General features: G+C 61.7%; 48 protein-coding genes. 25 read left to right on the forward strand and 23 right to left on the reverse strand.

The window, feature by feature from the left end:
- Window positions 1-16 precede the first annotated feature (16 nt).
- On the forward strand, window positions 17-178 hold the full coding sequence (locus E7813_RS19730) for a Flp family type IVb pilin (protein WP_291576850.1): 162 nt from the start codon (window positions 17-19) through the stop codon (window positions 176-178).
- 136 nt (window positions 179-314) lie between these two features.
- Here the strand turns inward: E7813_RS19730 and E7813_RS19735 are convergent, their stop codons facing one another.
- The 5 genes from E7813_RS19735 to E7813_RS19755 all read right to left on the reverse strand — a co-directional run bounded on the left by E7813_RS19735 (window position 315) and on the right by E7813_RS19755 (window position 4,223).
- Complete coding sequence (locus E7813_RS19735) at window positions 315-578, reverse strand: DUF3551 domain-containing protein (protein ID WP_291576853.1); 264 nt, start codon at window positions 576-578, stop codon at window positions 315-317.
- A 64-nt stretch (window positions 579-642) separates the two neighbouring features.
- Window positions 643-840: a hypothetical protein gene (locus E7813_RS19740; RefSeq protein ID WP_291576765.1), complete on the reverse strand. Its 198-nt coding sequence runs from the start codon at window positions 838-840 to the stop codon at window positions 643-645.
- Between the two features lie 312 nt (window positions 841-1,152).
- Complete coding sequence (locus E7813_RS19745) at window positions 1,153-2,184, reverse strand: glycosyltransferase family 9 protein (RefSeq protein WP_291576767.1); 1,032 nt, start codon at window positions 2,182-2,184, stop codon at window positions 1,153-1,155.
- 143 nt (window positions 2,185-2,327) lie between these two features.
- The gene (locus E7813_RS19750) at window positions 2,328-3,056 is read right to left on the reverse strand and encodes an outer membrane protein (RefSeq protein ID WP_291576769.1); all 729 of its coding nucleotides are present in this window, start codon (window positions 3,054-3,056) and stop codon (window positions 2,328-2,330) included.
- A gap of 273 nt (window positions 3,057-3,329) precedes the next feature.
- Window positions 3,330-4,223, reverse strand: a complete 894-nt coding sequence (locus E7813_RS19755) for an alpha/beta hydrolase (protein ID WP_291576770.1) — start codon at window positions 4,221-4,223, stop codon at window positions 3,330-3,332.
- A 707-nt stretch (window positions 4,224-4,930) separates the two neighbouring features.
- Between E7813_RS19755 and E7813_RS19760 the strand changes: the two genes are divergently transcribed.
- Window positions 4,931-5,590 carry a DsbA family protein gene (locus E7813_RS19760; RefSeq protein WP_291576773.1) on the forward strand — a complete coding sequence of 220 codons (660 nt, stop codon included), beginning with the start codon at window positions 4,931-4,933 and terminating at the stop codon, window positions 5,588-5,590.
- Window positions 5,591-5,633: 43 nt separating this feature from the next.
- Here E7813_RS19760 and E7813_RS19765 read toward each other — a convergent pair whose 3' ends face one another.
- The gene (locus E7813_RS19765; protein WP_291576775.1) at window positions 5,634-5,933 is read right to left on the reverse strand and encodes a PilZ domain-containing protein; all 300 of its coding nucleotides are present in this window, start codon (window positions 5,931-5,933) and stop codon (window positions 5,634-5,636) included.
- 228 nt (window positions 5,934-6,161) lie between these two features.
- Between E7813_RS19765 and E7813_RS19770 the strand changes: the two genes are divergently transcribed.
- From E7813_RS19770 to E7813_RS19780, 3 genes are all read left to right on the forward strand, one after another.
- On the forward strand, window positions 6,162-6,974 hold the full coding sequence (locus E7813_RS19770; protein ID WP_291576777.1) for an MFS transporter: 813 nt from the start codon (window positions 6,162-6,164) through the stop codon (window positions 6,972-6,974).
- Window positions 6,975-7,101: 127 nt separating this feature from the next.
- Window positions 7,102-7,503 carry a VOC family protein gene (locus tag E7813_RS19775; protein ID WP_291576779.1) on the forward strand — a complete coding sequence of 134 codons (402 nt, stop codon included), beginning with the start codon at window positions 7,102-7,104 and terminating at the stop codon, window positions 7,501-7,503.
- 51 nt (window positions 7,504-7,554) lie between these two features.
- A complete protein-coding gene (locus tag E7813_RS19780) occupies window positions 7,555-7,788 on the forward strand; it encodes a hypothetical protein (RefSeq protein ID WP_291576781.1) in 234 nt (77 codons plus the stop codon).
- 207 nt (window positions 7,789-7,995) lie between these two features.
- Here the strand turns inward: E7813_RS19780 and E7813_RS19785 are convergent, their stop codons facing one another.
- The gene (locus tag E7813_RS19785; RefSeq protein ID WP_291576784.1) at window positions 7,996-8,700 is read right to left on the reverse strand and encodes a Spy/CpxP family protein refolding chaperone; all 705 of its coding nucleotides are present in this window, start codon (window positions 8,698-8,700) and stop codon (window positions 7,996-7,998) included.
- 440 nt (window positions 8,701-9,140) lie between these two features.
- Between E7813_RS19785 and E7813_RS19790 the strand changes: the two genes are divergently transcribed.
- From E7813_RS19790 to E7813_RS19830, 9 genes are all read left to right on the forward strand, one after another.
- Window positions 9,141-10,481, forward strand: coding sequence for an ABC transporter substrate-binding protein (locus E7813_RS19790; RefSeq protein WP_291576786.1), 1,341 nt, complete (start codon window positions 9,141-9,143; stop codon window positions 10,479-10,481).
- A gap of 164 nt (window positions 10,482-10,645) precedes the next feature.
- Window positions 10,646-11,584, forward strand: a complete 939-nt coding sequence (locus E7813_RS19795) for a sugar ABC transporter permease (protein ID WP_291576788.1) — start codon at window positions 10,646-10,648, stop codon at window positions 11,582-11,584.
- Entirely contained in the window at window positions 11,584-12,498 is a 915-nt protein-coding gene (locus E7813_RS19800; RefSeq protein ID WP_291576790.1) for a carbohydrate ABC transporter permease, read from the forward strand. The genes E7813_RS19795 and E7813_RS19800 overlap by 1 nt, the downstream gene beginning before the upstream one ends.
- Window positions 12,499-12,503: 5 nt before the next feature.
- Window positions 12,504-13,604: a sn-glycerol-3-phosphate ABC transporter ATP-binding protein UgpC gene (gene ugpC / locus E7813_RS19805; protein ID WP_291576792.1), complete on the forward strand. Its 1,101-nt coding sequence runs from the start codon at window positions 12,504-12,506 to the stop codon at window positions 13,602-13,604.
- Between the two features lie 44 nt (window positions 13,605-13,648).
- A complete protein-coding gene (locus E7813_RS19810) occupies window positions 13,649-14,638 on the forward strand; it encodes a hydroxyacid dehydrogenase (protein ID WP_291576794.1) in 990 nt (329 codons plus the stop codon).
- A gap of 71 nt (window positions 14,639-14,709) precedes the next feature.
- Entirely contained in the window at window positions 14,710-16,134 is a 1,425-nt protein-coding gene (locus tag E7813_RS19815) for an amidase (RefSeq protein WP_291576796.1), read from the forward strand.
- Between the two features lie 94 nt (window positions 16,135-16,228).
- A complete protein-coding gene (locus E7813_RS19820; protein ID WP_291576797.1) occupies window positions 16,229-16,627 on the forward strand; it encodes a hypothetical protein in 399 nt (132 codons plus the stop codon).
- A 138-nt stretch (window positions 16,628-16,765) separates the two neighbouring features.
- Window positions 16,766-17,542: a transporter substrate-binding domain-containing protein gene (locus E7813_RS19825; protein WP_291576799.1), complete on the forward strand. Its 777-nt coding sequence runs from the start codon at window positions 16,766-16,768 to the stop codon at window positions 17,540-17,542.
- Between the two features lie 183 nt (window positions 17,543-17,725).
- Window positions 17,726-18,487 (forward strand): DUF2147 domain-containing protein, encoded by a 762-nt coding sequence (locus E7813_RS19830; RefSeq protein WP_291576855.1) that lies wholly within the window; start codon window positions 17,726-17,728, stop codon window positions 18,485-18,487.
- Here the strand turns inward: E7813_RS19830 and E7813_RS19835 are convergent.
- The 4 genes from E7813_RS19835 to E7813_RS19850 are packed head-to-tail and all read right to left on the reverse strand — an operon-like array spanning window position 18,480 to window position 22,388.
- Window positions 18,480-19,211, reverse strand: a complete 732-nt coding sequence (locus E7813_RS19835; protein ID WP_291576856.1) for an ABC transporter ATP-binding protein — start codon at window positions 19,209-19,211, stop codon at window positions 18,480-18,482. The two genes, E7813_RS19830 and E7813_RS19835, sit on opposite strands and share 8 nt — an antisense overlap.
- A gap of 5 nt (window positions 19,212-19,216) precedes the next feature.
- Complete coding sequence (locus tag E7813_RS19840; protein ID WP_291576801.1) at window positions 19,217-20,461, reverse strand: ABC transporter permease; 1,245 nt, start codon at window positions 20,459-20,461, stop codon at window positions 19,217-19,219.
- A gap of 4 nt (window positions 20,462-20,465) precedes the next feature.
- On the reverse strand, window positions 20,466-21,716 hold the full coding sequence (locus E7813_RS19845) for an efflux RND transporter periplasmic adaptor subunit (protein WP_291576803.1): 1,251 nt from the start codon (window positions 21,714-21,716) through the stop codon (window positions 20,466-20,468).
- An 18-nt stretch (window positions 21,717-21,734) separates the two neighbouring features.
- A complete protein-coding gene (locus E7813_RS19850; RefSeq protein WP_291576805.1) occupies window positions 21,735-22,388 on the reverse strand; it encodes a tetratricopeptide repeat protein in 654 nt (217 codons plus the stop codon).
- A 221-nt stretch (window positions 22,389-22,609) separates the two neighbouring features.
- Here E7813_RS19850 and E7813_RS19855 point away from each other — a divergent pair, with 221 nt between their 5' ends.
- On the forward strand, window positions 22,610-22,969 hold the full coding sequence (locus E7813_RS19855; RefSeq protein WP_291576807.1) for a hypothetical protein: 360 nt from the start codon (window positions 22,610-22,612) through the stop codon (window positions 22,967-22,969).
- A 73-nt stretch (window positions 22,970-23,042) separates the two neighbouring features.
- Here the strand turns inward: E7813_RS19855 and E7813_RS19860 are convergent, their stop codons facing one another.
- Both E7813_RS19860 and E7813_RS19865 read right to left on the reverse strand, forming a co-directional pair.
- A complete protein-coding gene (locus tag E7813_RS19860) occupies window positions 23,043-23,450 on the reverse strand; it encodes a cupin domain-containing protein (protein ID WP_291576808.1) in 408 nt (135 codons plus the stop codon).
- 36 nt (window positions 23,451-23,486) lie between these two features.
- Window positions 23,487-24,185, reverse strand: a complete 699-nt coding sequence (locus E7813_RS19865; RefSeq protein ID WP_291576810.1) for a ribonuclease activity regulator RraA — start codon at window positions 24,183-24,185, stop codon at window positions 23,487-23,489.
- 239 nt (window positions 24,186-24,424) lie between these two features.
- On the opposite strand from E7813_RS19865, the gene pxpB reads away from it, so the two are divergent.
- The 3 genes from pxpB to E7813_RS19880 are packed head-to-tail and all read left to right on the forward strand — an operon-like array spanning window position 24,425 to window position 27,007.
- Entirely contained in the window at window positions 24,425-25,156 is a 732-nt protein-coding gene (gene pxpB / locus E7813_RS19870; protein WP_291576812.1) for a 5-oxoprolinase subunit PxpB, read from the forward strand.
- The gene (locus tag E7813_RS19875; protein ID WP_291576814.1) at window positions 25,153-26,202 is read left to right on the forward strand and encodes a biotin-dependent carboxyltransferase family protein; all 1,050 of its coding nucleotides are present in this window, start codon (window positions 25,153-25,155) and stop codon (window positions 26,200-26,202) included. The genes pxpB and E7813_RS19875 overlap by 4 nt, the downstream gene beginning before the upstream one ends.
- A gap of 34 nt (window positions 26,203-26,236) precedes the next feature.
- The gene (locus E7813_RS19880) at window positions 26,237-27,007 is read left to right on the forward strand and encodes a 5-oxoprolinase subunit PxpA (RefSeq protein WP_291576815.1); all 771 of its coding nucleotides are present in this window, start codon (window positions 26,237-26,239) and stop codon (window positions 27,005-27,007) included.
- A gap of 9 nt (window positions 27,008-27,016) precedes the next feature.
- On the opposite strand, the gene E7813_RS19885 is transcribed toward E7813_RS19880, so the two are convergent.
- From E7813_RS19885 to E7813_RS19905, 5 genes are all read right to left on the reverse strand, one after another.
- Entirely contained in the window at window positions 27,017-27,169 is a 153-nt protein-coding gene (locus E7813_RS19885; protein WP_291576817.1) for a hypothetical protein, read from the reverse strand.
- Window positions 27,170-27,357: 188 nt separating this feature from the next.
- Complete coding sequence (locus E7813_RS19890) at window positions 27,358-28,962, reverse strand: sulfite reductase subunit alpha (RefSeq protein ID WP_291576819.1); 1,605 nt, start codon at window positions 28,960-28,962, stop codon at window positions 27,358-27,360.
- Window positions 28,959-30,743 (reverse strand): NirA family protein, encoded by a 1,785-nt coding sequence (locus E7813_RS19895; protein WP_291576821.1) that lies wholly within the window; start codon window positions 30,741-30,743, stop codon window positions 28,959-28,961. The genes E7813_RS19890 and E7813_RS19895 overlap by 4 nt, the downstream gene beginning before the upstream one ends.
- Before the next feature lie 350 nt (window positions 30,744-31,093).
- Window positions 31,094-32,260, reverse strand: a complete 1,167-nt coding sequence (locus E7813_RS19900; protein WP_291576823.1) for a CmpA/NrtA family ABC transporter substrate-binding protein — start codon at window positions 32,258-32,260, stop codon at window positions 31,094-31,096.
- The gene (locus E7813_RS19905; protein WP_291576825.1) at window positions 32,257-32,847 is read right to left on the reverse strand and encodes an ANTAR domain-containing protein; all 591 of its coding nucleotides are present in this window, start codon (window positions 32,845-32,847) and stop codon (window positions 32,257-32,259) included. Before E7813_RS19905 ends, E7813_RS19900 begins: the two co-directional genes overlap by 4 nt.
- A 113-nt stretch (window positions 32,848-32,960) precedes the next feature.
- Here E7813_RS19905 and rimO point away from each other — a divergent pair, with 113 nt between their 5' ends.
- Entirely contained in the window at window positions 32,961-34,286 is a 1,326-nt protein-coding gene (gene rimO / locus E7813_RS19910; protein WP_291576827.1) for a 30S ribosomal protein S12 methylthiotransferase RimO, read from the forward strand.
- 19 nt (window positions 34,287-34,305) lie between these two features.
- Here rimO and E7813_RS19915 read toward each other — a convergent pair whose 3' ends face one another.
- The 3 genes from E7813_RS19915 to pcsA all read right to left on the reverse strand — a co-directional run bounded on the left by E7813_RS19915 (window position 34,306) and on the right by pcsA (window position 36,828).
- Complete coding sequence (locus E7813_RS19915) at window positions 34,306-35,280, reverse strand: quinone oxidoreductase (RefSeq protein ID WP_291576830.1); 975 nt, start codon at window positions 35,278-35,280, stop codon at window positions 34,306-34,308.
- Between the two features lie 91 nt (window positions 35,281-35,371).
- The gene (locus E7813_RS19920; protein ID WP_291576832.1) at window positions 35,372-36,097 is read right to left on the reverse strand and encodes a TerC family protein; all 726 of its coding nucleotides are present in this window, start codon (window positions 36,095-36,097) and stop codon (window positions 35,372-35,374) included.
- Window positions 36,094-36,828, reverse strand: coding sequence for a phosphatidylcholine synthase (pcsA, locus tag E7813_RS19925; RefSeq protein WP_291576834.1), 735 nt, complete (start codon window positions 36,826-36,828; stop codon window positions 36,094-36,096). Before pcsA ends, E7813_RS19920 begins: the two co-directional genes overlap by 4 nt.
- A gap of 132 nt (window positions 36,829-36,960) precedes the next feature.
- Here pcsA and E7813_RS19930 point away from each other — a divergent pair, with 132 nt between their 5' ends.
- Window positions 36,961-38,166 carry a UbiH/UbiF family hydroxylase gene (locus tag E7813_RS19930; protein WP_291576836.1) on the forward strand — a complete coding sequence of 402 codons (1,206 nt, stop codon included), beginning with the start codon at window positions 36,961-36,963 and terminating at the stop codon, window positions 38,164-38,166.
- Between the two features lie 83 nt (window positions 38,167-38,249).
- A complete protein-coding gene (gene hspQ, locus E7813_RS19935) occupies window positions 38,250-38,582 on the forward strand; it encodes a heat shock protein HspQ (protein WP_291576838.1) in 333 nt (110 codons plus the stop codon).
- A gap of 79 nt (window positions 38,583-38,661) precedes the next feature.
- Here hspQ and E7813_RS19940 read toward each other — a convergent pair whose 3' ends face one another.
- Window positions 38,662-39,480, reverse strand: a complete 819-nt coding sequence (locus E7813_RS19940) for an invasion associated locus B family protein (protein WP_291576840.1) — start codon at window positions 39,478-39,480, stop codon at window positions 38,662-38,664.
- A gap of 374 nt (window positions 39,481-39,854) precedes the next feature.
- Here E7813_RS19940 and E7813_RS19945 point away from each other — a divergent pair, with 374 nt between their 5' ends.
- The 4 genes from E7813_RS19945 to E7813_RS19960 all read left to right on the forward strand — a co-directional run bounded on the left by E7813_RS19945 (window position 39,855) and on the right by E7813_RS19960 (window position 44,876).
- Window positions 39,855-41,582 carry an extracellular solute-binding protein gene (locus E7813_RS19945; protein WP_291576858.1) on the forward strand — a complete coding sequence of 576 codons (1,728 nt, stop codon included), beginning with the start codon at window positions 39,855-39,857 and terminating at the stop codon, window positions 41,580-41,582.
- A gap of 16 nt (window positions 41,583-41,598) precedes the next feature.
- Entirely contained in the window at window positions 41,599-43,083 is a 1,485-nt protein-coding gene (locus E7813_RS19950; RefSeq protein ID WP_291576842.1) for a class I adenylate-forming enzyme family protein, read from the forward strand.
- Window positions 43,084-43,172: 89 nt separating this feature from the next.
- Complete coding sequence (locus tag E7813_RS19955) at window positions 43,173-44,405, forward strand: GGDEF domain-containing protein (RefSeq protein ID WP_291576844.1); 1,233 nt, start codon at window positions 43,173-43,175, stop codon at window positions 44,403-44,405.
- 75 nt (window positions 44,406-44,480) lie between these two features.
- Window positions 44,481-44,876, forward strand: coding sequence for a PRC-barrel domain-containing protein (locus tag E7813_RS19960; RefSeq protein WP_291576846.1), 396 nt, complete (start codon window positions 44,481-44,483; stop codon window positions 44,874-44,876).
- Window positions 44,877-44,997: 121 nt separating this feature from the next.
- Here the strand turns inward: E7813_RS19960 and E7813_RS19965 are convergent.
- On the reverse strand, window positions 44,998-46,590 hold a 1,593-nt coding region (locus tag E7813_RS19965; RefSeq protein WP_291576848.1), incomplete at its 5' end, for a TRCF domain-containing protein.

Genomic DNA, 46,590 nt, shown 5'->3' on the forward strand with positions numbered 1-46,590 from the left:
GGAGGCTAAAAATACGATGCGTACATTTGCAAAGTTCCTGGCGGACGAATCCGGCGCCACCGCCATCGAATACGGCCTGATTGCGGCCGGCATTGCGTTGGCGATCATCGCCGTGGTCAACGGCCTTGGCACCAACCTGAACACCAAGTTTACCTCGGTCAACAACTCGCTGAAGTAAGAAAAAGATTCCCCGTCTCAGGAGGAAGGCTTCTACTTTTCCGTGGCGTGGCTGCCTACACTTGATATTTCTGCCGCCGCGTCTGTTTGGACGCGGCGGTTTTTTTGATGCGCAAAAGCCATCCGTGAGGGCCGGGCTATGCCGGTAGCCGCGCCCGCCTTCGTGGTTTCGGCGGCGCTGTTTTGCGCCCCGCGTAATACGGGTTGACGACACACTGCGCGGCGCGACCCGATGCCGACATATTGCACTGTCCCAGCGAAGTGTAGGCGCACTCAAAGTAATAGTCGTTCGGGCCTTGGTACACTTGCAGGCAGACCGGATAGGCCGGGTCATAAGTCTGGGCGCGAGCCGACGGCGCCGCCGACGAAGCCGTCGCAATCGTCAAAATCGCCAAAGCCAGATACGCATCGGAATCTCCTTGAGGATTGATCGCGAAGCTCTGGAGGTGGAGGGGAGGAAGGCGATCATTTTCCCCTCGCTTTCAACGGATCCTGAGTTGGTGACAGTCCGCCGGCCCTTGTCAGCGGATCATTTGGGTTGTCGAGTACATAGGTCTTGAGGATCAGGTATGTTCCCTCGATCGTAAATGCCGAAGCCGCGATAATCGCAAGCGCAATGACCACTATCGTCCGCTTGCTCAGCTCATCGCCGCGTACTGTCATTTCCCCCATCCTCCCGAAGCTGTGGCAGGCATCATTCACAAAGCACCGTCCTTGAACCATCAGCCTGCTTCTTGCACCAGGTGAAGACGATTTTTTAAGCTGCTGATGTTCTTATGAAAAGGCCGCACCGCCGCGCGGCCGAGTAGCCGGACGCCGCCCATTTTCACCTACCCCAGAGTGTGCGCGCGTTCGGCTACTTCGTTCCGACTTTCCCATCATTTCAGACAACAAAATCAATGGGGTTGACGGACACCCCTTCCGCCGCCGGGGCCACCGTGTTTTACCACGGTATGTGCGTCAGGTCGGCCCATTTTACTGTCTCAGAAGTGTTTCTACGGCCGCCAGCACAGGCTCCATCGGGATGGCATCCATGCCGTCGCCCCCATGATCCTGGGCCCGCACCACGGCCAGCGCCGGCGCCATGGGCGCCCAACGGCGCGGATCCGTTGGACCGAAAAGGCTTACCACCGGGCGCGCCACCGCACCGGCGAGGTGTCCTAGTCCACCGTCATTGGCTACAACCAACCGCAACCGCTCGATAACCGCTATCGCCGCGTCAAAAACTCCGATGGCGGGCTCTGGACGGATCTGCATGAAATCCAGCGCGATGGCCTGGGGAATTGTATTGCGAATCTCCTCCAGCGATGACGCTTCCTGCGGACCCAGCAGGAGCACGGGAACGCGTCCGCGCGAGGCCAGGGCAAGTGCCAATTCGCCAAAGCGATGTAGAGGCCAGTTCTTCCGGGCTTCGCGGCTGCCAACGGCAACGCCCACATAGACCGGTCCTGCCGGGAGTAGCTTCGCCACCATTTCTCGGGCTGCGGTCCCGCACGCGAGCGCGCCTTCACCGTTCGCGGGCGCTCCAAGCGCCGCCTCTGCAAGACTAAGGGCCCTTGCACCGATATGGCGGGGTCGCGTGAACCTGGATGGACGAGCATCGCTGCCAACATAGCCCGGGGTACAGCAATAATAGCGGTCACGTTTCAAGACGTGACGCGCGTAGCCAATGCTCTCCCAGCGCGTGCGTGTATCAAACACCAGAGAGAAAGGCGGCAACTCGCGCAATCCGCGAACCATCTCCGGGCGACGAGAGGAAATCCCCGTCGACGGCCGCACCTCGGACACGAGGTCGCGCAAATAGGGTCTCAGATCGTCAGCCATGGAGGTCTGGAACCCGGCGATCCACCAGATCGGACGGCCCGGAAAGCCTTTGGCGATGGTGCGAAGCATCGGCAGCTTGAGGAGAACGTCACCGAGCCCTTCTCGTTCGACGAGCACTGCGATCGGCCGAGAGCCGGATGACTCACCGCCCTGACGGTCGATTTGGCTCAAGCTGCTTTGCATGTCGTTGGTTCCAAACGCACAACAGTAATTGGAAAATAAATGTATCGGTAGCCCGTGAAAGCGCTCGCACAAGCGTGGCTTGATATGAAAAAGGCCCCGGCAACCGGGGCCTTGGTTGTCAGTGAAGGGTGATGCTCAGGCGATCAGTACTTCGCGACCACCGGGCCACCCCAGCGGTAGTTTACGCCGACCTTTACCGTGTCGACATTGAGTCGCACCGACGTGTTGTCAACCACGCCTAGCGTTCCGACAGGAGCCGTATCGCCACCGAAGCCGTAGTGCATATACTCAAGTTTTGCACTCCAATTGGGGGTGAACCCCCATTCGATGCCGGCACCGGCTGCATAACCCCAACGGTCATCGGTAAAGTAACCGGTGGTACCGATTGCGGGGACGCCACCCGACAGGACGCTATAGCGGTTGTTCGCATAGCCAACACCGCCCGTACCGTAAAACAGAACGTTGTTGGCGGCATAGCCGACGCGACCACGGAACGACGCGAGATCACGCGTGTCTGTCGCGCAGACGAAAGAAGGATTCGGGCAGAGGGTTGATCCTTTGATGTCGGCCCAATCTCCGTCTGCCTCCAGACCGAACACCCAGGTGCCCATCTGCCAATTGTAACCAATTTGACCGCCAGCAAGACCGCCCGACGTGTCATGGCTCGAATCTGGGTCACCGATAAATTGAAAATGGGAATGCCCCCATCCACCGCCGCCATTCACTCCGATATAGAAGCCGCTCCAGTCATAGACCGCTACCACAGGCGCCGGCGCCTTGGTGTAGGCCCGTGGCGCCGGAGCCATATCAGCGGCCAGTGCGGGCGCAGTGAGGGCAACGAGGCCTGCTGCCGCGATCAGAAATTTCTTCATGGATGTACTCCGAATTCGTGCGCACGACAGTGCCGAGCGAGGTGCCCTATTTTGACTTGGACAATTATTAGCACCGATTCCCGTCAAAAGCCGTGTCCTATCCGTCACATCGCCCGGCAAAATATTGCGATGAAATGTTTCTGAATCGTTGGCGTGCGTTCGCCCGAATGGTCTCCGCGAAGTACCGGAGCGGTTACAAATCCATTTTGAAACAACAGTATAGATTGTTCCCGCATCGATCCGCGCAGAGTGTTTTTTTAATGGTTTGGCCGGTCACGCCGTGGCGAAAAAAAGTCGCAATTCCCGACAGGTCTCGTCGGGGCATTCCTCCTGAAGATAATGCCCTGAAGGTACCGTCGCCGTGCGCTCGATCCGTGTGGCGTATTGCGACCAGATCGCTGCGGCATCATGGTTGCGCCCCACACCGCCTTTTTCTCCCCAAAGGATCATCGAAGGACACGCGACCTTTCGTCCGGCCTTGAAGTCCGCGGTATCCATGTCGAGATCGACGCCGAACGTGGCCCGGTAGTCTTCGCACATTCCGTAGACGGTTTTTGGATCCTTGATGCACCTGATGTATTCGGCGAGTGCGCGCGGATCGAAGAAGTTCGTCCCCTGATCCGTCTTTGAAAGCTTGCGGCGAATAAAAAACTCGGGGTCCGCGCTGATCATTGTTTCAGGGGTTGGAGTGGGCTGCACCATGAAGAACCAGTGCCAGGAAAAGATGCCCCAGTTTTTGGTCACGTTGTTCAGCAGGTAATGCTGCGGGAGCATGTCGATAAACGCGGCCTTGGTGATCGCATCCGGATGGTCGAGACACAGGCGATGCAGCACCCGCGCGCCGCGATCGTGTCCGCCGGCCTGAAATTGTTCGAATCCAAGATGACGCATGACCTCGATTTGATCCTGCGCCATGGCGCGAAATGAATAGGCCGAGTGATCGCTGCCGCCGTCCGGTTTGGAACTGTCGCCGTAGCCGCGCAGATCGGGGAGAACGACCGTAAACTCCTCCGCCAGCCGCGGCGCCACCTTGTGCCAGCAGACATGGGTGAAGGGATTGCCGTGCATTAGCAGCAGCGGCGGCCCTTTCCCCCCGTAACTCAGCACAATCTCCGCGCCATTTGTCTTGATGCGGGTTCGACTGAAACCTTCAAGTAATTCGGACACTTGGGCTTCCCTATCAAACCAGAACCTTCAAACAAAAGACCGCCCGAAGGCGGTCTTCATCTCATGCGCGTATGACCCCGCGCCGCTCAGTTGCAAACCATCACGCAGTGGCCCTCAACGCCGCAAACCCGATGTTGACCCCTGCCGCCGCACGGTCCGCGTCCCGGCTCCACGACCACGACTCCGGGAGCGACGACGACATCGCCGCGGTTCGGCCGGCATCCGCCTTCGGGTCCGCGATGAAAGCCCACACCGCAGCCGCCCTCTACCTTGATAATCATGTTGTCGGGTGCCTGGCCGGGTGAAAGCGGCATAGCCTGCGCAGCACTTCCCGATAGGCCTAAAATGAAAGCGAGAGCGATAAGCCTGTTCATTGTTTTTCTCCCTGCATTGCTATTGCACACCCCGATCATGAACCCAGCCGCGTCGTGTCGTAAAGAGGCGAATTCGGCGCTTTCCCCTTCTGCCGCCGGCGCGCCCATTCTTAACAATCGCGGCTTTGATCGGGCACCGTGCGCACCATGATGTGGCAGCAACATTCCGAAATGAACCAGTTGCGCGGTACGTCCAGAGAACCCGTCCCTTTCGCCATCCGATTTTGGCGGGGGGACGTTCACGATACAACCTGCCATTGTCAGAATTGCCGTTTCGCGCTAGCGAACGGCAATCGATTTGACGTGTACTTACGCCGATTTCGGAGCAGGCCATTGACCGTTATCCGCAGCACCTTCGCCATCGCTCTGTCCGTAACCGGACTTGCCACCCTCGCCGGGTTTGCCTCCCTTCCCCCGATCGGCGACGCCATGGCGCAGAGTGCGACCGCGGCACTTGTGGCAAAGCCGGTGTCGCTGCCCGACATGGCGATCGGGCCGGTGAAAGCTCCGGTGACCATCACCGAATATTCTTCGATGACCTGTCCCCATTGCGCTGGTTTCGAACAAAATGTTTTTCCGATGCTCAAGTCGAAATATATCGACACCGGCAAAGTCCGTTTTGTGTTCCGGGAATTCCCGCTCGACCTCACGGCTGCGGCGGCTTCAATGCTGGCGCGCTGCATCGCCAACAGCGATGCCGGCAAGTATTTCGGCGCGGTCGACATGCTGTTCAAACAGCAGGATCTGATGGTGATTCAGACCCAGGAGACCCTGAGATCGATCGGCAAGCAAGGCGGCATGACCGATCAATCGGTTGAAAACTGCCTGAAAGATCAAGCCATGCTCGACAAGCTCGCCGCCGATCAGAAATTCGCCGTCGACGTCTTGAAGGTCGATGCAACGCCGACCTTCTTCATCAACGGTGAAAAGGTCAAGGGCGCGATGTCGTTCGAGGAAATGGACAACAAGATCAAAACATTGCTGAAAAAATAGCAGCCTCACTTCGGCGCCGACCCGCGCGCCTGGCGCTCATCCGCTATTTCTCGCCGTCCGGCTGATGCGCTTGCGGCGTTTCCACGAAAGTCACGCCGATCCGCTTTTGCTGGATCCAGGCAATCCTGCACTCGCGGACGGATGAGCCCTTCGCCATCACCAGACGAAAATGCGGCGGCACGAAAGCGGGATTCTCGACGTCGATAGCGGCGCCCTCTACCGAGATATTTCGCACCATGCAACTCATGACGGAACCGCCCGCCGATACGTAGGCAGGTTCATTGATTTCGGTTCGCGGGTGCCTTCGCTTTTCTTGAATCAATTTTGGGTCCTGGCTGGCCATTCGCGGGGGCGATGTTAGCGGCAAACGTTAAACAAAGGCTCACTCGCCCGCATCGGCAGACCTCTGGGGGGCCGGTTCCGCGGCTGAATTGGGGCGCCTCTTTATGCGCTGGTGCTCCCGCGTTGACAGGCTTCCGTTCGCCGCGCCGAGGGGGTAGCTTTCTCCGCATCGGCGGTGCGCAGGCGCGACGCCCGCCCAAAATGAACATGCGCCAAGGGGGAAAACGCCATGTTCGAGATACTCGATCGACGGACGAGTTTGACCGGCAACCAGATCAAGATCCTCGCTGCAGCCATCATCGGCGATGCGCTGGAATTCTTCGATTACTTCCTGATCGGCTTCGTGCTCGCTTTTCTGATCGGGCCCTGGAAGCTGACCTTCGGTCAGTCCGCCATTGTGCTGATGAGTTCCGGTATCGGCGCCATCCTCGGCGCGTTTGCGTGGGGCTGGCTCGCCGACCGTATCGGCCGCCGCAAGGTCTTTATCGGTACCGTGCTGAATTTCTCCATTGCGACCGGCCTGCTTTATTTCACGCCGGACAATGGCTGGATCTATCTTACGATCATGCGCTTCTTCGTCGGGCTCGGGGTCGGCGGGCTTTATTGCGTGGACCTGCCGCTGGTGCAGGAGTTCATGCCCTCCTCCAGGCGCGGCTGGGTCGGTGGCATCGTGACCTGCGTGATCCCGCTCGGCGTAGGCCTTGGTGCGGTGATGGGCGGAATGGTGGGCAGCGGCGACTGGCGGCTATTGTTCGCGGTCGGCGTGCTGCCGGCGCTGCTGGTCCTGCTGGTGCGTCTCTGGGTGCCGGAATCGCCGCGCTGGTTGTGCCGCCAGGGTCGCTACGAGGAGGCGCGCCAATCGCTCGCATGGGCGCTGCAGATGGAACCATCCACGCTGCCCTTACCGACCGCCGCCGACGCCGGCCCGATCATCAAAAGCAACTGGCTCGATCTCTTTAAATACCCGCGCAGCCTTATTGTCTCCTGGCTTGGCAATGCCGGTGCGCAGACCGGCGTCTACGGCATGTCTTGGACACGCTGATCGCGACTTCTGCCAGCCTTGCGGGCGACCAGACGGTGATATTGCGCGCCGAGGCTCTTCGGCCGGTCGTCGGCGCCTGGATGATGGGCGCCGATACCGACCTCACGTTTTTCCAGGGAGAAACACCATGCCACTCGGCGGACTGCAGCATTACACCATCGAACCTTCCGATCTCGAGCGCACAAAGGACTTTTATTGCGACGTGCTGGGGCTGGAGAACGGCGAGCGGCCGCCGCTCGACTTCCCCGGCTACTGGCTCTATTCGGGCGGCACCGCCACCGTGCACCTGATGGGCACGCGCAAGGCGCGTGAGGGCATCGTGGTGCGCGGCACCGAGAAGAAATACGAAGACACCGGCCGCCTCGATCATATCGCGTTTGCCGCAACCGATCCCGACGGCATACGCAAACGCCTGCAAGCCAGGAACGTGAAATTCCGCGAGCAGATCGTCCCGCGCACCGGCGACACGCAAATCTTCCTGTACGATCCCGACGGTGTCGGCGTGGAGCTGAATTTCCCCAAGCCTTGAATTCAAGCCTTGAAATTCAAACCTCTAGACGTCATCGGCCGGGAGGTTGGAATGAAGCTCGTATTTTCGGGTATCGCCGTTATCGCTGTATGTCTTGTTCCCTTCACGCTCGCCAAGGCTGAAAGCTGCAGCAGCAGGGCCGAGACCTGCGTTGTAAAATGGGGCGCGCCGCGCGCGGCGTGCTTCGAGCCGTTCAGAATGGCGGCATGTGAAAAGACGGGAAGGTACGTTGCGCCGAACGGCAACGTCTGGCCGGCCAGATGCGGGCAAGTAGACGAGCGCTGAAGGCCTGGCGCTCTCGCACTCCGATTCCCGACAAAGGCCATCACCCGGCCATCACTCGGGCGCGAAACGGTCAGCGTTTGCTCAATTTTGCATGACGAATTGAGAAGCCGCGCCGCTGCGGCAGGATAGCCGGGTGCCGCGCCTTCAACCTACCCCAGGGCATGGACGCCCGGCTATTCGCGGCGCCGCGTTGAGAGCTTTAGCGGTTTAGTCGAGCCCACGTTCGTGGCTCAGACGCACCATTTCCTCGATGAAAATCGTTTTTTGCTTGTCATCGAGGCTGCCAAATAGCGGCTCGGCCGCGTCGGCGACATTGCGCTGGTCGACGGCGCGATCGTTGAGAAACTGGGCTTCGTTGCGCATTTGCTCGATAATATCGTCGGGCGGATCGCGCTTGGCGCGCGCAATTCGCAAGTTGAGACGATCCGCACCATTGTGGCCGAGGTAATGCATCGCGCTATTGAACGCGGTCCAGTTCTTCTCCTGTTCGGGCGTGAGATTCAATTCGGCCTTGATCCGGTCGATGTTTGCATCACTGTTCGCCACAATCTGTTCGGCGGTCATTTGCGGCACGCCCTCCTCCTGGGTCAGCACCGGCTGCTGCTTCGTTCCCTTGACAGCCCCCTTGCCTCCCTTGGCGGTTTTCGTCTTTTCATTCGCCGGAGGCGTTGGCGCGGTTTTTCCGGCACCGAGCACGCCGGTAAACACGCCGACGACACCACCGATGGCGCCCCCCAACACGCCGCCGACCGGTCCGGCGGCCTTGCTACCCTCTTTGGCTCCCTGCTGAGCGCCTTTAACCAGACCTTGCGCCTCTACCATCGACGGCGCGCCGAGAAGCATGACGACAACGGCCCCAAACGCGAAACGCAACTTCCGGTGCACGTGCGCTGTCGGTATCGGGCTGGTCATTATTAGGTCTCCATGATCGGTCGTGGCGGTGGCTTGAGCAGCTGGGGGGCACATTTGCCAAGGAATTGGGACATTATCGTTTTCGCATCGCGCAAGTCTACCGCGCGCCACGACGTCATACCGGGGGAAAAGATGCTCCGGTCACGTCATTGGCGACAGGGTTGTGGCGCAATTGATCCCTTCCGCCGATACCGTCAACCAGTGTGTGCAGCGCAATATCCTCCCGGCCGGACTCACGGGGTTAGACACGGAGGGTCCCGGTTTGCACACAACGTTAGTTTTAGGGTCTGACTAACCTGATTTCTCGACAGACGCAGGCAATTCTGCTCTGATCTTCAAATCAAATCTCCGCACTGCCACGCCTATCGATTTTCCAGCGTGCCGGTCAGACGGAGTCAAAGAAACAAAAACAACATTTGCCACAGCAGAGAGGGAACGTCATGTCACGGAGAAGGCTGTCTCGACGACAATTCGTAGCTGCGACCGCTATGTCATCGGCTGCGCTGATCACGGCGCCATATATTCGAGGCGCGCACGCGGCCGGCAAGCTCACAATGGGCTTCTGGGATCACTGGGTACCTGGCGCCAACAAGGCCTCTACCGATCTCGTCAATGAATGGGCCGCCAAGGAGAAGGTCGAGGTTTCCATCGACTACATCACGAGCCAGGGCAACAAGAACCTGATCACCATCGAGGCAGAAGCCCAGGCGAAGTCTGGCCATGACATTCTCGCGATGCCGACATGGTGGCCGCATGCACAGTCTGATCTGCTTGAGCCGATGAACGACGTGGTCGAGCCGCTCATCACGCTGAACGGCGCAGTCAACGGCACCGTGCAATATCTCGGCAAATCAGGCGACAAATGGCTGGGTGTCCCGGCCTGTATCGGCAGCCAGATCAAGGGGCCTTGTTCGCGGATCGATCTGATGAAGAAATACGCCGGTATCGATGTGCAGGAAATGTATCCGGCCGGCAGCCCGCCCAAAGCGGACAACTGGAACACGGATACCTTCCTCAAGGCGGCCGAGGCCTGCCACAAGGGCGGCTTCCCGTTCGGCATCGGTCTTGGTGAGACCAGTGACTCCGTCGATACCGTCGGCGCGTTCTTCCTGGCCTTTGGGGCCGAGGTCGTCGACGTCAAGGGCAACGTCGTGGTGAAGAACGATAACGTGCGGCAGGTTCTTGAATATTACAAGAAGCTGATGGCATTCCTGCCGCCGGATGCTCCGGCGTGGGACGATGCTTCCAACAACAGATGGCTGGTCTCGGGCAAGGGCGCACTGATCATGAACCCGCCAAGCGCGTGGGCCGTCGCCAAACGCGATGCGCCGCAAGTCGCGGAGCAATGCTGGACGCATGGCTTCCCGGTCGGTCCGAAGGGCCGCTTTGCACCGTTCCTCCCCTATTTCTGGAGCGTCTGGAATTTCTCCAAGAACAAGGAGGCGGCCAAGAGCCTGCTGACGCATCTGTCGCAACCGGCTTCGGTTGAGAGGCTGGTTGAAGCCAGCGGTGGTTACGACCTGCCGGCGTTCGAGAAACTTACCACCCTGAAGGTATGGGCCGAGGAAGGACCGCCAAAGGGCACGCTGTTCCATTACCCCAATCCATACAACCACCAGAAGCTTTCGATCGCGGCATCGCCGGCGCCGCCGAAGATCGCTCAGCAGATCTACACGCAAGCGACCCTGACCAAGATGTGCGTGCGTTTCTACCAGGGCGAGGCCATGGAGAAGACTCTGGCTTGGGCGGAAGGCGAACTTGAGGGCTTTATGCGGAGCTGACGGGTCGGATCGCGGTGGCGCTCACGCAGAAGCGGCGTGGCCGCCACCGCGACCATTCGCAGTGGCGCGGTTGGGCCAACACGATCGGGAGCCGGCGCAATGCCGGCTCGTCGATACCGGGAAATCCTGTTCTTCAGAAATAAAACGCGCGAGGAAGATGCATCATGGTTGATGTCGCATTTCAGCCGAACAGCGTTCTCGAAACGAGAGTTGTGCGAAAACGAGCCAGTTTGCGGACAGCGCTCAAGCGCAAGTCTACCGCCGCCTTTCTCATGACATTGCCGCTGATCCTCCTCGTTACGATTCTGGTTATCTATCCCGCCTTCTATTCCTTGCATCTCGCAACCCTGAACAAGTCGATGCAACGCTTTGTTGGCTTCGGAAACTTCGAATTCCTGTTCAAGCGCGAGACGTTCTGGCTGGTCGTGAAACAGTCGTGCATCTTTGCGATCACGGCGGTGGTGTTCAAGGCGCTGATCGGCTTCATCGTCGCGCATTTCGTGCACAACGTTCCCGCCAAGGGACAGCGCAAATGGCGCGGAATGCTGCTGGTGCCGTGGGTCATTCCACCGGCCATGAGCACGCTGGCGTGGCTGTGGCTGTTCGACCCCTCCTACAGCGCGTTCAACTATACGCTGTCATTTTTCCACGTCGGGCCGATCGCCTGGACCGGCGACGCCTACTGGGCGCGGTTCTCGGTCATCCTGGTGAACATCTGGTTCGGCGCACCTTTCTTCATGATCCTGTACCTGGCGTCGCTGAAATCCGTGCCGGAGCAGCTTTATGAAGCCGCGGCGATCGACGGCGCCAATTGGTGGCAGCGCATCTGGTATGTGACGCTGCCGATGATGCGCAACATCATCGCGATCACATTGCTGTTTTCGCTGATCGTCACCTTCGCCAACTTCGATATCGTCCGCATCCTCACCGCAGGCGGTCCGCTGGACCACACCCATATTTTCGCGACCTGGGCGTTCCGCGTCGGTATCGAGGGCGGCGACATCCCGCTCGGCGCCAGCGTCTCGTTGTTCATGTTTCCGATCCTGGCGATCGCGGCGGTCTTTATCCTGCGCGATATCAACCAACGCGGGAACGAAGCCTGATGGCCAGCACCGTGATGATCGACAAGGCGGCGCCGACCCGCAACCCCGCCTATGGCAGCATGAGCCGGGATCGCGCCTGGGCGCTGAAATGGTCGTACTTCTTCCTCACGCTGTTTGCGATTTTCTCGCTGGTTCCGCCGCTTTACATGCTGATCACCTCGCTCAAGAGCAGCGCGGAGATTTCGGCGGCGACCAATCCTTGGTGGGTGTTTCATCCGACACTGTCGAACTATGTTGGACTGCTGACATCGAACCAGTTCCTGACATTCTTTCGGAACTCGGTGCTGGTCTCGATCTTCGTGGTCACCATCACCATGTTGATCAGCGTGCCCGCGGCATTCGCGCTGTCCCGCATGCGGTTCTGGGGCTCGGCGACGCTGGCGACCGGCGTGTTCCTGACCTACCTCATTCCGGATACGCTGCTGTTTCTGCCGCTGTTCAAGATGTTTGCGGTTTTCGGCGATTGGACCGGAATCCAGTTGATCAACCGCTGGTATGTGCTGGTGGTTGTGTATCCGACGCTCACCGTGCCGTTCTGCACCTGGATCATGATCGGTTATTTTGCGTCGATCCCCAAGGAGCTCGACGAAGCCGCCATCATCGATGGCGCGTCGTGGTTGCAGACGCTGACGCGCATCTTTATCCCGGTCGCTCTCCCCGGCATTATTGCCGCGACCATCTTCGCCTTCACGGTCTCGTGGGCGCAGTTTCTCTATCCGCTGGTATTCACGACGTCGACCGATCAACTGGTACTGCCGGTCGGCATCATCACTTCCTTGGTCAAGGGTGACGTCTTCAACTGGGGACAGATCATGACCGGCGCCCTGCTCGGCGCGGCCCCTCCGCTCATCATCTACGCGTTCCTGATGGATTATTACATCGCTGGCCTGACCGCCGGCGCGACAAAGGGTTGACATCGATGGCTGACGTGACGTTGCGTAAGGTGATCAAGCGCTACGACGAGGTCGAGGCGGTGCGCGGCATCGATCTTGACATCGCCGACCACGAGTTCGTGGTGCTGGTGGGGCCGTCAGGCTGTGGAAAATCGACCACACTGCGCATGATCGCGGGCCTCGAGGATATCACCGACGGCGATATCATGATCGGAGGCGACGTCGTCAACGATGTGCCGCCAAAGGACCGCGACATCGCGATGGTGTTTCAGAACTACGCGCTTTACCCGCATATGACGGTGGCGGAAAACATGTCGTTCGGGTTGCGCCTGAAACGCTACCCGAAAGCCGAGATCAAGACGAGAATCGACGAAGCCGCGCGCATGCTGGACATCGTCGAACTGGTCGATCGCAAGCCCAAGCAATTGTCGGGTGGCCAGCGCCAGCGCGTCGCGATGGGCCGCGCCATCGTCCGCAACCCCAAGGTTTTCCTGTTTGACGAACCCTTATCCAACCTCGACGCCAAGCTTCGGGTCCAGATGCGGATCGAAATCAAGAAGGTGCATCAGAAAGTCCGCACCACGACAGTTTACGTCACTCACGACCAGGTCGAGGCGATGACGCTGGCCGATCGGGTCGTAGTCATGAATCACGGCCGCATCGAGCAGATCGGAACGCCGAACGATCTCTATCACAACCCGGCCACCCGCTTTGTCGCCGGCTTCATCGGCTCGCCCGCAATGAACTTCATGCCCTGCCGGCTAGAGGACGTTGCCGGCAAGTTGAACATCCGGTTGACCGACCGCATCGCCTTCCCGCTGCCGCCGGGCCGCGCCGCCAGGTATCAGGGCGTCGGGCGAAACGAGAAGTTGCTGCTCGGGCTGCGGCCGGAGCATATCACCGAGGCGAAAGCGCATCCGGAGCCCGGGGTCGAGGCCTTCGACGCGGTACTGGATGTGACCGAGCCGATGGGCATGGAGACGCTGATCTATTTCACGCTCGAAGGCGCGCAAATCTGCGGACGGGTCAACCCCAATGCCGGCGCCCGCGCCGGCGGCCCGCTTCGATTGGCAGTGGACCTCAACAATATGCACCTGCTAAACGAGGTCACCGGCGTGGTCATTTGACCGCGCACAACAAGAAAAGGCCAAACGGCTGGGCAAGGACGGGAATGGCGACCAACAAGAAGAAAATTTTCATCACCGAATCGATGTCGCAGCAAGGACGGGAACTGTTCCGGGTGCGGGACGACATCGAACTCATCGAATTCCCCAATATGATATCCGCCAAGGATTTCGTCGCGATGCTCAAGCAGCATGCGCCGGTTCATGGCGTCGCCCTCGGAGCGACCAGCTTCGGCGAAACGGAACTCGAGGCCTCGCAGGATATGCGGGTCGTGACCCGGATCGGCGTTGGCTACGACGCCGTCGATGTCCCCGCCTTAAGCCGCCGCAAGGTGCCGCTGATGGTGGCGGGCACCGCCAATTCTCCATCGGTCGCCGAACAGGCGATGTTCATGATGCTGTGGCTGGCCAAACGTGCGGTGGAAATGCACACGCTGGTGAAGGCCGGCAAGTGGGCTACGCGGCTGGGGCTTTTGCCGTACGATCTCTACGGCAAGACGGTTCTGATCGTAGGTTTCGGCCGCATCGGCACCCGGACCGCCAAACGCTGCCTTGCGATGGAAATGAACGTCCTGGTCTATGACCCCTACAAATCCGCCGCCGAGATCAAGGCGGCGGGCTGCGAACCGGTTGATGATCTCGACGCGGCGCTGCCGCGAGCCGATTTTGTCAGCGTGCACTGCCCGAAGACGCCGGAGACGGTCGGCATGTTCAACGCCGCGCGGCTCAAACGCATGAAACCGACGGCCTATCTGATCAACACCGCGCGCGGTGGAATTGTCGAGGAAAAGGCGCTGTTCGACGCGCTTTCCTCAGGCAAGCTCGCAGGCGCCGGTCTTGACGTTTTCGAGCAGGAGCCGCCGCCGCTCGGTCACTCGCTGTTCGAACTTCCCAATGTCATCATCGCGCCCCATGTGGCCGGCGTCACGCGGGAAGCGGTCGATCGCATGAGCGTGCAAACCGCGCGCAACATCTTGAGCGCCCTGGACTGCGAACCGATCCGTCAGAACGTCATCAACCAGGACGTGCTCGGTTAACCCGGGCACGATTGTTTCCGGCTCGCGTCGAACCTGCCTGGTTTCGGCGCCTCACTACCGCGGGTATCGACATGGCTTTCAAGGAATACGGCAGTTATGACGCGATGGGTCTGGCCGATCTGGTTCGCAAGAAAAAGGTCAGCGCCGGAGAACTGCTGGACGAAGCAATCGCGCGCACCGCCAAGGTCGATCCGCAAATCAACGCGGTAGTCGTCAAACATTACGACTATGCACAACGGCAGATCGACAACGGCCTTCCGGACGGCCCGTTCACCGGCGTGCCGTTTCTGCTCAAGGATCTGGACCTTCTGGAGGGTACGCGGACCACGTTCGGCGCCAGTGTCTACAAGAACAATGTCGCCGACCATACCGGCACCCTCGCCCGGCGTTTCCTCAACACCGGCGTCACGATTTTCGGCAAAAGCTCCAGTCCGGAATTCGGATTGATGCCGACCACCGAATCCCGGCTGTTCGGTCCGACGCGAAATCCGTGGAACCCGGCGCACTCCTCCGGAGGCTCGTCCGGTGGCGCCGCCGCCGCCGTCGCCGCACGCATTCTTCCCGTCGCCCACGCCAGCGACGGCGGCGGTTCGATTCGCATCCCGGCTTCTGCGTCCGGCGTGTTCGGCCTGAAACCGACCCGTGCGCGCAATCCGCTTGGGCCCGATCGCGGCGAAGGCTGGGGCGGATTTTCCTGTGGCCATGTCGTGAGCATCAGTGTACGCGACAGTGCCGCGATGCTGGACGCGATTCACGGACCTGAAACATCAAGCCCCTATGTCGCGCCAGCACCGGAGCGGCCGTTCGCGCAGGAAGTCGGGCGCGATCCCGGCAGGCTGCGCATCGCTTTTACCGACAAATCGCCCTATGGCGATGCCATCGACCCGGAAATCGCCGCGGCGGTGCGGGACGTCGCGAGCATGCTGGCCGGGCTTGGCCATCATGTCGAGGAGCGAGCCCCCGGGTTGGCAGCCGATCCAGCCGCCGTGATGGCGACGATTGTGGGCGCCAACACCGGCTTGAGTCTGCGGCTTGCCGCGCAGCGCTTCGGCCGTGCCATGACCGACAGCGATTTCGAGATATTGACACTGGCCAGCGCGCATAATGCGGAAAAGACCACCGCGACCGATTATGTGGACGCGCAACTCAGCGCGTTTCAGATTTCGCGCGGCCTCGCGACCTTCCTCGAAAGCTGCGACGTGTTCCTGTGCCCGACGCTTTGCTCGCCTCCGTTGCGCATCGGCGAGCTCAATACGATGTCGGAGGATCTGTCGCACATCGCGCCGATCTTGCGGCGTTACATGCCTGGTACCAGCATGTTCAATATGTCCGGTCAGCCGGCGATGTCGATGCCGCTGGCCTGGAACGCCGCCGGATTGCCGCTCGGTATGATGTTTGCCGCACGCTTCGGCGACGAAGCGACGTTATTTCGTCTGGCGGCACAGCTTGAACAGGAACGGCCCTGGAAAAATAAACTGCCATCGATTTATGCATAGGCCGACAAAACTCAGCCGCATTCGACCGCGACAAAAGATGTTGATGTCCGCGGCAGATTCGTTCGCTGGCTGATTAATGTCCGGAGGACGCACTTTGAGTCAAAGTGACCCGACCGATCACGCGCTGGCGGCGATCGCCAGTATTCTCGATCAACCCGCATCCAGTCCGGAGAAGGCCGCAACCGAAGCAAAAACTGTTGATCCGGTGCTGCTCGAGGCGAACGGCTATTCGAAAACCGGTCCCGGCCCGATGGCCGCCATCCGTTTCAAATGGGCCGCCCGCGGCGACGATCATGGCGGCTATTATGTGGACGAGACGATCGGCGACAATTCCCGACCCATCACCAGCGGACCGATGTCACGCGATGCTGCGATCCGGTTCGTGGACGATCGCGCCGGCGAAGCGCACCGGCGGTTCGAGCAACTCAAGAGCGAAATGACCGGGCACGAAGCGACGGCCGATCTCGCCCGAAAAATCAGCAGCGGAATGTAGCGTTTCCGGCCTTGAAAGCCCGTTGCCGGATCGATTGCCGCTGCAGATCTGATAACACCAATAAGCTCTTTCGCCGAAGTCGTCGTCCGTTCTATATCGGCAGCGACCCGACCCGACACGGCGCGAAAGAAAATCCCGATGTTTCGACTCCTGACCTCCCTCGCCACTGCATTTTTCCTGTTTGCCGCCTCGGCGCAGGCCCAGCAGGCCTCCCGCCTCGATGACATCGTAAAGCGCGGAACATTGCGCGTTGGCATGACCGGCGACTATTTGCCGTTCACCTATCTCGACAGGGCTACTTCCAAATTTCGCGGCTTCGACGTCGATATGGCGGAGGCTCTCGGCAAGGCGCTCGGCGTCAGCATCGAGTATGTTCAGACGGCCTGGCCGCAGCTGATGAAAGACTTCGAAGCCGACAAATTCGACATCGCGATGGGTGGCATTTCGATCACGCTCGATCGGCAGAAAAAGGGGATGTTCTCCACCCCCATCATGCGCGAAGGCAAGACGCCGATCGCGCGCTGCACCGACCGGGGCAAATATGAAACCCTCGCCGATATCGACAGGCCGGGTACACGTGTGATCGTCAATCCCGGTGGCACCAACGAACGGTTTGCCAAGGCCAATGTCAAAACCGCCGAAATCAAGACCTACAACGACAACGTCACAATCTTCGACGAGATCGCCAAGGGCAATGCCGACCTGATGATGACGGATGCTTCCGAGACCCGGTACCAGCAAAAGCTGCACGCCGGGGTGCTTTGCGCGGTGCATCCGGACCGGCCGTTCGACTTCGCCGAGAAGGCCTATTGGCTGCAGCGCGACGTCGCCTTCAAGGATTTCGTCGATCAATGGTTGCACATCGCGCATGAAGACGGCAGCTTCAAGAGGATTTATGCCGCCTGGTTCGAATAGGCCCCAGAACGGCCGGTTTGTCCTGGAAATTGACCGCCTATCCGATCCTAAATTAGACTGGCTGCGACGCATTGAACCAAAGCCGCGTGGTGACGACTCATTCGATGAAAGTGACGTCGGTCACGTTGTGGAAGATTGCTAAAGCCCGGGGTCGGACCAGGTTCCACTGCTCAGGAGGCCGTGATGAAAAAGCTTTTTGCCGTCGCCGCATTTGTGCTGGCGAGTACCGCCGCGCAAGCTCAGTACAGCTTCGAGTATGGTGGACGCACCATTCGCATTGATCCGGATAAGGGAACGGTTTCGATACCGGGCGTCTACGACAACACCGGAAAGCGGACAAAACGCTCGCGCAGCGATCAGGACGCCGACCGGCAACACAAGCCGGCGCCCGACGAGGCGAAAGTCGATCCGCAGACGCCGGCAACAGCCCCTGCACAGACCGAACAGGCGCCTGCGGTGGTGAACGCTCCACCTGCGCCGGCGCCCGCCACGGCGAACGCAGGACCCTCCGATACCATAACCGGCGTACAGCCTCCGGCCGACACCCCCGCGACGCAGGCGGTGCAGGATCCTCCTTCCCCGGCTAAGCCCGACGCCCCACCTCCGGTTGTCGCGACGGCTCCGGTCCCCCCGGCACCTCAAATGGCAAATTCGCCGATCGGCGTTTGGTTGACCGAGGAGAAGGAGGGCAAGGTGCGGATCGAGCCATGCGGCGCCAATCTCTGCGGGTATTCCGTGGACGCCAAGTCGAACCAGAATGGCGAGCAGGTTCTCATCAATATGAAGCCGGGCAAGGATAAATGGAGCGGCCGCATCTTTGACCCGAAATCAGGCAGCACCTATGACTCGACGATTGCGTTGAAAGGCACGGACAGCCTGCGTGTTCAGGGCTGCGCGCTTGGCGGCATGTTCTGCGGCGGTCAGAACTGGACCCGCGTCAACTAGATGCGATAGCGGCTCCGGTCGCGGCAGCGCTCTCGGACTTCGGTTTGCCGCCGAAGGTCGTCTCCTGAATCTTGCCATCGACGATGTGGATACGCCGGTCCGCGCGTGCCGCCAGTGCGGCATCGTGGGTCACCACCACCACGGTCTGCCCACTGTCGGCGATGTCGCGCAAGATGCCGAATACCTGCTCGGTCGAAGCGGTGTCGAGGTTTCCGGTCGGCTCGTCGGCCACGATGATTTCAGGACGATTGGCGAGCGCCCGCGCCAGCGCGACGCGTTGCCGCTGACCGCCGGACAGCTGATTGGGCCGCTTGGCGGCCTGTTCACCGAGACCGAGCGAGGTCAACAGCGCAATCGCTCTTTGGTGCATGTCCCTGGCAGACATCAGGCCGGCTGCGCGCATCGGCAGCAGCACATTTTCAAGCGCGGTGAATTCGGGCAGCAAGAAGTGGAACTGAAACACGAAGCCGCACTTGGTCAGGCGGACGTCGGCGCGCTCGATTTCCGATAGTTTGGATGTCGGCTGGCCGCAGATGATGATCTCACCTTCCGTGGGCGCATCGAGCAGACCCAGCAGATAGAGCAGCGACGATTTTCCGGATCCGGATGGGCCGGTGATGGCGAGAAATTCACCCTTCTCCACCGACAGGTCGATGCCGTTGATCAGCGTATGGGAGATAATGCCCTCGACGCGGCGGACCAGGCCCACAGTCTGCAGGGCGATCTCGCTCAAGACGCGCCCCGGATAATTTCGACCGGATGCACCCGCGTCGCCTTGCGTGCCGGAAAGAAGGCTGCGACGGCACAGCAGAGAATGGAAATGGCTCCCGAGGCAATATAGTGCATCGGCGAATAGTAGATCTGAAGGGGTACCGTCGCGCCGGTAAGCGGGTTGAATATCGTGATCTGCGACCACGCGTAGCACAACAGATATCCGAGAGCCCATCCAAACAGGATTCCGACGGATCCCATCATCATCGATTCGATGATAAATATTCTGCGCACGGCGTACTCCCGCATCCCCAGCGACTTCATGATTGCGATGTCGTGGCGTTTTTCGTGGGTGATGGTGGAAATGATATTATAGGTGGCGAACGATGAGGTCAGCAGCATGGCGCCCATCACCGTCAGCACGATAAAGTCACGGGTCGCAAAGGTAGACAGCAGATCGGCGTTGGCTTCCTGCCACGACACCGATTTGTATCCGGTCTGCGCTTCGACCTGGGTGGCCACTTTCTGTGCGATCAGTGGATCGTTCAGCCGTATCCGCAACTGATTGATGATTGCGTTTTCTCCCGTCAGCGTCTGGGCCAGGCCGAGCAGCGAATAGATCTGCCCTTCGTCGACCCGTTTCAACCCCGACCTGAAGATTCCGACCACCGTCGCTGAAATCTGGGTTCCCTCGCCTGCCGCCAGCAGCACGGTATTTCCATTCTTGACCGCAAGCTTTTCCGCCAGCGCCTGGCCGATGATAATTCCGTTTGCCGCTTTCGACAGATCGCCCAGTTGCCCCTCGATCATCTGCGTGGCGAGCTTGGAAACGCGAACTTCAAGCCGGGGATCGATGCCCGTCAGTGTCACACCGACCTTGCCGCCGCCATGGTCGACAATCGCGGTGGTCTTTACCGACGGCGCCACGTTGCCCGGCAACCATGACCTCAGCGATGCCATCACGGCCTCCGGATACCTGATCCCCGGGCGCCGGTTGACGTTTGCCACGTTGGACATTGCAACCGCCGCGTATTCCTGGTCCGCGGGCTGGATGGGGACCGACCGGCGCTCGTCGTCCACCGTGACATGGGGCATCGTGTCGACGAGTTGCCGAAGAAAATCGATCTGCGATCCCTGCATCAGGCCCGCCATCATGATGGTGAAGCCGACGCCCATAGCCACGCCGAACATGCCGACCAGAGTTTGTCGAACGCGGGTGCTCACATGAGTCCACGCGATACTTAGCAAGAGGTTGGTGGCCATGGGTCTACCGTGCGGCGCTGTATTTGCCGACGTTCCTGCGTGCGTCGTTGACGATGGAATCGACGTGAGCCGACAGGGCCGAAGATATCACGGCATCATCCGGATCGACGGAACTGGCGACGACAGCGGCGGGTTTCGGATCGGAGGTTGCACCGGGCCTGGCTGCACCGGGACCGGGCGTTCCGGGACCGGGCGTTGTGTCCGCGGGAGCGTCCGGTGTCGCCTGCTTCAATGATGCATTTTCCACGCGGACCCGCGTACCGTCAGCCAGATCGGTACGCGCCGGCGACAGCACCGTCATGTCCTTTGATACATTTCCGATGATCTCTACATTGCGGCTGCCGCGAATCCCGACAGTGATTGGAACACGTTCGACTTTTCCACCGGTTACGACCTGAATCGTATCGCCGGTAACTGCCTCGGCAGGCACGACCACGGCGGCGGTCTTTTCCCGGTAGACAATGTTGGCTTCGACCGTCATGCCGATCCGCAGCGGCGTATCGGCGGGCAACCTCAGGTAAACACGAAAGGTTTTCCGCGTCGGATCGCCCTTTGGCGTGATCTGCGAAACGGTTGCGCGCAACGCCTGCGTGGCGAAGGCCTCGCTTCGCAGGAATGCCTTCTGCCCCACGGTAATCCTGGTGATTTCCTCTTCGTTTATTTCGGCCACTACCTGCATCGGCGCCGGCGGGCCTACCCAAAAAAGCACATCGGTCGGCCCAACAATCTCGCCAACCTCGCCGTCGCGGCGCAGCACCATGCCGTCCAATGGCGCGCGAAGCACCAGTCCATCGATGCGCACTTTTTGTGCGCTAATTCGCGATTTGGATTCCTCGAGCCGGGTAAACCGTTGCTCGTATTCGGTCTTGGCCGCGTCGCTCTTGTCACGATCCTTTTCGGCGCGATTGAGATCACGCTCGAGCTGTTCATTGTTGATTTCCAGTTCGTGGAGCGCGCTGACCTCTTCGGCATCGTCCTGACGGCCGAGGATCTGGCCGGTTTTGACCGACTGTCCCTCGCATCGGCAGAGTTCGACCAGCCGGCGCCGCTGAACCGGAACTACTTTTGCCCAGCGCTCGGGTTCTACCGTTCCGGTTCCATAGATGGCCTCTGAAACGGGCGCGAGGATGGAAATCGCTGTGGTTACGACCGGAGGCCGAAACAGGTCAGGATGTTTCAGATAGGTCCAGCCTACAACCACAACCGCAAGCGCCGCTAGCGCGGACCCGGACCAGACTAGCACGCGCGAGGCCATCAGCTTTTCCTCAACGGTTCAAAAGCCCAACCGCTTGCGCAACTCGGACGGCATTTTATCCATCAATGCGTCCATATCGCCCTTCTTTTCGCCGCCACTCGGTGACGCCGGTGGACTGCCCGAATCGACGGAAGGACCTGCCGTATTCGCTGGCGCCTCTTTCGCAACCGGCTGCGGTGATGGCGGCGGGCTCGCCGCGCTTGACACTGCATGCCAGCGGCCGGCGTCAGCCTTGGCCTGACTGATGTCCTGCGGCGTCATCCTGGTTTCCAGAACGCCGATGAGCTGGCGACTTCCGTTGCGGAACTCTTCAACCTTGCTGCCGGCCGAGACAATGTAGGCCCACTTGTAGGCATTCAAATTGTCCTTCGGCGTTCCGCGCCCGATGGCATAGATGCCACTGAGAACCAGCATGGCATGCGAATGCCCCTGATCGGCGGCGCGGGAAAACCACCGGAAAGCCTCTTCATCGGATCTTTGGCGACCAACGCCTGCGGAATAAAGCGCGGCAAGATAGAACTCTGCGTCGCTGTCTCCGGCCTGCGCCGCCTGGAAATAGCGATCGGCCATTTCCCTGTCGGATACCGGATCTGCAGCCCAGGCAGCCGAGCTACCGACAAGAGCGGTGGCGCAAAAGGTCGCCAGCAAAGCTCGCTTCATGAAATCCTTCATGAAATTCTCCAGGATTTCGGGAAAATCTCGCAGCCTGCATGTTGCGCTGATGTTACGCCCTTTTTCTCTTAATCCAAGACCCGTCTCTTTCTGCCTGCACCCTCTGCGGCTGCCTGCCATGACGCCGCTGAAATCGTGCGCACGATCCTTGTGTGACATCCATCACAGCGGCCGACGAGCCGACGTGAGACCTTGATCGCGCCAGAACAAAGGGAAACGTCATGCAACACTTCAGCAAAGCAGTCATCGCCGCCGGCATCCTGTTGCTGGTCGGATCGTCAATTGCCACACCCGCTGCGGCCGCGACGTTTGACGGCTCGTGGAACGTCCAGATCGCGTCCGCTAAAACGGCTTGCCCCAACGGGGCGAGCGTCTCGATCGGCATCAACAACGGTCAGGTCGCCTCCAACAACGGCATGGTGACAGCGTCGGGCCACGTTGCGGACGCCGGCATCATCAATGTAACCCTGAGCAGTGGAATGAAGCGGGCCGTCGGTTCTGGCCACCTCACCAGCACGTCGGGATCGGGCACCTGGCACGGCGGCACCTGCTCCGGCACCTGGACCGCGCAGCGGGTTTAAGAGCCATCGTGTCCCGGACGCGGTGCAACATCTCCTCGGCGTTGCTTCACAGATCCGGGACCCGCGCCAATCGTTACGCTCCGGGCTTCGCCACGTATTCTGTGTCCGTCACATGCTCCAGCCAGGTGGCGTGATTCCCGTCCAGCGATTCCTGCATCGCGATGTGAACCATGCCGGTGGTCGGCGCACCGCCGTGCCAGTGCTTCTCCCCCGGCGGAATCCAGACGACGTCGCCGGCGCGAATTTCGCGCACCGGACCACCCTTGGTCTGAACCCGGCCTACACCCGAGACCACGTAGAGCGTCTGACCCAAGGGATGCGAGTGCCACGCCGTTCGCGCGCCGGGCTCGAAGGCCACGCGGTTTGCGACCATGCGCGCCGGCGCCTGTGGCGTAATGATCGGGTCCTGCCAAACCGTGCCGGTGAAATTCTCCTTGGGCGCGCGTCGCGTCGGCCGTGACCCGGCGAGATGAATATCCATGGCGTTTCTCCTTGTTGCGGACTTAATTGCCTAAGATTATTTTTTGGCAGCCGCGTAGCGCGCCTTGGTCTCGGCGTTCATCGGATAGAGACCGGGCAGCACCGCGCCGCCGTTCACCTGTTCGACGATCCAGGCTTCCATCCGCTCCTGCTCGGCACCTTCGGCCAGAATGAGGTCGAGGAACGCTTTCGGAATCACCACGGCGCCGTCCTGGTCGGCGACGATGATGTCGTCCGGGAAGATCGCTACGCCGCCGCACCCGATCGGCTCGCCCCAACCGACGAATGTCAGCCCGGCAACCGAGGGCGGAGCCGCGAAGCCGTCGCACCATACCGGCAAGCCGGTGCCCAGCACGCCCTCGAGATCGCGCACGACGCCGTCGGTCACCAGCGCCGCCACCCCGCGCTTGACCATGCGGGCGCACAGGATGTCGCCGAAAATTCCGGCATCGGTAACACCCATCGCATCGACCACCGCGATGCAGCCCTCCGGCATCGCCTCGATCGCAGTCCGGGTCGAAATCGGCGACGACCATGATTCCGGCGTGGCCAGATCCTCGCGCGCGGGCACGAAACGCAGCGTAAAGGCCGGCCCGACCAGCCGCGGCTGTCCCGGTCGCAACGGCCGCGAGCCTCGCAACCAGACATTTCGCAGCCCCTTCTTGAGCAGAACCGTGGTGATGGTCGCGCTGGAGACGCGGGAAAGGGTCTTGATCGCTTCGGGCGTGAGGGACATGGGGCTGGGTTCTTCCGATGGGATTGGATTGGCGACGCAACTTTGCGGGGCGCGGCCATCGCGTCAAGGGGTACAAACTGGCGAGCGGGGACTGCCGCTGGGCAGCGCGAACGATCAGCGCGTCTTATCCTGCACATGCGGCTTAATTTATTGAAGTCGCGGACTTATTCGCGCGAAGCGAATTCCCCGCTCGCAAAAAACGCGCTATGGCTGGATAAAGCCAGTGAGTTTGTGAGGCCATGGCTGCGATCCTTTCCCCGCCCCGACTTCTGCCGAGTGGCGACAGCGCCATCACGGTGGAATTCAGTCGACACATCGATGATGCGGAGAACCAGCGGGTACTGGCGCTCGATCGCGCGGTGGCGACCGAGGCGATCGCCGGTGTGACGGAGACCGTGCCGACCTATCGATCCCTGCTGGTGCATTACGATCCCCTTCAGATTGGCTTCGACGCATTGAGCGAGAAGCTCGGCGCTCTCGCACAATTACCGGTTCCGCCTGCCGCGAAGACCCGGCGCTGGCGCATTCCGGTGGTCTATGGCGGCGAGCATGGCATCGATCTTGAAGATGTCGCCAAAACGCTCAACACCACGCCCGACGATATCGTGGCGCGCCACATCGCCGCCGATTACCGCGTCGCCATGATCGGCTTCACCCCGGGATGGTCCTACCTCAGCGGCCTGCCGGCTTCGCTGCAGATGCCAAGGCGGCAGAACCCTCGCCTGCTGACGCCGGCCGGCACCGTCTCGATCGGCGGCGTGCAGACCGGCGTGCAATGTCTCGCCGGCCCCAGCGGCTGGCATCTGCTCGGACGCACTGCGGTGCGAACCTACCAGTTGCATCGCGATCCGATCTTCCTGCTGGAGCCCGGCGACCGCGTCACGTTTGATCCGGTCGATGCCAAAACCTTCGCCGAGCAGGATCGCGCCGCGGAGGCGGGCGAGATCGTCGCCGAATTGATGGCCACATGAGCAAGCTCCTGGTTTCAGCGATCGGCCCCGCCAGCTCGGTGCAGGACGGCGGCCGCTACGGCGCCCAGCGTTATGGCCTGACGCCGAGCGGCGCGATGGATCGGATCGCGCTCGCTGCAGCCAATTGCCTGGTCGGAAACGCGCCCTTCGCGGCCGGAATCGAAATCGGCCCGTTCGGCGCGGCGTTCACTGCACGCGAAGGCGCGGTTCGCGTCGCGCTGGCGGGAGCATTGCGCAGCGCCGACGTTTCTGGACGCGCGGTCGCATTCGATACATCGATGACCTTGGCGGACGGCGAGAACCTGACGCTGGGCTTTGCGCGCGGCGGCTGCTTCAGTTACCTGGCAATCGAAGGCGGCATTGCGGGTGAGCCGATGTTCGGCAGCCTTGCCGTCAACGCGCGCGCCGGTCTTGGCAGTCCCTATCCGCGACCGCTGCAGGCTGGTGACGCATTGCAGGTGGAAGCGGCCAGCGGCGCCCCCGAGCGGCGGATCGATTTGCCCGCCGCCGGGAATAGACCCATTTGCGTGGTGCTGGGCCCGCAGGACGACGAATTCAGCGAAGACACCGTCAGGCTGTTTCTGGACAGCGAATGGAAGGTATCGGCAACCAGCGACCGCATGGGCTATCGGCTCGAGGGGCCCGCAATCCAACATCTGCATGGCCACAACATCGTCTCCGACGGCACCGTGAACGGCAGCATCCAGGTGCCCGGCAATGGCGCACCCATCGTGTTGATGCCGGATCGCGGCACCACCGGCGGCTATCCCAAGATCGCGACCGTGATATCGGCTGATTTCGGCCGGTTCGCGCAGATTCCGGTGGGAACCGGCTTTCACTTCAAGGCGGTCAGCATGGCCGAGGCGCAGGCCGAGTTGCGGAAACTGGCCGAATTGTTGCGCTCCCTGCCGGACCGCGTCAGGGATATCGAAAGTTTTGATCTCAACCTCGAGGCGCTGCAGACTGCTAACGTCGCGGGTGCCGCCGTCAGCGCCATCGACGCCGGAACCTGGCAAACTGCGTCGCCCGCGGCTGCGCGGGACTGATTGAATATCCACTCACGCAAGCGGGAACACCAACATGACCACAATCGACCTCAACTGCGATCTCGGCGAAGGATTTGGCGCGTGGGAGATGGGCAATGACGGCGAAATGATCGGGCTCGCCACCTCGGTCAACATCGCCTGCGGCTTCCATGCCGGCGATTCCGAGACCATGCGGGCGACGGTGGATCTTGCCAAGGCGCGCGGGGTCAGCATCGGCGCACACCCTGGCTATCGCGACCTCTACGGCTTTGGCCGCCGCCCTTTTTTGGGAATGAAAGCATCCGAGATTGAAAACATGGTCGCCTACCAGATCGGAGCGTTGCAGGCGATCGCGACCATGGCCGGCCACAAGGTCACCCACGTCAAGGTGCATGGCGCGCTGTCGAACGTTGCCTGCGAGGACGACATGACGGCGCGGGCGCTGGCCTCCGCCATCAAGGCGGTCGATCGCAGCCTGATTTTTGTGGTGCTCGCCAATTCGAAACTGGTGCCGGCCGGCGAAGCCGCCGGGTTGCCGATGGTGCATGAGGTGTTCGCCGACCGCGCCTATGAAGACAGCGGCTCGCTGGTGTCACGCCGCAAACCCGGCGCGGTGTTGCACGACGCGGCCGCGATCGCGCAGCGGGTGGTGCGGATGGTCCAGGATGGCGCGGTGGTGTCGGTGACCGGCAAGGTAATAAAGATGCGCACCGATACCGTCTGTATTCACGGCGACACGCCGGGTGCAGTTGATATCGCGCGCGGCGTCCGGCAGGCGTTGAAGGATGCCGGCGTTGAAGTGAAACCGTTCAAGACCGCCGGTTAGCGGGGTCGCCTAGAACGGGTGAACCGACAGCGTGCCAAACACGACCGCCGCAATGATGGCGAATGCGCCGTAGAACGCGGCCACCCGAATCCCTGTTCCGGTTCGCCCCGAAAGGGAACGCGCATAAAGGTGCAGACGGGCTTCCGCCGATAATTCGCGCATGGTCGATCTCCAACGCCCCATCGCGACCAATGGAATACTGTTCGCGACGGGATTCAAGACGACCGCGGAAATAGCGATGCGGATGCCAAGCCGGACTCCGTTCGCAGTCGAAAATTCTCTGCGATGGAATCGAACGAGAATTTTATTCGTTCAAGTTTGATGCTGATTGAAGATGGAACCGGGTTCCGTCAGTAGACGTCCTGCTGGAACCTGCCCTTTTTCTTGAGTTCCGCGACAAAGGCGACGGCCTCATCGGTCGAACGTGCGCCGAAATGCGCCACGATATCGACCAGCGCGCGCTCGACGTCTTTTGCCATCCGCTTGGCGTCGCCGCAGATGTAGACGTGGGCACCTTCGGCAAGCCACGTCCACAACTCGCGGCCGACTTCGCGCATGCGGTCCTGCACGTAGAATTTCTTGTCGCCGTCACGCGACCACGCCAGCGACATCCGGGTCAGGAGTCCTGAGGTTTTCATGGCGTTGAGTTCGTCGGCATAAAAGAAATCGCAGCTGCTGCGCTGATGACCGAAGAACAACCAGTTCCTGCCGGTTGCGCCGGTCGCGCGGCGGTCGTGCAGGAACGCGCGGAACGGCGCGATGCCGGTGCCGGGGCCGATCATGATGATCGGCGTCGCCGGATCCTGCGGCAGCGCGAAGCCATGGGCCTTCTGCACGTAGACCTTGACCTGGTCGCCTGGGTTGACTCGCTCGGCGAGGAAGATCGACGCGAGGCCCAGCCGCTTGCGCTTGCCGACGACGTAGCGCACGCAATCCACGGTGAGCGACAGCTTGCCCGGCGTGGCGTTGTGCGAGGACGAGATCGAATAGAGCCTCGGCTGCAACGGCTCCAGCGCCTCGATGAAGGCTTCGGGATGCGGCCGCACACCGGAGAATTTCTGCAATGCCGCCATCACATCGAGGGTTGCGGCGTCGCCATCGGGATCCTCGCCCCGTCCCAGCGCACGCGCCTTCTCGCGCTGAGCGCCCCCCGTTATGAACGAGGTCAACTCGAACAGCGTATCGGGCGCCGGCGCCAGCGAAACATCGTCGCGCAGCACGTCGCGAAGGGTCTTGCCTCTGACCTCGGTGGTGTGGGAAGCGCCGAGCAAGGCGATGATCTGATCGACATGACCCTGGTCGTTGCTGGCGAAGATGCCGAAGGAATCGCCGACGACGTAATCGAGGCCGCAGCCGCCGAGATCGAAATCGATGTGCCAGGTTTCCTTTTCCGAGCCGGCCTTGTTGAGCAGGCGGCGCGATACGAAGATCGCCGGCACCGGATTGTCGCGCGAACGCCCGAGTTCGGCTGCGACCGCCGGCGCGGCTACGGGTGCCACCGCCGCTCCGGCGGAGGCCGCAGGCGCTTTTTCCAGTTCCTCGTTCAGCGTCTTGAGCATCCGCGCGGTTTCCTTGCCGCCGGGCACGCAAAGATTGAGGCGCGCTTCGGACTTGCCGGCAATCGCGTCGGAATAGTCGTTGCAGTTATAGCCGCACTGGCCGCAGTCCTGCTGCGCCATCGCGGCCATCATGCGCCGCCGCAGCGGGCGGCCTTCGGCAAGCTTCATGCGATCCGCGATCGGCATGGTCTGGTCGTGCCATGGCGCTTCGCCGTCGTCGCCATCTCCGGTTGGGCCCTGGAGCACGGCCGCACCCTGCTCCGCCGACAGCGGCGCCGGACCATCGGTCGACAGCAATCCGGCGAAGAAGCCGTTGAGCCAGGAGCGTTGCGCTTCGGAAAACGGCGCGCTGGACGGAATGATTTCAAGCTTCGGCGGAGGCGTCATCTGGTTCATGTGGAGCCTTCCGCATCGGCGAGCTTGCGCAACGCTGCGCCATCGTGGCGGCGTGCAAAGGTCAGGAACGTCTCATCGGAACACGACCGATGCGACAAATATGCTTTCAACAGTTTCTCGACGGTCTTTGGTGCGTCTTCCGCCCGAACGTCGTGATAGACCTCCTGCCCGATGTCGGCATCCGGGCCGAACCCGCCGCCGGCGAACAGATGATAGCCCTCGACGGTGTCGTCTCCCTCACCGGCCGGCACCTTGGCGGCGATCAAGCCGATATCGCTGATGTAATGCTGCGCACAGGAGTGGTGGCAGCCGGTGAGATGGACGTTGAGCGGCGTGTCGAGCGGCACCCGGGGCTCGCACCAGTCGCCGATCTCGGCGGCGTGGCGCTTGGTGTCGGAAGCGGCGAACTTGCAGCCGGCATTGCCGGTGCAGGCGATCAAGCCGGCGCGGATGTGCGACGCCTCGACCGCAAGGCCGATCGCTTCGATCGCTGCCGTTGCCAGCGCAATATTACTGTCCGGAACGCCCGATATCAGCAGGTTCTGCCAAACCGTAAGGCGAATCTCGCCATCACCGAGATCGCGTGCGATTTTGGCCAGCCCGCGCATCTGCTCGCAGGTTATCCTGCCGAGCGGCAGCGAGACGCCGATCCAGTTCAGGCCTTGCTGTTTCTGCTTGTGCACGCCGATATGCGCCATGCGATCGAAGGCCGGGCGCGGTGCGAAGGCTTCCGGCGGCACGCGGGTGAAGGCGCGGCCGAGTTTTCCCTCGACCAACACCAGGAACTTGTCCATGCCCATGCCGTCGATGACGTATTTCAGGCGTGCCTTGAGCCGGTTGGTGCGATCGCCCAGGTCGATGAACACGCGGACGATGGCGTCGGCCACTTCGGTCGCTTCATCCGGCTTGACGATAATACCGGTTTCCCTGGCGAAATCCTTGTGGCCGGTGATGCCGCCAATCCCCAAACGAAACCAGATGCCGGGCTCGACGCCAAAGCCGTCTTTCACTTCGATAGCCGCAAAAGCGATGTCATTGGTGTCTTCCAGCACGGCGATCTTGCCGGCGCCATCGAAGGCGACGTTGAACTTGCGCGGCAGTCCCGTCAGCGAGCGGTCGTTGAGAATATGAAAGTGCCATTGCCGGGCGTATTCGCGGGTGTCGATCAATTCCTGCGGATCGATTCCGGCGGTCGGGGTGCCCGTAACGTTTCTGATGTTGTCGGCGCCGGAGCCGCGCGAGCACAGGCCGAGGTCCTGGATGCCCTCGATCAACGCAACGGTGTTCTTCGGCGGAATTTCGCGGACCTGCAGGTTGGCGCGGGTGGTGACATGGCAGAACGGTCCGCAATAACGCTCGGCGAGATCGGCCATGCCTGACAATTGCCAGTGCTTCAGGATGCCGTTGGGCATCCGCAGCCGGCACATGTAGGAATCCTGCGCCGGCGCCACATAGAACAGGCCGTAGTAACGCCAGCGAAAATTGTCCGCCGGCGACGGCGGCGCGTTGTCGCGCGCCTGTTGCTTCAGCCTCGGATAGGCATCGAACGGATGCTGCTCGCGCTTGAATTTTTCCTGATCGACCAGCTTCTTGCCGGACGCGATGACCTTGTCCTGCGCCCTGATATGCGCGGCATCAGGTCCGGTGGTTTCGGTAACGGTGTTGCCGGCGGCGCCACCGAGGCCACGCCCGGCGCGCGCGATCTGCAGCCCCGAAGTGAAGCCTTCGAGGTAACGCTTCTGCTCATCGGTGAAGTCTACGGAGAGGGTCTCGATTTTCATAAGGTGCGACGAAGCTCCTGCAGCCACGACCGGTGGCATCAACGAAAGGGAAAGTGACCGCACCGAACGCGCCTCGGCTCGATAGCGCCGGGTTCAGTTGATGTGAGCGGTCAGACCAGCCTCGTTGCTGCGGAAATCCATCTTGGATCAAGGCCAGCGGGCATCCACGACGACTGGCCGCACTGCAACATACAAGTTGCGTGCCATCCTGATCCCTGTTAAATATATATATAAATCAATATGTTGATGAAATGTGCGAATGCACCTAATGCCGCCATCGTCGCGAAATTCGGGCAGGCAGCTTAAAATTTAGCCGGATGAGACCAATGCTCAAGATACCGGCACCCGCGTCAGGGCTTCCAGCGCCCAATCGCAAATGCCTTCAGATGCCCGGCGATATCCTCGGCATCGAACGGCGGACCGGCGAAAGCGCCAATGCCGCCGAAGGTGCCTGCAGGCTCGCTTTCGCGCCCCAGCGCAGCGTCGTAAAGGTCTGGCCTGAACACTGACCTGGCAATCTGGATCGCCTCGGGGCTGATGCTGGCCTGACCCCAGCGGACCATCTGCGCATAGAGCCATGCGGCTTGCATCGGATCCGGCCGCCCCGCCTCTTCCCGGCCGACCAGCAAATAGCGGTTGCTTTCGCGCATGGTGCCATCGGGCGAAATTTTCAGGCGGCCATCCAGCGTGCGCTTGATGACATCGGCGTCGACGCCGATCCGTCCCGGCTGCGCCAGGATGTGCGCCGCCTCGGCGCGGTTTTGCGGCTGCTCGATGAATTCGGAAGCGCGCGAGGCAGCCCGGATCAAGGCCGCAACGACTTGCGGATTCTTCTCCGACCAGTTCTGCCTGACCGCAAGCACCTTCTCCGCCGCGCGCACCAGAATATCGGAAACGAAATGCAGGATATGGCCGGCGCCACGGTCGACTGCGATCGAATTCCAGGGCGCCCCCACGCAGAACGCATCGACGTGACCATTGGCGATGCTGTCCGCCATGAAAGGCGGCGGCAGCACCACGAGACGCACGTCCTCGTCGGGATCGACGCCGCCCGCGGCCATCCAGAACCGCAATTGATAATTGTGGGTCGAAAACGGAAAGGTCATGCCGAACGTCAAAGGGTCCGCGCCGGCCTTGCGCCGCGCCGCGACCACGCGCGCCAGCGCCAGCGCGGTGACCATCGGATCGAACCGGTCGCCATCGATTTCGGCCATGATCGCTGCATACAGCGCCGGCGAGACCGTAATCGCATTGCCGTTAAGGCCGAGATTGAAGGGAGCAACGATCGGTACCCTGATGTGGCCCAACCCAAGGCTTGAGGCGATCGCGACCGGCGCCAGCAGATGCGCGGCATCGAACAGACCGATATTGAGCTTGTCGCGGACGTTCGACCACGAAACTTCCCGCACCAGCGTGACATCCAGGCCTTCCGCCTCGGTAAACCTCTTGTCGACCGCGACAATCAAAGCCGCGGCATCGACCAGCGGAATGAAACCGATGCAAAGCGGTTGGGTCATTTCAGCAACTCCGACGCGGTCAGGATCGACTGGGCGATCTCGCCGATCTTCTTTTTCTCGCGCATCGCGGTCGAACGCAGCAGCACGTAGGCCTCGTCTTCGGTGAGGCCCTTCAGCTTCATCAGGATTCCCTTGGCGCGGTCGATCACCTTGCGGTCTTCCAGCGCGGACTTGGTGCGATCGAGTTCATCCTGCAGCTTGGCGAAGGCGTTGAAGCGGGAGACGCAGAGATCGAGGATCGGCTTGATGCGCTCCTTTTTCAGCCCGTCGACGATATAGGCAGAGACGCCGGCATCGACGGAAGCCTGGATCGAAGCCGCATCGCTCTGGTCGACGAACATCGCGACCGGCCGCCGCACCGCGCGGCTGACCTGGAACATTTGTTCCAGGACGTCGCGGCTGGGATTCTCAAGATCGATCAGGATGACATCGGGGTCGAGCGCGTAGATCCGGGCCAGCAGGTTGTGCATCTCGCTGATGTGGGTGACGCCGGTAAAACCCGCCTCCCGCAGCCCCTCCTCGAGGATCGCGGCGCGGATCGGGCTTTCGTCGACAATGACGATTTTAGGAGACGGTTCGGCGACCATCGATCACTCGCATTCGCAGCCAAGCATCCATAGCACGCCGCAAGCCCGCTCAAAGCCTTGTAATTGTGAACAATTGGGACTAGCTCCTGCCGATCAATCGGACAGATCAAGACATGCAACAGGCGGCCGCGCCCAAAGTCAGCTTTGTTTCGCTGGGATGCCCCAAAGCGCTGGTGGACTCCGAGCGCATCATCACGCGGCTGCGGGCGGAAGGCTATGAGCTCGCCCGCAAGCACGACGGCGCCGATCTCGTCATCGTCAATACCTGCGGCTTTCTCGACAGCGCCAAGCAGGAATCGCTCGGCGCCATCGGTGACGCCATGGCCGCGAATGGCAAGGTGATCGTCACCGGCTGCATGGGCGCCGAGCCTGAGCAGATCGAGGCGGCCTATCCCGGCGTGCTCTCGATCACAGGACCGCAACAATATGAGAGCGTGCTCGACGCCGTGCATCGCGCGCTGCCGCCGCTGCACAATCCGCATCTCGACCTGGTGCCACCGCAGGGCATCAAGCTGACGCCACGGCATTACGCCTACCTGAAGATTTCCGAAGGCTGCAACAACCGCTGCAGCTTCTGCATCATCCCGAAGCTGCGCGGCGATCTGGTGTCGCGCCCGGCCAACGACGTGCTGCGCGAAGCGGAAAAGCTGGTCAAGGCCGGCGTCAGGGAATTGCTGGTGATCTCGCAGGACACCTCAGCCTACGGCGCCGACCTGAAATATGCCGCGAGCCCATGGAAGGACCGCGAGGTCCGCGCAAAGTTCTTCGAGCTTGCAAGGGAGCTCGGTGAACTCGGCGCCTGGGTGCGGCTGCAGTATGTCTACCCCTACCCGCATGTCGACGAAGTCATCGGCCTGATGACGCAAGGCAAGATTCTGCCCTATCTCGACATTCCCTTTCAGCACGCGAGCCCGGAAATCCTCAAGGCGATGAAGCGTCCGGCGGCACAGGACAGGACGCTGGGACGGATCAGGCGATGGCGTGAGGAATGCCCCGAACTTACACTGCGCTCGACCTTCATCGTCGGCTTTCCCGGCGAGACCGAAGCCGATTTTGCCTATCTGCTCGACTGGCTCGACCAGGCCGAGATCGATCGCGTCGGGTGCTTCAAGTACGAGCCGGTCGCCGGCGCCTCATCGAATGCGCTCGGCCATCCCGTGCCCGAAGAAGTCAAGACCGAGCGCTGGAATGCCTTGATGGCGCGGCAACAGGCGATCTCCGCGCGCCGGCTCAAGCGCAAGGTCGGCACCCGCCAGCAAGTCATTATCGACGAAGTCGGTCCGACCGTATCGAAGGGCCGCTCCAAAGCGGATGCACCCGAGATCGACGGCGCCGTCTACCTCTCAAGCCGGCGCCCGCTGCGGGTAGGCGAAATCGTCACCGCGAAAATCGAGCGTGCCGATCAATACGATCTGCACGGCAGCGTCGCCGGATTTTAAGTCACCGGGACGACGCGACTTACGGTCTCATGATCGTGGCGCCCGTCGTCGCACGCCCTTCGAGATCGATATGGGCCTTGGCGGCGTCCTTCAGCGCGTAGGCATGATTGATCGGCACGTGCAGCTTGCCGTTGATGACGGCCGCAAACAGCGTGTCGGCGCCTTCAAGCAATTCCGAGCGCTTGCCGATGTAGTCGTTGAGCTTCGGCCGGGTCGCGAACAACGAGCCGTGATTGTTGAGTTCGGCGATCGCGAACGGCGGCACCGGACCCGAGGCGTTGCCGAAACTCACGAACATTCCGCGCGGCCTGAGGCAGGACAGTGAACCCGGAAACGTGGTTTTGCCGACGCCATCGTAGACGACGTCGCACAACTCGTTGCGGCTGATCTGTTTCACCCGCGCGACGAAATCCTCCTCGTTGTAGAGGATGACGTGATCGCACCCATTGGCGAGCGCAAGATCGGCCTTCGCTTTGGTGCCGACGGTGCCGATCACATGCGCGCCGAGTGCCCGGGCCCATTGGCATCCGAGCAACCCGATGCCGCCGGCGGCGGCATGAATCAAAACCCGGTGGCCCGGTTCGATTTTGAAAGTCTTGTGCAGCAAGTACCAGACTGTCAGCCCCTTCAGCATTAGGACCGCGCCGTGCTCGTAGGTGATGTGGTCGGGCAGCTTGACCAGTTTGTCCCAGGGAATGTTGCGCTCCGAGGCGTAGGCGCCGAGATTGAAGTAATAGGCGACGCGATCGCCGGGGTGAAAATGGGTCACCCCGGGGCCGACCGCCACGACCTCGCCCGCCGCTTCGTTGCCGACGATGAACGGCAGTCCCGGCGCCTTGTAGAGACCGGTGCGGTAATACACGTCGATGAAGTTGAGGCCGACGGCATGCTGGCGGATCCGGACCTCGCCGGGCCCTGGCGCGGGCAGCTCGATCGCTTCATAAACCAGCGCCTCCGGACCCCCTACCTTGTGCACCCGCACAGCCTTGGTCATTGCGAATCTCCCGTCAGCCGTTTGCCGGCATTGCCTTGCGATCAAGCGAAAGCCATCGAAGCCGTGTTGTCAACTTGATGATCGCGGGAACCTATTTGACGGCCTTTTTGCGATTGCGCCTGGCAAGCACGTTGAAGAACTCGATCGCCGCCGAAAATGCGATGGCAAAGTAGATGTAGCCGCGCGGAATATGAAACTTGAATCCGTCGGCCACCAGCGCCACCCCGATCAGCACCAGAAACGCCAGCGCCAGCATCTTGGTGGTCGGATGTTCCGCCACGAACTTCGCGACCGGACCCGACGATATATACATGATGAGACAGGCAATCACGACCGCCGCGATCATGATGGCGAGATCCTGCGCCATGCCGATCGCGGTGATGATGGAATCCAGCGAGAACACCATATCGATGACGATGATCTGGAGGATCACCCAGAAGAAGGCGCCGGGCCGCGGCGCGGCATCGCTGTCCTGATCGCGCGCCTCCACCTCGGTGTGAATTTCATGGGTGGCCTTGCCGATCAGGAACAATCCGCCGCCGGTCAGCACGATATCGCGCCAGGAAAAGGCAATGCCCTTCACGGTGAACACGGCTTGCGTCAACCCGATCAGCCACACCAGCAGAGTAAGCAGCAGGATACGAAACACCAGCGCCAGCGCCAGCCCGATTTGCCGCGCGCGCTTGGCCTGCGGCCGCGGAATCCGCGAGACGATGACCGACAGAAAAATAACGTTGTCGATGCCGAGAACGATTTCCAGCGCCGTCAGGGTCAACAACGCCGCCCAGGCTTCCGGGCTGGTCCACAATTCGATCATGTCTTGAACGATCTGGCGAGCCGGATCACGGCATCGCTGGTCACGATATAGACGGCGATCGCGCAAAGGCCGATTTTGACCGGTGCGCCGACATCGAAATCGTAGCCCAGCACGATGCCCACCAGCACCGCCCAGATCGCGATCAACGACAATGTCAGCCCGCGCAGGCGCACTACGCGTATCGGATGCAGGACGTTGAAGGGGGCGAACGTCAGCCCAATGAGAATGGCGACACCCAGGCTCCCGAACATCGGCGGCAGATGCAGCAGGAACAGATAGAACGCGGCCACGTTCCACAGCGCCGGGAACCCGCGGAAATGGTTGTCCGGGGTTTTCATGCGGCGATCCGCGAAATAGAGCGCGCTCGTCACGACGATGCCCGCGCCGAGCAGCGGCGCCGCCAGCGGCAGCAACAGGCCGCTTGCGGTGATGGCATAGGCCGGCACGAAGACGTAAGTGACGAAATCGACCACGAGATCGAGCACCTCGCCCGACCAGTTCGGCTGCACTTGCGCGACATCCAGCCGCCGCGCCATCGGACCATCGAGCCCGTCGATCAGTAACGCCACGCCGAGCCAGGCGAACATCGCCGACCAGTGTTCGCGCACGGCTTCCAGCATGGCGAGGAGGGCGACGCCCGCGCCCAATGCCGTGAAGATATGCACGGAAAATGCCGCGGCCCGCATTCGCGGCGATGCGGACGACGAATCCGGCTGGTTTATCTGGTCCATTTGGCCGGCAGTGCTATCAGGAATCGTCTCGATTTGCACATCGGCGCTTGCGGCGTTCGGTCACGTATTTCGACGGAAACATTGACCGCGATGCGGGCTTGAAAATGCCGCCGGGACCGTCATTGTGCCGACATGAACGAGGCATCTGACGCATACGACGTCGCCATAGTCGGCGGTGGGCCCGCCGGACTTGCCGCCGCGATTGCGCTGGCGGAAACCGGCGCGACCACGGCCTTGATTGCCAGCCGCGCGCCCTATGCCGACAATCGCACCACCGCCCTGCTCGGCGGTTCCATCGATTTTCTGCGAGCACTCGGCGTCTGGTCCCGCTGCGAAGACAAGGCGGCGGCATTGCAGACGATGCGCATGGTCGACGATACCGGCCGGCTGATCCGTGCGCCGGAGGTGCGGTTTTCAGCAGCCGAAATCGGCCTGGAGGTTTTCGGTTACAACATCGATAACCGCGCGCTGATGACTGCGCTGGAGCAGCGCGCCAGCGAACTTTCCAGCTTGACGCGTTTCGATGCCGAGGCCGACACGATCAGCCCTGGCGACGCCGATGTCGCCATTCGTACCGGCGACGGCAAATCGCTGTCCGCGCGCCTTGTGATCGGCGCCGACGGGCGGCAATCGCGCTGCCGCGAGGCCGCCGGTATCGCCGTCACGCGCCGCGAACTCAATCAGGCCGCCCTGACCTTCAACATTGGCCATGCGCGGCCGCATCGAAATATCTCCACCGAGTTTCATACGCCGCAAGGTCCCTGCGTGTTCGTGCCGCTGCCAGGCGATCGCTGCAGCGTGGTGTGGGTTGCGGCACCGAAGGAGGCCGAGCGGCTGATAGCGCTGACCGACGATGAATTGTCCGAAGCCACCGAACGGCAGTCGCATTCCATTCTCGGCCGCGTCAAGGTCGAGCCTGGAAGACATCTATTTCCGCTCGGCATCGAGCAGCCCGGACAATTCGCGCAGCATCGCATCGCACTGGTTGGCGAAGCTGCCCATGTGTTGCCGCCGATCGGTGCGCAGGGCCTGAACATGGGGCTGCGCGATGCGGCCGATATCGCCGATGTCGTGCGGGATGCGATGGTCTCGGGCGAAGACCCCGGCGCGCCGCACGTGCTGCAACGTTACGGACGGGCGCGGCGCGCCGATGTCCGCAGCAGGATGTTCGCCATCGACATGGCGAACCGTTCATTGCTGAGCGACTTTTTGCCGATGCAGTCGCTGCGCGCGGCCGGTCTGCATCTGATCGGCTCATTTGGGCCGCTGCGGCGTATCGCCATGCGCGAAGGACTGGCGCCTTCGTGGCGGCCGACACGGCGGGCTGGCTGGTTCTGACGGAAACCTTGCCGTTGCGGCAAAGGTTAATTCGTGGGTTTTGCCCCTAGCATCGGCCACAATCATGGTCTATTCGACGAGACATGATAAAAACGCGGACCGCCAAATTCCAGATCGGCCAGATCGTCCGCCACCGGGTGTTTTCGTTCCGGGGCGTGATCTTCGATATCGATCCGGAATTCAACAATACCGAGGAATGGTGGTTGTCGATCCCCGAGGAGGTCCGGCCTCACAAAGATCAGCCGTTCTACCATCTGCTCGCCGAAAATTCGGAGTCGGAATACGTTGCCTACGTTTCCGAGCAGAACCTGCTGCCCGACGAATCCGGCGAGCCGATCCGGCATTCGCAAGTGGCGGAGATTTTCATCAAGGACAAGTCCGGCAGCTATCGCCCGCGCAACCCATCGCTGAATTAACCGGCCCAACGTCGACAGACCTGCGCAGCAAAAAAGGCGCCCGGTGCGGGCGCCTTTTTCCTTGAGCGGGAGAGCCGCCTTACTTCGCGGCCGGATTGGCCGGAGCGCCGCCTGGGGGCGCGGTGGCCTCAAGTTTCTTGCGCGCTTCGTCCGCGCGCTTCTGCAGCTCTTCCTGCAGCTTCTTCTGCTGCGCTTCGAACTCCTTGGGGTCGGTCGGCGGACCGTCATAGGCCTTGGCGAATTCACCGAGCGGCAGCGGCAAGGTGAGCGGCGCGCCGTTGGAGTTGATCGCCTGAACCACCAGGTTCTGGCCCTTCTTCAGGTTTGCGAGCAGCTCCGGCGTCACTTCATAGTCCGACATGCAGCCATTGGCAAAACAGATCACGTAGGGCGCCTGCGCCGGAGGATTGCTATCGACGATGACGCGGGTGCCGTGAATCAGCTGCATGCCCAGCGGCAGCGTGACACGCAGGATTTTTTTCGGCTCGCCTTCGGGTTCGATGATCACGGCCGCGATCACGGGCTGGCCGGACTCGATGCGCCCATCCTTGCCGGTGAAGCAAACCTGCTTGGCGTTGGCTTCCTGGCCCTTCAGACAGAATTTGGTCCAGGGCGCATAGATCAACTGCACCTGCTGGTCGGCCGGCTGAGCGCCTGGAGCCGCGGCTGGAGGGGGAGCGCCAGCCGCCGCAGGCGGAGCCGCCTGGGCGGCCGGTGCGGGTGCCGCAGGCGCGGCTTTCGGTGCGGCCTTCTTGGCCTTCGGCGCAGCCGGAGCCGGGGCCGGTGCTTGAGCTTGCGCGGCGGGAGCGAGCAATGCTGCTGTCAACGCCGTCGCTGCCAACAGAGCGAAAACCCGCCCACGCGGCCATACCGGCGCGGCCAAGATACGGAAATTCATTGCGGAAAACCCTTTCTGAACGGAAGCGCCCGAAACCGCTGCAGCCACCGACACTTGCCCGTTTGGCCGGTTGTCTCGTTGCCAATTGAGGCGGATACGTGACAGGCCGTGCCGTCTTGGTCAATTGCCCGCCTTCATACAGCGGCGGGCGAAAAGATCAATGCCGACAGGCGTCTTTGCCTCGCGCCGGGGACCGGCTGCACCCGCTATGATAAAACGCGCCGGTGGACAATATCGAATCAAATCGACGCGCACATTTGCTACTTTCGAAGTGCCCATGCGTTCGAACCGTTGCCTGTGTGCTCGTCGGCCTGGGCCTCTGGCTGGCAACCGAGGTCCGCCCTGCCGTAGCTGGCGAGAGTTACGCCATCGCCATGCACGGCGCCCCGGCGCTGCCGGCCGGTTTTACCCATATGCCCTATGCCAATCCCGAAGCGCCGAAAGGCGGCCGGCTGGTGCTTGGCGTCGATGGGACCTTCGACAGCCTTAACCCGATGATCGTGCGGGGCCTCCCCGTCCAGCAAATCGTCGCCGTGCAGCAGATGCGAGGCCTCGTGATCGAGAGTCTGATGGCGCGGGGCAATGACGAAGCTTTTACGCTTTATGGTCTGTTGGCAAAGAGCGTGGAGACCGACGACGCCAGGAGCTACGTCACTTTCCACCTCAATCCGCTGGCGCGTTTCTCGGACGCCCAACCCGTGCTCGCCGACGACGTGCTGTTTTCCTGGGCCTTGCTGCGCGACAAGGGCCGTCCCAACCACCGCTATTATTATTCCAAGGTCAAAAAGGCCGAGGCACCCGATCCGCTCACGGTGCGGTTCGATTTCGGCGGCGCCGTCGATCGCGAGCTGCCGCTGATCTTAGGCCTGATGCCGATATTGCCCAGGCATGCCGTCGACGCCGCGACATTCGAAGAAACCTCGATGACGCCGCTGATCGGCTCCGGCCCCTACCGCATCGGCGAGGTGAGGCCCGGCGCCAGCGTCACGCTGACCCGCAATCCCGATTATTGGGGCCGCGATCTGCCGGTCAATCGGGGGGTATGGAATTTCGACGAGATCCGGCTCGATTACTACCGCGAGGCCAACGGTGAATTCGAGGCCTTCAAACGCGGCCTCTATGACTTCCGCGTCGAGACCGAACCGCTGCGCTGGCACGACGGCTACGATTTTCCCGCCGCCCGCAACGGCGGGGTGATCCGCGACACCATCAAGACCGGAATGCCGCAGCCCTCGGAATTCCTGGTGTTCAACACCAGGCGTCCGGTGTTTTCCGATATCCGTGTGCGCCAGGCGTTGCTGCAATTGTACGATTTCGAGTGGATCAATCGAAATTATTTCTTCGGTCTCTACGCGCATTCGGCAGGTTTCTTTGCGGGGTCCGAATTATCGGCCTATGGCCGCGCGCCGGACCAGCGTGAGCGCGAACTGCTGAAACCGTTCGCATCGCATATGCCTGCCGACATTCTCGACGGCAGCTATCGCCTCCCCGTCAGCGACGGCTCGGGCCGCGATCGCACGACGCTCCGCAGCGCGCTGAATCTGCTGTCACAGGCCGGCTACGAACTCGACGGCACGGTGTTGCGGCAGCGCTCGACCAAAATGCCCCTCACCTTCGAAATCCTGGTAACGTCGCGCGACCAGGAACGGATCGCGCTGGCGTTCACGCGTGACTTGAAGCGCGCCGGCATTGACGCCTCGGTACGCGCAGTCGACGCCGTCCAGTTCGAACAACGCCGGCTCGGTTTCGATTTCGACATGATCTGGAATCGCTGGGATCAGTCGCTGTCGCCGGGCAACGAGCAAGCGTTCTACTGGGGAAGTGCGGCTGCGGACAATCCGGGCACGCGAAACTACATGGGCGCCAGGGATCCCGCCATCGACGCCATGATCGCAGCCATGCTGGAGGCGCGCGAGCATCCGGATTTCGTCTCCGCCGTGCGGGCGCTGGACCGGACCTTGATCGCAGGCTTCTACGTTATTCCGGTTCTTAACATTCAGGAGCAATGGATCGCGCGCTGGAATCGGATAGAACGGCCTTCCGTCACCGCCTTGTCCGGATACCTCCCGGAAACCTGGTGGCAAAGGCCGCAACCGAAGTGACTAGTAAAGTGATCTCGTGACCGCCACATCGCCGACGCTCGACGGACTGTTTCGCCGCGTTCTGACCCGGCAGCCGGGCGCGCTGGCGTTGCTTGATCCCGTCAACAAGCAACGTATCACGGGTCGGCCCGCCAAACGCCTGACCTTTGCCGAGGCCGACCGGGCCATTTCTGCGCTGTCGGCGCATTTCATCGAAGCGGGCTTGCCGAGCAATTCCGTGATCGCGGTTCAACTGCCGAACACCGTCGAATTCATGCTCACCGTGCTCGCCGCGCAACGCGCCGGGCTGGTTGTCGCCTTGCTGCCGCAGCTCTGGCGGCAAGCGGAACTGACGGTCGCGCTCAATCGCACCGGGGCTCGCGCGATCGTCACCGCCAGCAGGATCGACGGCGTCAATCACGCCGATCTTGCCATGCACGCCGCCGTCGAAGCATTTTCGATTCGTCATGTCTGTGGCTTCGGCAATGAGCTGCCCGAAGGCATGGCGTCGCTCGACCTCGCGATGTCGGAACGGTCCGCAACCACCCGCGCCGTCGCGCAGGATGGCCGCAAGGCGGCGATCATCTCCTTCGACGTGACGGTGGATGGTTTTCGTGCGGTGCCGCGCACCCATCTCAATCTGATTGCCGGGGGTCTTGCAGTTTTCCTCGAAAGCGGCGTGCCGCAGGGCGCGACCATGATGTCGGCATTTGCGCCGTCGTCGTTCGCAGGCCTGACTTCATCGCTGCTGGTCTGGCTGCTGTCGGGCGGAACGCTGGCGCTGCATCACCCGTTCGACGACGCGGTGCTGGTGCAACAGATCAATGCCGATCGCTGCGATACGCTGATCGCGCCGGCGCAGCTGGCGTTGCGGTTGGCCGAGACCGATATGCCCGGATTGCGCCATGTGCTCGGCCTTTGGCGCGCGCCGGAGCAGGTTGCATCGAGCGTCCGCTGGAGCAACCCGCAGGCAACGTTGACCGATGTCTACCTGTTCGGTGAAGCCGGGCTGTTCGGCGCCCGCCGCAGCACCGATGGGATGCCGGCGCCGATCCTGCCGGGACCGCATGGCGCGCCACGCGACGTCGCGGATTCGCCGATTGCGGGCGAAGTCCTGCTGACGCCGAGGGGCACGCTGGCGCTGCGGGGGCCCATGGTTGCGGCGACGGCTTACGCCTCTGATCCTCCGGCGGGTGATTCCCTGGTCGCGCAGTCGCAACGCGATCACGTCGATACCGGTTATGCCGCGCGGCTTGATCGGGCGACCGGCGTAGTCTGCATTACCGCACCCCCATCGGGCATCATGGCCGTCGGCGGCTACCGGTTTCTGTCGCAGGATTTGCAGCAATGGGCCAAGCGGCTCGGACAGGGCGCACTGCTGACAGCGTTGCCGGATCGCTTGAGCGGGTATCGCCTGGCCGGACGCGGTCCGGACAATACCCGCGCCCGCGAGGCGCTTGGGGAACTCGGGCTTAACCCGCTGATGGTGGAGGCATTTCGCGACCAGCCCAAGCCGGGCTAGCCGAAGTCTGAGGACTTCGTTGACGCGGCATTAAGGCCGGCGAACTAGCATCGCGCGCTCCATCGATCGCGATACTCCGAGTTTTCAGGATGTCCCAGCAAGGCCCGATCATTGTCGTATCGACTGCCGAGCGGCCGTCATTCGTGAACGCGCTTGATGAAGCTAAAATGTTCCCGGTGATCGATGCCGCCTGGGCCGACGCAGCACACGCCATCGAGCAATTGCGGCCGGCCGCGGTGCTGCTCGCGATGTCCGAGAGCGACGAGCGCCGTCTTGAGGTCCTGGCAAAGCAGATCGGCGCCCGGCAACCCTATCTGCCGCTGATCGCGATCGATCCCAAGACGTCGCTGCCGCCGAACGTCCTTCCCTTTTCGCAAACCAAGGGCCATTCCGATCGCCTGGCAGCCCGGCTGCGCGCCGCTCTCCGGGTCCGGGCTTTGCACGCCACCGTGATGCGCCGGCTCGACGGTGATCCCGACACGCACACAACTCTGCCGGACACCGATCCCGTCCGCGACGCCACCGTGCTGCTGATCGGGCGTGGCTCGGCTTACCCTGCGCTTTCGGTGTCGCTCGGCGAGCGGATGGGCGTGGTCGGCGCGCTGAGCATCGAAGCAGCGGCCAAGCACCTCAATCTGCTTGAAATCGATGGCATCGTGCTGGGTGAAGGCTTTAGCGCGCGGGTGGTGGACGCCTTCCTCACCGTGCTGTCGGAAGACGCGCGCTTCCGCAACCTGCCGGTGGTGGTGACGTCGGAGAGACTGACGCCGGCCTACGACCTGCCCAATCTCGAAATCATATCGGGTGAGCCCGAGCGTATTGCCGCCAACGCGCTGCCGTTGATCCGCCAGCATGTCTTCGAGGTGCATCTCGGGCGGACTCTGCGGGCGATCGATGCCGGCGGCCTGCTCGATTCCAGAACCGGGCTGCTGACCTCAGCGGCATTCAACCGCGACTTCGCTACATCCGTCTATCAAACGCTGTCGCGCGGCGGCGGGTTGTCGGTGGCGCGCTTCGCCTTCGATCCGGCCCGCGAACGCGCGCAGCTTGACGGTGCCCGGATCATCAGCCGCCTGATGCGGCAAATGGATTTCGGCGCCGTCCAGGACGACGGATCGGTTATCGTGGCGTTTTCCGAAACCGACTTGCGCACCGCCCATATGATCGCGCGGCGGCTTGCCAGCGTGATGCGGCACACCAGTTACGGCAACCGCGACGCGCGGTCGGAACCGGTGGTGACGCTGGCCACCATGCTGCCGTCAGATTCTGCGAAATCGCTGCTGGCACGGCTTTACGAAGAATCCCGCCGCGCGGCCTCCTGATTTTTGCTGATCGGATCGCGGAACGATTGTCCTGTCCTCGCATTGTAGAGCATCAATTCTGCACTGGAGGAGACTATGAAGAAAATCGTGTTGATCGCTGCTTCCCTGGCCATGCTGGCAAGTCCGGCTCTGGCGCAAGACAACAAGACCACCGGCAGCGCGCCGGCCGAAGCCAAGTTCTCGACGGTATCGAAGGATGAGATGTTCTCTTCGAAACTGAAGGGTCTGAACGTCTATAACCAGAAGGATGAGTCGATCGGCGAGATTACCGACCTCGCCGTCAAGAATCATCAGGTCGACGCGCTGATTCTGTCGGTCGGCGGCTTCCTCGGCATGGGCGAACACTATGTCGCGGTGTCGCCTTCCTCGGTCAACGTCCGCTTTGACAGCAAGAACGACAAGTGGCTGGCCTCGATGAACACCACCAAGGATGCGCTGAAGGCGGCGCCGGAATTCAAGTACCCGAAGTAAGTATCGAATTCGATCGGAACGACCGTCGGCCGTGAGGCCGGCGGTCTTCTTGCGCCTTGCAGCCTGTTCGACCGTCATCTTGAGGTGGGCGCTCTTGCACCTCAGGATGACCCGGATGGGGCTATGCCGCCTTGCGATCTTCGGCAAGATTCGCGAGTTGCCGCAAGATTTCCGTCGTCCCCATCAGGCGCTCTTCCGCCGTTTCCCACTCCTGGAAAAACACCACCTTCATGTCCGGCCGCACCTTGGCGGCCTGGCCGTGCTGACGGATGAAATAAACCAGGCGATCGGGCTGCGCGAACCTGTTGTCGCGGAACGTGATCACGACGCCCTTGGGGCCGGCATCGACCTTCTCGACATTGGCGCGGCGGCAATAGCCCTTGATCGCCGCGATCTTGAAGAGATAGCGCACCTCGTCCGGCAACACGCCGAAGCGATCGCGCAACTCGGCGGCGAAATTGTCGATCTCGTCGTCGGTGTCGAGATCGGCGAGCCGCCGGTACAGCGACAGCCGCACCGCAAGGTCGGCGACGAAGTCTTCCGGGATCAGAACGGGCATGCCGACGGTGATCTGCGGCGACCAGCGATCCGCCGCGGGCTCGACCACGCCGGCCTTGAGGTTGAGGATCGCCTCTTCCAGCATCGATTGATACAGCTCGAAGCCGACTTCCTTGATGTGCCCGGATTGCTCCTCGCCCAGGAGATTGCCGGCGCCGCGGATATCGAGGTCGTGCGAGGCCAGTTGAAATCCGGCGCCGAGCGTTTCCAGCGATTGCAGCACTTTCAGCCGCCGCTCCGCCTGTGCGGTGATCTTCAGTTGCGCCGGCAGCGTGAACAGCGAATAGGCGCGCAGTTTCGAGCGCCCTACCCGCCCGCGCAGCTGGTAGAGCTGCGCCAGTCCGAACATGTCGGCGCGGTGCACGATCAGCGTATTGGCGGTCGGGATATCGAGGCCGGACTCGATGATGGTGGTCGAGAGCAGGATATCGTACTTGCCGTCGTAGAAGGCCGACATGATGTCTTCGATCACGGTCGGCGGCATCTGCCCGTGCGCGACCGCGACTTTCATCTCCGGCACGTTCTTGTCGAGACAATCCTTGACGCCGGCGAGGTCTTCGATGCGCGGCACCACGTAAAACGCCTGTCCGCCGCGATAGCGTTCGCGCAGCAGCGCCTCGCGGATCATCAGGGGATCGTGCGGCGCGACGAAAGTGCGTACCGCGAGGCGGTCGACCGGCGGCGAAGCGATAATGGAGAGATCGCGCACCCCCGTCAGCGCCAGCTGCAGCGTGCGTGGGATCGGCGTGGCGCTCAGCGTCAGCACATGGACCTCGGCGCGCAACTGCTTCAGGCGCTCTTTATGGCTGACGCCGAAATGCTGCTCCTCGTCGACGATGAGAAGGCCGAGATCCCTGAACTTGATCGACTTGCCCAGCAACGCATGGGTGCCGACCACGATATCGACCGATCCGTCCGCGATGTTTTTCTTGACCTGCGTCAGTTCCTTTGGCGCGATCAGGCGCGAGGCCTGCGCGATATTGACGGGAAAGCCGCGGAATCGTTCGGCAAACGTCCGGGTGTGCTGCCGCGCCAACAGCGTGGTCGGCACCACGACGGCAACCTGCTTGCCGTCGAGCGCCACGGCAAACGCCGCGCGCAGCGCCACCTCGGTCTTGCCGAAGCCGACGTCGCCGCAGATCAGCCGGTCCATCGG

The organism is Bradyrhizobium sp. (genome assembly GCF_004799405.1).
Lineage (GTDB): Bacteria > Pseudomonadota > Alphaproteobacteria > Rhizobiales > Xanthobacteraceae > Bradyrhizobium.

What these genes read in the sequence shown, in the direction of transcription:
- E7813_RS19770 (WP_291576777.1), top strand. Translation starts at nt 6,162, where the DNA reads ATGTTCGAGATACTCGATCGACGGACGAGTTTGACCGGCAACCAGATC.
- E7813_RS19750 (WP_291576769.1), bottom strand. Translation starts at nt 3,056, where the DNA reads ATGAAGAAATTTCTGATCGCGGCAGCAGGCCTCGTTGCCCTCACTGCG.
- E7813_RS19800 (WP_291576790.1), top strand. Translation starts at nt 11,584, where the DNA reads ATGGCCAGCACCGTGATGATCGACAAGGCGGCGCCGACCCGCAACCCC.
- E7813_RS19930 (WP_291576836.1), top strand. Translation starts at nt 36,961, where the DNA reads ATGAACGAGGCATCTGACGCATACGACGTCGCCATAGTCGGCGGTGGG.
- ugpC (WP_291576792.1), top strand. Translation starts at nt 12,504, where the DNA reads ATGGCTGACGTGACGTTGCGTAAGGTGATCAAGCGCTACGACGAGGTC.
- E7813_RS19810 (WP_291576794.1), top strand. Translation starts at nt 13,649, where the DNA reads ATGGCGACCAACAAGAAGAAAATTTTCATCACCGAATCGATGTCGCAG.
- E7813_RS19780 (WP_291576781.1), top strand. Translation starts at nt 7,555, where the DNA reads ATGAAGCTCGTATTTTCGGGTATCGCCGTTATCGCTGTATGTCTTGTT.
- E7813_RS19885 (WP_291576817.1), bottom strand. Translation starts at nt 27,169, where the DNA reads ATGCGCGAATTATCGGCGGAAGCCCGTCTGCACCTTTATGCGCGTTCC.
- E7813_RS19895 (WP_291576821.1), bottom strand. Translation starts at nt 30,743, where the DNA reads ATGAAAATCGAGACCCTCTCCGTAGACTTCACCGATGAGCAGAAGCGT.
- E7813_RS19865 (WP_291576810.1), bottom strand. Translation starts at nt 24,185, where the DNA reads ATGTCCCTCACGCCCGAAGCGATCAAGACCCTTTCCCGCGTCTCCAGC.
- E7813_RS19860 (WP_291576808.1), bottom strand. Translation starts at nt 23,450, where the DNA reads ATGGATATTCATCTCGCCGGGTCACGGCCGACGCGACGCGCGCCCAAG.
- E7813_RS19905 (WP_291576825.1), bottom strand. Translation starts at nt 32,847, where the DNA reads ATGGTCGCCGAACCGTCTCCTAAAATCGTCATTGTCGACGAAAGCCCG.
- E7813_RS19765 (WP_291576775.1), bottom strand. Translation starts at nt 5,933, where the DNA reads ATGGCCAGCCAGGACCCAAAATTGATTCAAGAAAAGCGAAGGCACCCG.
- E7813_RS19840 (WP_291576801.1), bottom strand. Translation starts at nt 20,461, where the DNA reads ATGGCCACCAACCTCTTGCTAAGTATCGCGTGGACTCATGTGAGCACC.
- E7813_RS19940 (WP_291576840.1), bottom strand. Translation starts at nt 39,480, where the DNA reads ATGAATTTCCGTATCTTGGCCGCGCCGGTATGGCCGCGTGGGCGGGTT.
- E7813_RS19890 (WP_291576819.1), bottom strand. Translation starts at nt 28,962, where the DNA reads ATGAACCAGATGACGCCTCCGCCGAAGCTTGAAATCATTCCGTCCAGC.
- E7813_RS19790 (WP_291576786.1), top strand. Translation starts at nt 9,141, where the DNA reads ATGTCACGGAGAAGGCTGTCTCGACGACAATTCGTAGCTGCGACCGCT.
- E7813_RS19845 (WP_291576803.1), bottom strand. Translation starts at nt 21,716, where the DNA reads ATGGCCTCGCGCGTGCTAGTCTGGTCCGGGTCCGCGCTAGCGGCGCTT.
- hspQ (WP_291576838.1), top strand. Translation starts at nt 38,250, where the DNA reads ATGATAAAAACGCGGACCGCCAAATTCCAGATCGGCCAGATCGTCCGC.
- E7813_RS19880 (WP_291576815.1), top strand. Translation starts at nt 26,237, where the DNA reads ATGACCACAATCGACCTCAACTGCGATCTCGGCGAAGGATTTGGCGCG.
- E7813_RS19785 (WP_291576784.1), bottom strand. Translation starts at nt 8,700, where the DNA reads ATGACCAGCCCGATACCGACAGCGCACGTGCACCGGAAGTTGCGTTTC.
- E7813_RS19815 (WP_291576796.1), top strand. Translation starts at nt 14,710, where the DNA reads ATGGCTTTCAAGGAATACGGCAGTTATGACGCGATGGGTCTGGCCGAT.
- E7813_RS19775 (WP_291576779.1), top strand. Translation starts at nt 7,102, where the DNA reads ATGCCACTCGGCGGACTGCAGCATTACACCATCGAACCTTCCGATCTC.
- rimO (WP_291576827.1), top strand. Translation starts at nt 32,961, where the DNA reads ATGCAACAGGCGGCCGCGCCCAAAGTCAGCTTTGTTTCGCTGGGATGC.
- E7813_RS19920 (WP_291576832.1), bottom strand. Translation starts at nt 36,097, where the DNA reads ATGATCGAATTGTGGACCAGCCCGGAAGCCTGGGCGGCGTTGTTGACC.
- E7813_RS19850 (WP_291576805.1), bottom strand. Translation starts at nt 22,388, where the DNA reads ATGAAGGATTTCATGAAGCGAGCTTTGCTGGCGACCTTTTGCGCCACC.
- E7813_RS19830 (WP_291576855.1), top strand. Translation starts at nt 17,726, where the DNA reads ATGAAAAAGCTTTTTGCCGTCGCCGCATTTGTGCTGGCGAGTACCGCC.
- E7813_RS19740 (WP_291576765.1), bottom strand. Translation starts at nt 840, where the DNA reads ATGACAGTACGCGGCGATGAGCTGAGCAAGCGGACGATAGTGGTCATT.
- E7813_RS19945 (WP_291576858.1), top strand. Translation starts at nt 39,855, where the DNA reads ATGCACGGCGCCCCGGCGCTGCCGGCCGGTTTTACCCATATGCCCTAT.
- E7813_RS19900 (WP_291576823.1), bottom strand. Translation starts at nt 32,260, where the DNA reads ATGACCCAACCGCTTTGCATCGGTTTCATTCCGCTGGTCGATGCCGCG.
- E7813_RS19875 (WP_291576814.1), top strand. Translation starts at nt 25,153, where the DNA reads ATGAGCAAGCTCCTGGTTTCAGCGATCGGCCCCGCCAGCTCGGTGCAG.
- E7813_RS19915 (WP_291576830.1), bottom strand. Translation starts at nt 35,280, where the DNA reads ATGACCAAGGCTGTGCGGGTGCACAAGGTAGGGGGTCCGGAGGCGCTG.
- E7813_RS19960 (WP_291576846.1), top strand. Translation starts at nt 44,481, where the DNA reads ATGAAGAAAATCGTGTTGATCGCTGCTTCCCTGGCCATGCTGGCAAGT.
- pcsA (WP_291576834.1), bottom strand. Translation starts at nt 36,828, where the DNA reads ATGGACCAGATAAACCAGCCGGATTCGTCGTCCGCATCGCCGCGAATG.
- E7813_RS19745 (WP_291576767.1), bottom strand. Translation starts at nt 2,184, where the DNA reads ATGCAAAGCAGCTTGAGCCAAATCGACCGTCAGGGCGGTGAGTCATCC.
- E7813_RS19795 (WP_291576788.1), top strand. Translation starts at nt 10,646, where the DNA reads ATGGTTGATGTCGCATTTCAGCCGAACAGCGTTCTCGAAACGAGAGTT.
- E7813_RS19730 (WP_291576850.1), top strand. Translation starts at nt 17, where the DNA reads ATGCGTACATTTGCAAAGTTCCTGGCGGACGAATCCGGCGCCACCGCC.
- E7813_RS19855 (WP_291576807.1), top strand. Translation starts at nt 22,610, where the DNA reads ATGCAACACTTCAGCAAAGCAGTCATCGCCGCCGGCATCCTGTTGCTG.
- E7813_RS19825 (WP_291576799.1), top strand. Translation starts at nt 16,766, where the DNA reads ATGTTTCGACTCCTGACCTCCCTCGCCACTGCATTTTTCCTGTTTGCC.
- E7813_RS19955 (WP_291576844.1), top strand. Translation starts at nt 43,173, where the DNA reads ATGTCCCAGCAAGGCCCGATCATTGTCGTATCGACTGCCGAGCGGCCG.
- pxpB (WP_291576812.1), top strand. Translation starts at nt 24,425, where the DNA reads ATGGCTGCGATCCTTTCCCCGCCCCGACTTCTGCCGAGTGGCGACAGC.